We start from the raw sequence: 57,671 nt of genomic DNA, 5'->3' as shown, positions 1-57,671 counted from the left end.
GCTCGTCGCCGGCGGAGTCGTGGCCGGCGGGGTCGTGGGCGGCGGGGTCGTGGCCGGCGGGGTCGTGGGCGGCGGAGTTGTGACCGGCGGAGTCGTGGGCGGCGGAGTCGTCGCCGGTGGGCTGGTGTCGCCTGGTTCGGGCAGACCGCCGACGGTTTGGGCGATCCAGCCGCGCAGGCCGCCGGAGTCGGTGACGTCGACGTAGATGGACGGGGCGACACCGCAGGCAGTGTTCACCGTGCCGGAGCCACTCGTGGCGCCGACGACGATCCATTCGCCGCGGCTGTTCTTCTGAAACTGAGGGCCGCCGGAGTCGCCGTAGCAGGCGCCGGCGTTTCCGCCGGGGTTGTCGGTGCACAGTTCCTGGGCGCCGTTGACGATCGCGGGGCATCGGGAGTCGGCGACGATCGAGGTGTCGAGTTCCATCGCGACGTTGGTGAACCCGCCGCAGTCGACCTCCGGGCAGGTCTGGCCGAAGCCGACCAGCCGCGTCCTCGTGCCGACCGGCGGGGTCGAACGGGCGATCGGCGCCGGCTTGACGTTCGTCACCGGGGGCGAGAGCTCGAGCAGTGCCACGTCGGCGCTGCCGGGGGCGAACACCCGCCGGACCGTTTCAGAGGTGGCGACGGGTTTGGTGCGGTCGGTGCCGATGCCGACGTAGCCGTTGCGCCAGGTGCAGTGCGCGGCGGTGAGCGCCCAGTCGGGTTTGATCAGGATCACGGTGCAGGCGTTCCAGTGGCCGATCGGGTACGCCTCGGTAGCGGGCCGCGCGCCGACCAGCATCGGCGTCACAGGCCCGTCGCCGGCCGACGCGACGCCCGCCGCCACCATGAGACCGGCGGCCACAGTAGCGGCGCCGATCAGCGAGACCAGGATTCTGACGGGTTTCCGCATGCATGCTCCCCAGCTCAGAGTCAGACGAGATCCAGAATTCGATCCTTAATTGCCAACCTTGTTTACTAATACGTGACGAAAGGCATGGAGGTCAATAGCGATCGATGGGCGGCTGCGGCGGGGCGGGCCGACCCGACCCCGGGGTGGCGGCTGCGGTCGGCGCCGGGGCGCTCGAGGCTTGCCCGAAACGCTAAAGAGACCTTACTATTTTTCCCTGGTTCATTGACAGGTGACCATGCTCTGCTAGGTTCGGAGCGTTCGCCTGCCGGCTTGCAACCGTCAGGAGTGCGACGATGCCCCCATGCCCGGCGTGCCGGTCTCGCCACCCGTGCCCTTGTCGGCGCGCTCACGGCTGTCAATGCCGGTGCCACCACCTTGGGCGGCGCTGACCCGGGTCGGCAACCTCTACGTCGCCGCTAAGTCGGTTGACGGCGGCATTGCGGTGCAGACGGCGTCCACCCTCGAAGGCATTGCCGCCGCGCCCAAGCGCCAGGTGTGGAAGCCGGATGTACCACATCAGCTGGTGTTCCTGACGGGCCACCTCACCGGCATCAGCCACTCCGCGGCCGTCTGGGAGCAGCGGCACAACGACGCGCAGCGCATCGGCGCCATGGCTGCCCAGACGTATCTCACCGTGTTCCCCGCCCGCAATGCCACCGGCAACCGACTGCACTGGGAGTGACGTGATGGATCTGTCTCGACGGTCCTTTCTGGCCGGATCAGCCGCCGCGGTGGGTTCCCTCGCCCTGCCCGGAACAGCCAGGGCGGCAGCGCTGCCGGCTGACGTGTCGCGTGCGGTCATCGACTCGACGATGGCCCGCTTCACTCCTGCCACCTTCGGTGGGTGGAGCTACCAGAAGGCGCTGTACCTCTACGGCCAGTATCTGTTCTACAAGCGCACGGGCGAGTGGAAGTACCTCGAGTACATCAAGGCATGGGTCGACCGCTTCGTCACCGACGCCGGCATCTCCAACCAGTTCAACAGCCTCGACTCGATGCGGCCCGTGCAACTGCTGCCCCTGCTGTATGCCGAGACGGGCCTGTGGAAGTACCGGACCGCGGCCGAGCAGTTGCGGCGGCGCTTCGCCACCTACCCCCGTACGACCGACGGCGGCCTGATCCACAACGTCAACATGAAGGGCGAACTCTGGTGCGACGGGGTGTACATGGCCCTGCCGTTCCTCGCCCTCTACGGCCGCACCTTCGGTGACGCGCAGTACTGCTACGAAGAGGCTGCCAAGAACATGGCGGTCTACTTCAAGCACCTGAAGTCGGACAACGGGTTGATGTTCCACGCCTACGACCAGGACGGCTCGGCACCGTGGGCGAAGAGCAACGGCGGCCGGTCGACCGTGCACTGGGGGCGGGCCATCGGCTGGTTCGGCATGACTGCCGTGGACCTCCTCGAGGTGCTGCCCGCGAACCACCCCCGCCGGGCCTCCCTCATCGACATTGTCCGCCATCTGGCCGCCGGCTACCGCCGCTATCAGGGCGCCACCACGGGGATGTGGTACCAGGTCGTCAACAAGAGCACCGACACCCGCAACTGGCGGGAGACCTCCTGCTCCGCGATGTTCACCTTCATGCTTTCGCGGGGGGTCCAGCGCGGATACCTCGGTGAGGAGTACCGGCAAGTGGCCGCGAAGGGCTACAAGGGCGTACTCGGTCAACTCTCCGTTGGCGCCGACGGCCTGACCCGGCTCGTCGACATCTGCGAGGGCACCAACATCGGGGACGAGGACTACTACTTCAACCGCCTGCGCCGGGTCAACGACACACACGGGCTCGGTGCGTTCCTGATCATGAACGAGCAGCTCCGCGCACAGTGATGCGACAAGGTGCAACGATGCCGAACCCCTTGCGGTTCTGCCCGAATCCGACAAACGGAGCTGCGTGATGGCCTCCATCGACGACGTCCACCCTGACGCCCGCCACGACCGTTCGGCGGCGATCTCCCGACGGACCCTGCTCGCCCTGGCCGGGGCCGTCGGCGGCACCCTCGTCCTGCCCGCTCCCGCCGCGACGGCACCGCCGAGCACGCTGGCCGCCGGGCCGGTCGCCGAAGAGTACCGTCGTTTGCTGCTCACGCACACCCGCTGGGTGGAGCAGCAGTGGGATCCGGCGATCGGTGCCTATCGCGCGGCCGACTTCCGCTTCGCCGCAGTGCTCGGCAACGCCGTCCTGCTCACGACCGACGGGTACGATGCCACGGTGGCCGGCGTCGATGCCACCACCCTGCGGCAGCGCACCCTGGCCACGATCACCCGGTTCGCGGCCACGAACCGGCTCGCAGGCGGCTCCGAGTGGGGCCGCCGACTGTTCTGGGACTCGACGTTCGAGCTGTACTTCGTGCTCGCCGCTCGGCTGCTGTGGTCGGAACTGACCGCCGCGACCCGGGCGAACGTCGAGGCGATCGCCCGCGGCCAGGCCGCCTACACCTACGCGCTGGGAACGGGCAACGATCCGCTCAGTGGGTCCTGGACGCCGAACGGCAGCACCGGCGGGTTCCGCGGCGACACCAAGCTGGAGGAGATGGGCGTCTACGCGCAGGCCATCGCCCCGGGCCTCGCCTGGGCCCCGGCGGGCGATGCGGAGGCGGCGCGCTGGCGGGACCGGTTCGTGTTCTGGGCGGCCAACTCGAGCGGCCTGCCCGCCGCCGACCGCGCCAATCCGGCGGTCATCGACGGCCGCCGCATCGATGAGCTGATGACCGCGCACAACCTGCACGACACGTTCGTGGTGGAGAACCACGACTCGGTCAACCCGCACTACCAGGCCGAACTATGGCGTACCGCCGGGCGTACCGCCGCGCACTTCCTCGCCGCCGGTGTACCACTGCCGCAGGTCCTCACCCGCCAGCCGAACGGCCGCGAGCTGTGGGCCACACTGCGCCTGCTGGCCAGCGACGCGGGCGAGCCCGTAATGCCGATGGTCGCCGACCGCTACCACCTGTACGGCCGTGACGTACTGCCGCTGGCGTTCCTCGCCCAGGTGCAAGGCGACCGGCACGCCGCCCGCGCCGAGGCCGACCTCGCGTCGCGGCTGATGCCATACCTGCGGTACGCCCCCGAGAACCGGCTGACGAAGTTCAGCGGCGAGGAGAAGTACGAGCCGGAGGCGAGGGCCGAGCTAGCCATCGCGTACCTGTTCCACCGCTGGCGCACGACCGCCGTGCAACCCGTGACCAGCGGCGAGTTCTTCGCCGCGGCTGCGGGCGCCCGCACCTTCGGCGCGGACGCCGGGCTGACCGCACAGCAGACCAGCGCGGGCTTCGCAGCAGCTGTCACCAAACCCGGCCAGGTGCGCTTCCTGTGGCAGCCGGGCCACGACAACTGGCTGATCGACACCCGGGCCCCCGCGTTCCTGCCCGCCACCGCAGGGGCGCCGACCCGGCAGTGGACGGCCGCCTACACCGCCACACGCGACGGCATCGACGCCACAGCCACCGTGCTGCAGACCCCCGCCGGATGGGCCGGATACGCCACCCTGCCCACGGGCACCGTCGTGTACGCAGGCCCAGGTCCGTCCTCGCTCACCCTGTTCAACCTCACCATGCCGGGTGTACCGGGCCTCGACGGCAGCCGCACCTTCACCGGCCCGAACGGCACGGTCACGCCGCCGGCCGGGCTCGGCGACGGCGGCACCGACGAGGTCACCTTCCCAGCCCGTGCCGCCCGGCACGTACGCTTCCTCGGCCGCTCCGCCTCCGGCCAGTACGGCTACTCGCTGTTCGCCGTCGAGGCGTACGACACCAGCGGCACCGACCGGGCCCGCGGCCGTACCGTCACCGCATCGTCTGCCGACCCGAACTACCCGGCAGCGAACGCCGTCGACGGCAACCCCGCCACCCGGTGGGCCGTCGCCCGCGACGATCGCGGCCGAGCCGACAGCTGGCTCGCCGTCGACCTGGGTGCGACAGTCCAGCTCACCCGGGTTCGCCTGAGCTGGGAATCCGCGTACGCCACCGCGTACCTGGTGCAGACCTCCACCGACGGCACCACCTGGAGCACCGCGGTGACCGCGCCGAGCACCGCGACGCTAGGCGCATGGGCTCGCATCGACGACCGTGCCGGCCTGGTCGCACACGGCGCGACCGGCCCGATCGCAGCGTCCGCGGCCCAGGTCACGATCCCGGCCGCCACCCTCATCGAGGGGTACGCCGGCACAGGCACCGACCTCGCCGCCGCGGCGGCCCGCCGGCTGCCCACCGGCGGGCCGGCCACGCTCCGGCTCAGCGACGCCGACGGATACCTGACCCTGCTCAACCTCTCCCCGACCGCGGTCACCGGCGCGGCACTGACGTTGCCGAATGGTGACCGGCTGTACCGGGGCGTGTCCATCGTGCGCGCCGACGGCGGCCTGACCCTCACCGCATCCGTACCCGCCGGTGGCGGCGCCGTCCGCCCCGCCCGGTTCACACTGACCGGCCGCCCACCCACCGGCACCCGCTTCAACGTCGCCGACTCCCACCACCTCACGGTCACCGCACCCGCCGGGGCGGCCGTCGACGTGGGCCTGACCGCGGGCACCTGGTCGGTGCAAGCGCAGGTGCCGGCCGGCACCAGCCGTGCCTACGCCGTGCCGGTCACCGGCCCGGTCACCCCGACCTCGGACCTGGCCCGCGGACGCACCACATTCCCCACCTCTCCACTACCCGCAGGTATGGGCGAACCATCCCAAGCCGTCGACGGCAACCCCAGCACCGCCTGGCGCCCCGGTCCCAACGGCCGGATGGTCGTCGACCTGGCCGACACCCGCGCCGTCACATCGATCACCCTGACATGGACCGGCAGCAACCACCCGGCACCCACCATCGAAACATCCACCGAAGGGACGGCCTACGCACCGTTCAGCGGGCCGACGAACGCCCGGTACATCGCCGTAGCCGTGCCCGGCTGGCGCACCGGCGACGCTGAACTCTCCGAACTGCAAGTCGGCTGAGCTGACGAGATCAGCGGGTCCGGGCCAGCGTGGTGAAGATGCCGTAGCGGAGCTGGTCGACGACCACGAGCGGGCGCTCGTACGCGTTGGTCAGGCTGGTGTGCACGGTGACGCTGAACAGCCACCGCCGCCCGGGCGCCGGGGCCGTGTCGTTGTGCCCCAGCCACTCCTGCAGCCGCTCGGCGACCAGGCCGCCGGTGGCGCCGCTGCTGCGCCGGCGCGGCCACAGCGTCACCGGCAGCCGGGTGGACAGCGGGGCCACGCCCTGGCGGTCGAACCGGCGCCCGGTCGCGCCGGCCGACGACACGAGGTCGTATGAGTACCAGGCGCTGATCGTCACGTCCACGTCGGCCCCGTCGGTCAGTTCGCGCAGCGCGGCCTGCAGCGCGGCGCCGACCTCGGCGTGCGCCGGGTCCAGGCCGATGTCGATCGGCTCCGGGCGGATCAGCAGCGGGCTGGCCGGCGCCGGCGCGGTCACGTCGGCGGTCCGGAACACGAACGGCTCGCTCGTCGGCGCCTGGTCGCGGCCCAGCAGCCATTCGTTGCGCCGGACCGACAGGGTGGCACGGGCATTCTGGAACCGGGCCGCGTGCAGCCCGGGCCAGCGCATCGTCAAGGTCAGCCAGGCGGTCCGCGGTATCGCCACCGGCGCCCGGTAGTCCCGGACGTCGTCGACCGGCTCCTGCGGTACCAACGCCACCTCGATGCCCTCGGCGGTGCGGCAGGCGATCACCGGCCACTCCCCGGTCGGGCCGGCGACGGGCTGGCCCAGCCGGACGCGTACGACGGACAGGACCTCGGTGCCGTCGGGCTCGACGCTGCTGAGCGTCGAGATGCCGTACCGGTAGGTGAGCGGATCGGGCGCGGCCGGCAGTACCTGCGGCCACGTGTGGTTGAGCCAGTTGCCGGTGACCTCCGTGGCGAGGGTGGCCAGCGACACGGCCGCGTTGGCCGCACTGGCCGCCCGGGCGGCATCGGACGGGACGGCGTCGCCGCCGTACGCGGCGAGCAGGTCCAGCAGCGGATCGGCCACGGCCTGGTAGCGCGCGAGCGCGGTCACCATGTCGGCGGCGGCGGGCGCCTGCGGGCCAGCCTGTGGTGCGACGTTGAACGCGACTGTCAGCTGCACCTCGTCCTGGGCGGCGTGCTCGTGCGCGTAGGTCACGGCGTACGTCCAGCGGGCCGCGTCGCCGATCGTCGGGTGCTGCGGCACGGTCGGGTCGGCGGACTGGTTGACCAGCGCCGGCAGCACCGGATAGGCACGCAGCGGGATCGGGACCTGCGTGCGATCGAGGGAGGTGCGCAGGGCGGGCGGCCGGTCTGCGCCGCTCAGCGGCGGATAGAACGTGAGCCACCGCGACGACGGGTAGCCGGTGCTGCCGATGACGTGGATGTCGTGCTCCAGGTGGGTCACGTCGTAGTCCACCTGCACCGGGACCGAACTCTGCCGGGTCGGATCGGCCACCGAGAGCGCGAAGGTGACCGGGCTCGTCGACCGGTCCAGGGCCGTCTTCGCCGCGGCCAGCTGGTAGGGCACCGACGCCTGGGCGGTGGGCCGCGCGGTGCCGAGCAGCCGGGCCGGTGCCGACTCGTCGTCGATCCACGGGGAGACCACCTGCGCGTCGTACTGCACCAGCGCCGCGGTGTCGTAGGCGGGTGCGAGCTCGACGGCGAGGCGGTCGCGGATCGTCTGGCGCGCGGCATCGAGGTCGTTCGCCGTGGCCCGGCCGGGTTGCAGTACCTCCGCCACGCCCAGGGCGACCGCTCGGGCGAGGCCGCTCTTGGCCGCGAGCAGCCGGTCCAGCGCCGTTCGGGCCGTCGGATCGGCGTACAGGCCGCAGGCGTAGGCCGGCGACAGCACCGTGTCGATGTCCCGCAGGAAGCGCCGCGCCCACACCTCGACGTCGACGGCCTGGATGTCGACCTGCGGGCCGGCCACCAGGCGACCCTGCTCGTCCAGCGCCGGCAGGGCCACCCCGCGCCGGGTCTGCGGCTCGCGGTAGAGCGGGCGGATCGCGAAGCTGCGCGGCGGGACGGTCGTGCCGTCCGGCAGCCGGCCGACGTACACCTTGGACAGCCCGCCGGCGCCGAAGTTGACCAGCCACAGGTCCGCCTCGCCGGCCGAGCCGGTGGCCAGCCGCAGGTCGGGCAGGGCCGTGTGGAACGCGTCCGCGAACGGGCCGAGGGTGCGGGTGTCGGTGCTGCCCGTCGGGTCCACCGTGAACCGCGGCGGTACGGCGGTGTCGGCGTGCTCCGCCGGCCCGTTGCGCAGCCGCACGTCGACCAGCTCACGTGGTCGCCGCAGGCGCAGCGCGACCGTGAGCGGTCCGGCGACGGTGGCGAACGGTCCGGCGGCGGCGAACTCGACGGCGATGCTCACCGGGGCCGGCGGCAGCAGTACCGTCGCTGCGGCCCGCAGGAACGCGGTGTCGCAGTGGCCGGCCACGAGCTCGGCGACGGTCAGCGTCACCCGGATCGCGGCGAAGCGGGCGGTCAGGCTGTTGAGCGTGTCGTCCGATCCGGTCACGATCGACGTCGAGCGGCCCGGGGCGGTGAGCTCGACGCCGGGCTGGATCAGGCCGAGCACGGCCGCGTTGGCCAGGCACAGCGCGACCGGCTCCGAGCCGAGCGCGGCCGCTGCCGCCGCCGGGGACACCGGCCCGGTCCCGGGCAGCCGGGGCGCGGGCGTGGACAGTACCGCCCCGGCCGCCAGACAGCCCGGGGCGAAGGCGATCGCCTCGACGACGTCGGCAAGGGCGATCCCGGCGTCCTGCGCGGCGAACCGCCGGTGCAGGCCGGCCAGCGAGTCGCCGGCGACGGTGGTCTCCTCGTAGCGGACGTCGTCGATGATGAGCACGACGGCGCGGCCGGGCGCGAGGGTGCCCGGCATCGGGGCGTTGTCCTGGGCGAGGGTGAGCAGATCGTGGCCGGGGAAGAGCGCGGCGATCGCGGCCAGGGTGTCGGTGCCGCGCACGGGGTAAGGGACCCGGACCGTGCCGGGTTCGGGCAACCGGACCGCGCCGGGGATCAGCACCGTAGCGTCGGGCAGTGGCCGGTCGGCGTTGGCCGCCAGCAACTGCGGGGGCGGGCAAGCGAAGCGCCCGGCGAACTCCTCCAGCGTCTCGTCCGGCTGGACGCGTACCACCGCGGGATCGAACGTCCCGAGCGAGAGCAGGGTGCCCGCCGGGTAGATGCCCGGGGTCCCGCCGTTGCCGGCGGCGAGATCGGCTCCGCTGCCGTTGGTGTCGATGGTGTCGTCCGGCCGGGCCACGTAGTGGGTGGTGGCGAGCCGGGCGCCGGCCGCCAGCAGGCCCGGACGGTCGGCGTTCGCGGCGCCGAGGGTAGCCACGTCGCAGACCACGCCGAGCTCGCCGAACCGCGCGACGATCTGGTCCAGGCTGTCGGTACCGGCCGGAATCGACACGCCCTCGAACTCGAAGGCAAAGGTCGGCACCAGGATGTCGGTCCGGCCGGCGTTGTCCGTGGCCAGCAGTCCGGCAGTGGTGTGGTACCTCCTCGCGACGTCGCCCAGCGCCGCGGGCACCGGGCCCACCGCGATCTCGACGGCCGCCGTGCGCAACACGGAGCCGGCCCGCAGCGGCAGGACGCGGTTGTGCGGCAGCCGCAGCAGGTCACTGCCGCTGCCCGGCCGCGGCCAGCCGACGGGGGCCCCGGCCAGCACATCGGCCGCGCTCTGCCCGTCGCCGACGCTCCGGTAGGCCGGCACGACCGGGCCGGTGCCGAGCAGGCCGGCGGCCGGGCGGTCGGCGTTGACCGCCGCGATCAGAGCCGCGTTCACGCCGTACCGGTAGCCGATCTCGGCGATGGTCCCGCCGGCGAGGACCGGCGTCGCCGCGGCCGCCGCGCTGTTGGCGAGACAGGCCGCCGCGCTGAGCCGCCACAGGCCGCTGGCGTCGGCGGGCAGGGCCGCCGGTGTGCCGTCCTGGTCCTGGCGCAGCGACGTGACCACCGCCGCCTGTACCCGCCCGTCCGCGAGCTGGAAGCAGGCCTGGGCGAAGCGCTCGGCGGCCCGCGCCACCTGCGGCGCCACCGCGGTCGCGGTCCCGTCGAGGCCGGGCATGATGGTGGCCGGCTCGGCGGTCACCGTCAGCCGTAGCCGGACGCCCTGCGGTCCCCGGTCGACCCAGTAGGCCGTGGTGATGCCGGGCCAGCTGCCCACTCCGAGCACGGCGTCGGTGTAGCCGAGGGTGAGCCTGGCGGTGCCGTTGGGCCCGCCGGGCAGGGTGGTGACGTTACCCAGGACATCGCAGAGTCCGAGGTGGACATTGGCGCCCTGGCCGACGCCGCGGTACGGGTCGGCGTCCGGCGGCGGCAGCCCTGGCACCGCCGGGCAGGGTGAGGCCGGGCCGAACCGGGCCAGCGGCAGCACCTGCTCGTAGCGCCACAGGTCGGCCGCCGGTTCGTCCGGGACGGCGAGACCGGCCCGGCGGCGCCGGTCCAGCCGGGCTCGGCGCCACCGCGGCCGGCGCAGCCCGTCGTCGACCTGCGCCCAGACCGGGAGGCCCGCGTCCGGCAGCTGAAACGGCGCGTCCGGGATCGCATACCGCACGAGGCTGAACAGCTGCCGCAGCCGATACGTCGGGGCGGGGAGGTTCGGGTCCGGCGGCGTCAGGGTCACCCCGAAGCCGGCGCTGCCCTGGGGCACGACGGGTTCGACCGTGACCGCGCTGTCGTCGGCGGCGCCCAGCCACAGCGCGGTCACCGACGGGTCCAGACCCGCCGGGATCAGGGCACAGGTCTCGTAGGGGCGCACCGGCCGGCCGCCGGGCGCCGGCAGCCACGCATCCTCGGTCAGCACGAGCAGCGTCAGCGCGGCGACGCCGTTGTCATCGAAGGCGCTCGCCGGCAGGTCGGCGCCGTCGGCGGCGGCGAAGCCGATGGCGAACCCGGCCCCGCCGACCACGGAACCCTCCCAGAGCAGCCGCAGGAAGTCCATCGGGGCATCGAGGTCGGCGAACTGCTCGGTGGCTGTGACTGTGGCCGTGGCGGTGGCGAGGTGTGCCGGCGGGGCGGTCTGCTTGCTCAGGTTGGCCCGCACGACGAACGTGCGCGCCGGCGCCGCGTTGAGCACGGCCAGGCCGGACGGGTGGCCCGCGTCCGGCGCCGGACGGACGGCGACGTAGACGGCCGCCGGCTCCAGGGAGTGCCGCTCCCACAGGCGCTGCAGCGGGTCGCGGGCGGCCGCGTCGACGCCGATCAGCTCGTACCGGTGGGTCAGGCCGGCCAGCCGCCGTACCCGCAGCGGGACCAGCATGGCGAACGTCCAGCCGGACAGCAGCTCCGACTCGCCTGGGGCGTCCGGGCGTCGGGCCGCCCGGGCCAGCTCGAACCGGGTGCTGGTGTGCCCGGCCGCGTAGGCGATCAGGGCCGCGGGCAGCGGCCAGGCGCTCACCCCGGAGGGCGGCGGCGCCTTGACCGGGTCGTCGCCCGCGGCGCCGGTCGGGTCCGCCGGTGGCATGGTGATCGGTACCGGGGTCTGGATCTCGATGCGATGGTCCAGGCCGAAGGTGCGGGGGACCGGCTCGGCGCTCGGCCGCTCGGCCGGACCCTGCCCGATCACCGGGGTGACCCCGACCGAGCCGGCCGGATACCGTTCGCGCAGGTCGGCGTTGGTGTAGCGGTACACGAGCCGCGCCGCCGGGCCCAGCGTGATCCAGCCCGCGGCGTCGGCGTTGGCGGTCACGGTGAGCTCCAGCGCCACCGCGTTGTCCGGACCGGCCGGTGCCGGGGCGGGGAACTGCTGGCCGACGAGGTCGGCGATGGCGGTCAGCGGGCCGGTCGCGCTCGCGTGCCGGTCCGGGTCGTACACGGGCGCGGGCAGCCGGGTGCCGGAGAGCAGGTTGCGGGCGCTCCGCGCGCCGATCACCTCGGTCGCGTCGTCGAGCACCGCGGCGACGAGGTCGTCGATGCCGTGCACGAGCAGGTGGGCGATGCTCAGCGGCGCGCCGGCGCTGAACAGGGTCTGCTCGGCGAGCCGGCCGGCCAGGTCGTCCAGGCTCAGGCCGAGCCGATCGCAGAGCCAGCCCAGAGTGCGACCGGCCGGGTTGACGACGACATCGGGCACCGGCACGATCGCCAGCTGGGCCAGGATGGGCTGGGCCGCGACGTACTGCAGCAGCGTGTCCAGGCGGCCGGCGGCGGTGAGCAACCGCTCGGCCAGGTCGGCCAGGCTCTCCCGGGGCAGGATCGGCACGTTGGTGGTGGCCGGGATGCTGACCTCGGCGCCGGCCGACACCACCTGCTCGCGGAACCGCGGCCAGCCGGCCGGGCCCTGCTCGCCCGTGCCGAACCGCTGCACCAGGGCCAGTGCCCGGGCGATCGAGGCGATCGTGTCACCGGGCAGCGTGGTGTAGCGCCGGGCCCGGACGGGGTCGGCGTCGTTGTAGGCGGCCGGGACGAGCAACCTCGAGCCGGGCGGTACCGCGTCGCCGGGGCCCCAGGTGATGTCCGCGGCGTTGAGGTTGAAGACGGCGGTCGAGTACCACTCCGCCGAGTCCACCTCGGTCAGTGGCCGGTAGCGGGTGAAGAACACCGCCGCCACCAGCAGGATGCCCTCGTTGTTGGGGTTGGCGAAGCGCACCGGCGGCATCGTGAACTCCGCGTACCCGGCCAGGAGCTGCCGGTCCGTGGCCAGCGGGTCGGTCAGCCCGGCGGGGAACAGCGACTGCGGCGCCCGGGAGTTGAACCGGCCGGCGATCGCGGCGAGCGTGTCGCCCGCGGCCACCTGGTAGTCGATCGTGCCGAGGTCCAGGCTGGTCGTCGCGTCGATCGGGACGGCCGCGTTGTCGATGGCCGCGCTCTGCGGCGACACGCCCAGCTTGACCGGCAGCCGCGTGCCCGGCGGCGTGTCGGCCAGCGCCTGCTCCAGCTCCGGGTTCAGGAAGCGCAGCTCGGCCGGGCTCGCGCCGAGTGCGGCGGCGACACTGTCCACGGTGTCGCCGGCGCGGATGTGGTACGCCACGGACACGGTCGGGAACGCGTCGGCGATGCCGCGCAGCGACATCGGCCGGTCCTGCCCCACCGGCCGGCGGTTGAGCCCGGCGACGGCCGCGTCCACGGCGGCCCGGGCCACCATCAGGCACCAGTCCTGGAATAGGTACGTGCCGTAGGAGTGGTACGTCGCGGGCTGGTCGGGCGGCGGCGGGGTGGGCGGCCGCGGGGTCGGGGTGAGGTGCGCCGCGTACTGCGCCGCCTGCCACAGGTAGCGCGGGCCGACCGGGTGGTACTGCGCCAGGTTGTGCCGCGCCCCGCCGTGCGAGCTGGCCAGCGTGAGCAGCGGCGGGATCGGCAGCACCGTGCCGGTCAGCGGCTCGGCCGCGGCGTGCGCCGCGCGAGCGGGCGGCGGCTGGTCGGCGATGTCGAGGTGCAGGTTGGTGCGGAAGAAGGCGACCAGCTTGGCGATCTGGAACGCGTCGCCGACCGTCGCGGGCGAGTGGAGGTCGTCGGCGAGCGCGCGCAGTTGCGCCGCGGTCACCACGCCGGACGGGTCGTTGCCGGGGGTACCCGTGACCGCCGCGATCGACCACCGCAGCAGCGCCTCGACGAACTGCCGCGTGCTCGGCTCGGCGTGGTACGGCGCGACCAGCAGCAGCGCCGACCGGTAGTGCGGCGGGTTGCTCGGCGGCGGGGCCGGCGCGGACCAGGCCAGCGGGACGTCCGTCACGCTCAACAGCGGCTGCAGGTACAGCTTGGCGACGCGGGGCGAGTTCGTGAAGACCCGCTGCGTCGGGTCCCACGGCTCGGCCGCGGTCCGGCTCGTGCGCTGCAGGGCCAGCCGGCGCAGCACTTCCAGCCGGCGGCGGGGCACCCGGCCCGGCGGCGCGGCGATGCCGGCCCGCAGGCGGGCCTGGCTGCCCTGGTCGGTGCCGCCGGCGAGCAGCCACGGCGTCGGCCGGTCGGTGCCGAGGGTGAAGCCGAACGGGACACTGTCCGAAAAGGACAGTGGGATGGTGAACGTGCCGATCGTCAGCTCGGCGTTGACCTCCACGGAGAACGAGACCTGGACGTCGGTGGCGCGGTAGGCCTCCAGGGTGATGCTCGCCTCGGCCCACGCCTCGATCGTCACCGCGACCTTGAGGACCGAGAGGTCGAGTTGCCCGTACAGCTTGCCGTGGACCCCGACGACCGCGCTGACCCAGTGGTAGACGTCGGTCGGCGCGCCCGCGTCGGTCGGGTTGAACCAGGCGAACACGCCGTCGAAGATGGCGACCACCTCGACGTAGGCGCCGCCGGAGACGGGTCCGGCCCGGAACTCCTTGCCGATGCCGACCGCGAAGCCGATCCCGAGCTCCAGCACGGGCGAGAAGGTGCCGTTGCTGATCGCCGGAACCCGGCCGGAGGTCGCCGCGTCGAGCTTGCCGACGAGGATGCCGCCGCGGCCGAGCAGTGGCAGCACCTCGAACGCGAACGAGCGGCCGAAGTCGCCGCCGTGCGGGAAGCCGAGGTCGACCCGGAAGTCGCCGTTGGTGAACACCTCGACCACGAGCACGCCCAGCGTCACCGACACGGCGCCCAGCTGGAACCGGCGCACCGATTCGGGCAGCTCCAGCTCGGCCCGGAACACGCCGACGTTGCCGGAGACCTTGCGGTAGAGCACGTCGAAGCGCAGGCCGGCGAACGCGTCGGCCTTCTCGCCGGACAGGCTGACGGCCAGCCCGTAGACATCGGGATCGGCGAGCACGAGCGCGATGTCGGCCAGGCCGGCGACGCTGATGTCGAGGCCGACCAGCCATCCCGCCTCGGCGGCGAACTGCAGGCCCTCGCCGCTGGGCTGGTCGAGCGGGTTGGTGTCCGGGTCGTCCGGCGGGCGCAGCTGCGTGGCCAGCCGGGCGATCGCCTCGCGCACCGTGGTGGGCGGGTCGCCCTTGAGCCGGACCCGCTGCCCGATGCCGAGGTAGTTCAGCTTGGACTTGGCCGGTCCCTCGCCCGCGACCCGGGGCGGCGGGTCGGAGAGCAGGTCCCAGGACAGCGGGGCCTGCTCGGCCCGGTGCAGGATCATGACCACGGTCGGCTTGCCGGCCACCCGCTGCGCGCGCAGCCCGATGCCGGTCAGCGTCATCGTCGGCAGGACCACGGTGGCCTGGTAGGTCACCTCGACCGTGGCCAGCGTCGGGTCGATGACCAACCGGAACCGGGACAGGTCGATGCGGTTCAGCAGGTCCCACGGCGGTTCGAGGCGGAACCCGAGCGTCGGCGCCACCAGGCCCACGAGGTACTCGATGATCTCCCCGACCGTGACGTTGCCGACGTGGATGGTGATGATCTGGTGGCGCTGGTCGCCCTCCCCGATCCAGGCGATCTCGGCGGCGATCCAGTGGTCGTTGAAGGACACCTCGAAGACATAGGTGACCTCGCCGGCGGTCATGTCCGCGGTGATCGACAGTGCGAAGCCGGCCACCTGGAACCGGCCGGTGAGGCGGGCGCTGGCCGGCGACTGCGCATCGGTCCGGGCGATCTGGGCGCCGGCGGCGGCCGCGATGGTGAGCCCGCCCAGGATCTCCGGCGTCCACCGGGTGGCGATCGCGACGGACAACGCGAATGCGCCGGTCCCCATCGCGAAGCTGGCCGCGAGCTCGGTCAGCAGGAGCTCGAAGTCACGCCGGCGAGGCGCGCCGGTGAAGTGCGCGACCAGCGCGGCCAGGTCGACGATGGAGTCGGGGGTGAGACCGCCCTGGAAGATCCACTGTTGGCCGTCGTAGGTCGCGGTCAGCTCGACGAGGGGCTCGGCCGCACCCGGTGGCGCCAGCCCGGGCAACGCCAGTTCGCCCCGCAGGCCGCCGCTGATGCTGTTCTGGCCCGCGCTGATCCAGGCGCCGACTCCGACGAGCTCGATCGGGATCTTTCCGAGCAGCTCGAAGCGCAGCGCTCTGGTGAGCCAGGCGCTGGCCTCGACGGTGCGGGCGGTGAGGTCGGCCCCGATGCTCAGCTGGGTCACCGTCAACCCGCTGCTGGGCGGCGGCACGCCGAGGAAGCGGGCGAGCATCGCCTCGAGCGGGATCTCGCCCTCCCGTAGCTCGGCGTTGACCCGGAAGCTCGGGAAGAAGGCGCTCAGGCCGAGCACCACCTCGTCGTGCGGCCCGGGGCCGGTGGGCAGGTGCAGGCGGCCGAAGAAGCCGCCCACCAGGTATTCGGGCGTGGCCTCGCCCTGCCACCCGACCATCCAGCTCATGCCCAGATCGGACACGCTCAGGAACGGCACCGGCAGCGTCCAGCGGTGCGGCGACACCAGCGTGACGGCGACGTGGTTGAGGCTGGGCAGGGCGGACACGTCCGGCGCGATGAGGCCCGCCTCCAGCTCGCGGAACTGGAAGCCGGTCAGGACGTGCACGCCGGGCGGCGCGGTGAAGTCCGCCGCACCGGCCAGGCCGAAGGCTCGCGCCACGCCGGCGAAGCCGTCGCCGAGCGTCGGTCCTTCGCCCTCGAACTCGACCATGATGATCCACACCGCGTCGGCCACCAGGAGCTGCGCGAAGGCCCGGCCGGCGATCGGCGGGTTACCGCCCAGCTCCAGCGTCGCCACCGCGTTGAGCACGCTTCCCGGCACCCGCTCGCCGACCGGTTTCTCCCGGTCCGAGAAGCACAGCAGTTGCAGGCCGAAGCCGTGCAGCCGGACCGGACCGGCCGTGATCGCCGGGCGCCGCGACGTGGCCACCAGGTCGAGGTCGGGCGGATCGGCCGCGGAGGCCGGCAGCACCACGGTGCCGTCGACCGCCAGGGGCCACGGCGCGAAGAAGTCCTCGTACCGCTCGTACGCCTCGGCCGGTTGCAGCTCGCCGAGCAGGTGCAGCGTCGCGTCGGTGGCGCCTTCGACGGTCCGGGCGCGCAGGGCGGCCTGGTGCAGCGGCAGGTCGCTCAGGTACGACGGCAGCCGGCGGATGATCTGCTCGACCAGGCGCGGGCCGCTCGGCAGGTTGGCGAAAGTGTCGCCGAAGGTCCAGTCCGCCGGCAGGGCGAGGGTCAACGTGAAGCAGCCGCGCTGCTCGACGATGGTGTACTCGAGATCCGCGACCACGGCCACCACGTGGTCCGTTCGGGCCCCGCGCAGCCCGAACGAGCCGTAGCCTCGCAGCAGGACCCGCCCACCCTCCACAATGGGCGGCTGGACCCCGGTCAGCGGATAGCCCTGCCCGACGTGCAGCACCGCCAACGCCGGGCGCAGATCGTCGAGCGGCTCCTCGCCCGCGGCGGCGGCCAGGTCGATCCGGCCGTTGTCGGTGTTGTCCTGCAGCGCCCGGCGGACCTCCTCCAGCGTCGCGGTCACGGGAAGGCCCGCAGCCGACGAGGACGGGCCGCGCCGGCCGGAGGCCCGACCGGGACCGGAGGCACCGGCGGGGCCGCGAGCCGGTCGAGCAGCTCGGCGGTGGGCGTGTCGCGGCTGGACTCCCGGGTCAACGACACCCGGCCGCCCCGGTCGACGTGGAACTTCCACGTCACGCCGTAGGGCCGCCAGATCGCCGGGGGTGGCGGATTGATCGGCCGCATCTGCGGTGGCCAGATGTCGGCGGCCGGCGGGGTGTTGAAGCCGTACAGCGTCGTGTAGGTGCCGGTCTGGGTGAAGGCGGTGTAGCGGCCTTCGTGGGCCGGCCACCCTTGGCCCAGCGGGTACCGCAACGTGCGTTTCTTGATCCACGAGGTGAACGGGTGGAAGTAGTCGTACTCGTTGTACAGCGCCTGCGAGTGCACCCGGTTCGCTTTCCAGAACAGCTCCAGGACGCTCAGCGCCGGATGGTCCCAGCTCCCGTGCTTCTCGGCGCTGGCGACGAGGCTGTACGGGTCGATGTACTTGGCGAAGTCGACGATGTTCTGCTGCGGATCGATGCCCGTGAGGCTCTTCAGATCGAAGGCGCTGCTGGAGCTGCCGTGGTGCGGCACGGTCGCCACCTCCACGAAGGTGAAGAACTGCCGCATCTTCGCGATCATGTAGTTACAGGCCGCTATCGTCTGTCCGGTGGCGTCGCCGGTGAGCACGAAGGCCGAGTTGTTCGCCCGCACCAGCAGCACCATGGACACGGTGTTCTTGTTGTATCCCTCGCCCGTTTCGGCCGCCCACTCACCGCCTTCGAATTCCCCCCGGTCCGGCATCGCCCACAGATTGCCCATCATCATGTAGATCTGGACATTGCCGACGATGATGAAGGGATTGATGGGACCGAAACCTGAGTTGTACGGGAACGAACTGAAGTGGGCGGTGAACGAGTCCGGCTCTTCCCCGACAGGCATGTATTTGACCAGTTCCGTGTAGAAGCTTTCCGTGACGTTGGCCATCGAGCCGCCGAACATGACCTCCTTGACTACCAGCGTGTTCCTGGCGGGGTGGTCCGGGTCATAGACCCCGAACGCAGCCAACAGCTTGGGCAGCATGTTGTGGTGGTCTTTGTCGGTGTGCGAGACGAGCAGCACGTCGATGGTCGGCTGGGCCATCGTCTTGAGCAGGGACACGACAAGCTTGAGCGCCGGCTCGGGCTTCTTGGTGCTGCCCTCGGTGCCGAAGTCGACGAGGATGGTGTTGGTCAGCGTGCCCGCGTCGTCATAGATCGCGATGAAGTTGCCCATGCCCTGACCGACATCGAGGACGTAACAGTCGATGCTCGCCATCGGTGCTCCTAGGAGTAGGCGGCGTACCAGCCCACTGCAGTGGCCTGGTTGGTCTGTGAGTCGCCGAACACCAGCACATCGACCCCGTGCGGCGGGAAGCTCCAGCCCAGCGCCGAGAGCGCGAGCCGCTGCAGCTTCAGCAGGTAGGCCGGGTGCCCGCCGGAGCGGTCGACGAGGAACTCGTAGCCGCGGAAGCCCAGGCGCACCACGCCCTGCACCGGCCAGCCCGAGTCGTCCGGGCCCGGAATCCTCAGTCCACAGTAGACGGCAAGGTCGGCGTCGGACGACCCGGGCATCCAGGCCGCCAGCACCGTCGCGGACAGGCCGGCCGCCTCGGCCAGCGCGCCGCCGCTGCCCAGGTCCAACCGCATGGTCAGGGCGTACCAGGGCGGCTTGAGCGGCACCTGGTCGAGCGGGGCCAGGACCGGGGCGTAGCCGAGATCCTCCGGGCGCTGGCTGCCGGCCCCGACCGCGACCACCCCGGTGACCCTGAGCGGGAAGCCGGCCGCGAGGGAGCCGCGCCGCGCCTTGCTGTTGGCCGGGTCCACCCGCAGGCGGCCCTCGTCGACGGTGAAGGTCTGGTCGGTCGGGTCGGCGACCGGGAACGTCATCGCCACGGTGAGGTCGGCGAAGCGCAGATAGCCGTCCTGCGGCTGGACGCCCTCGGGCAGGATCTGCTGCGGCCCGAACGAGAACAGGTCGAAGCCGTCGAGCTGGGCGAAGCGCAGGTTGCCGTCGAGCCCGAACTCCACCGCGACGCTCGACTCGCCATCCGCGGCCCGCAGGGTGCGGACCGCGACCCCGAGCACCTCGATGGAGTCCAGGGCCGCACCCTCGGTCTCGTAGACGGCCCGCCGATCGAGCCCGAACCGGTAGCCGGGCACGCCGTCCTGGCGCTGGTACGAGCCGGTGATGGTCAGGCTGTTGCCGCCGACCGGGTCGAGCCGGTTCAACCGGGACCCGAACAGCTCGTTGACGATCAACTGCACCCGCGCGGACATGTCGGCGAGCGCGCCGCCGGCGAAGCGCACCTCCAGGCGCTGGGTGACGAAGTCGAACGGCACGGTCGTGGTCGGCGCCAGCTCGGTGTCGTCCTCGTACTCGATCAGCGCGAACGTCGCGGTGCGGCCCGAGGACAGCCCGTTGGTCGTGACGGTGAACGGTGTGTGGCTGAACCCCACGTGGTGCGCGTACAACTCGTCCGGGTCGATGCCGGCGGTGACGAAGCGCATCTGGTCGGGCAGGTCGGCCGCGGAGATCGGTGCGTTGAGGAACAGCACCCCCGACCATCGCGGGTCGACGACCACCTCACGGTAGAACCGGCCCAGCGGACTCTGCGGCGGTGCGGCCGCGGCGGCCTCGATCATCGCGGCCAGCCGCCGGTGGGTGGCTTCGACGTCGCCGGCCGCCTCGGACCAGCTCCAGGTCGCCGGCCGCGACACCAGATCGGCCAGCGACCGCTCCGACAGCTTGAACAGCAGCATCGTGGGCGCGTCCGCACCGGTGCGCCAGGTCTCGGGTGACAGGTCGAAGGCCCAGCCGTCCATCGTCACCCGCAACGCCCCGGTCGTGGCGTTGTCGAGCAGCGCCTGCGGGTCGGCGATCACCATGAACAGCTCGGTGGCCATCAGCCGGCCACGCAGGGTCGCGCTGACGTCGGTGAGTTCGAGGTAGCGCGGCGCGTCGCCGGGGAAGGAGGCGAGGAAGAGGCTGTCCCATCCCTGCACACCTTGCGCCGCGTAGCCCGCCATGCCGTGCGGCGTCACGCTCTGGACCGCCGATGTCGTCGGCGCGGCCCCGCCGATGCGGGCCCGCCGGGCCGGGGCGAGCACGGCCTGCTCCAGCCAGGCGGCGTCCGCGCCGTCGCCCGGGTCGAGGCCGAGATAGCAGCCCACCGGCAGCCCCGCGGGAGGTGCCGCGGCGGGCGCGGCAGGCCAGGCGGGCAGGGTCGCCGCCGGCAGCATGAGCTGCTGCAGGAACCCGTCCTGGTCGATGCTGTTCATGGCGAACCACGGCGCCAGCTCCGGCTGCGCGTAGTAGGCCAGCGCCGGCACGCCCGGAGCCGGCGGGAGCAGCTCGACGTGCGCTGTGGTGGCGGCCGAGGTCAGCACGCCGTCGGCACCGGCGAACGCCGGCTGACCGGCGATGAACCGGCACACGGCGTTCCAGGCGGGCAACCAGACGAACTCCAGCCCCGACAGCCCCAGCGCGAGCCGCTGGTCGGTCGGCGGTGCGGTGAGCAGGAACGCGCCGTCGGCGGTCAGGTAGTGTTCGACGCCGGCCCTGCCGGGGCTGACGTTGAAGACCAGCCGCGCGGGCCACGGGAACTGCGCGCCCTGCGGGGTCAGCTCCACCGGGTGCCCCAGGCGCGTGCGCAGGTTGCTGACCAACGGCACCGGATCGGCCAGCCCGATCGCGGTGCGCTGCGGCAGCGCCGGATAGAGCGGATCGAAGCTGAGCTCACCGCGCAGGGCCGCGCTGTCCGGCTGCAGCAGCGGCATGGGTACCACCCGTGATTCCGGCGTGGCGTAGCGCAGCTGCGCCGCCAGTGCCGCCGGTGCCGGGTTGCCCTCACCGCCCAGCGGCAGAATGGCCGCCCAGGCCCCCAGGCCGGGACCGGCCAGCGGGATCGATGCGCTGTTGGGCCGGCTGGCGAAGCCCGTGCCGTCCGGGGCCTGCAGCAGCAGATTGCCGTTGCGCAGGCAGAAGGCGGTGGCACTCGGGTCGCACCGGTGCAGTGCCGCGTCCGCGGGGACGACGAGGCTGTATCCGCTGAGCACGAATCGGGACTCGCGATCGATGGACCACCACATCTGGGCGCCGCTGCCGCGCGGGACGGCCCGCAGCTCGGCCACGACGGACTCGGCGACCTGGTCCGGATCGCCGATCCACATGCAGCGGACGTTGTGCGGCAGGTGCGCGGCCCGCCAGGCATCGACCGCGGCGAGGAAGGCCACGCCGTCGGCGAAGGTGCTCGCGCAGAACAGATACACCCCGCCGGGGTTCTCCCATGCCGCGTTGAGCGAGATCGTGTCGCCGAACCGCGGCGAAGGCCCCGGCCGGTAACCGGCCCAGTACCCGGGCACCGCGACGTGGTCGCGGCTGCTCAGCGCATACAGGTCCACATTGGGGGAGACACGTACAAAGATCGGATCCGCGGCCTTCGCGTGCGTGCCCCGACCTGTCGCCACGGACTCCGCCTTTGCCAAAGGTGGGTAATGCGTGCTGCGGCGAAGCATATGGCGCGCGTGGGTGGGCACAGATAACGCTTCAGTAACGGAAGGTGATGTTGCGACGGCGCCCGGTAATCGGTGATCCAGGTCTACCGGCCGGCCGGCGCCGCGAGATGCCGCAGTACCTGGTTTCCGCGATCCACGACGCGGCCGATCTCGCCACCCCGGACGCGGCGGCGGCCATCGACGCGTTCAACGAGCTGGGTGTTCGCCGGTCCTCGGCGCGCCCGGCACGGCCACCGTCATCGACAACCGGGGCGAGGAGGCGATGTTCACCGACGGTCCGTTCGTGGAGTCGAAGGAGTACCTCGCCGGCTACTGCCGCCATGGCATCAACGCCCAGGTCATCGCCGATCCACATGGCCGGCTGATGTGGATCTCACCCGCGTTGCCCGGCGCAGTCCACGACCTGAAGGCCGCCCGCACCCACGGGCTGGTCGACGACACCCACAAGTGGCTTTACCGGCTCGTTTGACCCCGTCCGGAAATACGACCGGACACTGATATGAGCAATTTTCCCCGACCGTTGGCGGCAATTCTCGATCGCTGCGAGCCATCATGATCGGCAGGCTTCCCTCATAGTCGATCATGGATGGATGGTGCGATGCCGGCCCTGCACGCCCGCCCGGTGTGGTTGACCGCCGTGCAGCGGCACCAGTTGGAGAAGATCGAAGAGTCCGCACCGGGACAGGTCCGGCCGCAGATCGTGTTGGACGCTGCCGCCGGGTACGCCAACGCCGCGATCGCCCGCCGGCGTGGGGTCAGCGTGGACATGGTGCGCAAGTGGCGGGGTCGCTTCGCCGCCGAGGGCATGCACGGCCTGGGCGACCGGAAACGCCCGGGCCGTCCGCCCTGGTTCGCCCCGGTGCAGTAGACCCTGGTCAAAGCGCTGGCCTGTGATAACTCAGCGTGGCGCTGGGTCGGCCCAGATAGCGGTCAGCGCGTCGACCAGGTTATTGGCGGTCTGTTCCCAGGTGGCGTCGGCCGTTCCGTGGTGCAGAGCCTGCTCCATCTCGGCGCACAGGTGCACGATGAGCAGCCGGCCCATGTCGGTGCGCTGGCGCCGTACATGCCGGGGTAGGGCCGGCAGGAGCCGGGTCAGCTGGTCGTGTGGGCGTTGCATCGATGGCAGTGCCATGACGTCGTCGATCACCACATCGCGCAGGGCGGGGTCGGTGGTGACCTGCGCGGCGAACCGGGCATACCAGCTAGGCTGATCGAGGGCCGCGTAGTGTTCGGTGATCGGTCGGACGAGACAGTCGACCCAGGTGCGCAGTCCGCCGGCCGTCTCGGCGCTGCCGAGCATGAGTGCCCGGCGCTGCTCGATGTCGGCCTGGTGCCGCCCGATGATCGCCCGCACCAGGTCGGTGCGTGTTCCGAAGTGGTATGCGATCACCGAGTTGTTCGCCTGGCCGGCGGCCTCGCAGATCTGCCGGTTGGAGACCGCGGCGACGCCGTGCTCGGCGAACAGTCTTTCCGCGGCCTCGATGATCAGACTGCGGGTGTCCTCGCCTCGCGGTGTGCGTGGTGGTGCGCTGCTGCTGGTCATTTTTTCCTGCCCTGAGCTGCTCGTACGTCCCGCCCTCAGTATAAGGGGGTTGTCTTATTAAGAAGAGTCTCTTAGTTTGAGTGGCAGGTCCGGCGAATGCCGTAAAGGGGGACGGGTGTGCACGACAAGATCGTGGCGGTCGGCGCCGGTGTCGCAGGCATCACCGCAGTCGAGACGCTGCGGCGGCAAGGGTTCGCTGGTCGGCTGGTTCTGGTCGGCGGCGAGCCGGGCCCGCCGATCGATCGGCCGCCGCTGTCCAAACAGGTCCTGACCGGTGCATGGGCGCTGGAACGCGCGGCGCTGCGGGAGGCGGGCCATCTCGCCGCATTGGACGTCACAGTGCGGCACGACACAGCGACCGGGCTGGACGCGTACGCCAGGCAGGTTCATCTGGCACATGGTGAGCCGCTGTCCTACGACGGTTTGATCATCGCTAGCGGCGCGGCTCCGCGTCGGCTGCCTTTCGGCCACGACCTGTCTGGAGTGCATGTCCTGCGCGACGCTGCCGACTCGACCGGCCTGCACCGGAGCATGCACGCGGCCGACCGGGTCGTGATCATCGGCGCCGGTTTCCTCGGCTCCGAGGTCGCCGCCGTGACGGCTGCCCTCGGCCGCCACGTCAGCCTGGTCGATCCCGTTGCCCTGCCGCTGCTCACCCCGCTGGGCGCGACCGTGGCGCAACGGATCGCCACCCTGCATCGGCAGAACGGTGTGCACCTCAGAACGGGTGTCACGGTGACGGGATTTCGCTCCGATACCGGCCATGTCACCGGCGTGCGACTGTCCGACGGCACCGAACTGGACGCCACGTGCGTCCTGGTGGCCATCGGCGCCCGGCCGGCTACCGGCTGGCTGGACTCGTCCGGGCTGCGGCTCGACGACGGTGTGGTCTGCGATGCGTTCTGCAAGACCGCTGCTGGTGTCTACGCCGCAGGGGACGTGGCCCGGTGGTACAACCCGCGTTACGGACGCCTGATGCGCGTGGAACATCGCACCAACGCCGCCGAGCAGGGCATTGCCGCCGCCACCAACCTGCTGCGGGGCGACACCACCCCGTTCGCCGCGCTGCCCTACTTCTGGTCCGACCAGTACGACATCAAGATCCAGGCGTACGGGGTGCTCGGCGCGGACGCTGACGTCGATCTCGACGACCTGGGCGATGGCCGGTTCGTCGCCCGCTACTCCCGCGACGGCCGGCTGACCGGCGTCCTCGGCTGGAACGCCGTCAAAGCACTGCGCCCCTACCGGGCCGAACTCCTGCAGAACGGAGAGATCCATGGAACTGCCGCCGTACCCGTTTCCCCAGCCCAGCGCACTGGAGCCGCCGCCGCAGTGGGCACAGCTGCGCGGTGAGTGCCCCGTCGCGCACATCCGGCTGGCCAGCGGCGATCAGGCATTGCTGCTGACCCGCTACGCCGACGTCAAAGAGGTGCTCAGCGATCCGCGCTTCACCCGCCAGCTCGACGCCGCCGACGCCGCCCGGGTGACCGAGAACGAGTCCGGCGGTGTGTTCGGTGCCGCGCGGGCCTCGGACATGATGACCGGCGCGGGACATCAACGATGGCGGCGCCTGGTCGGCGGCTACTTCACCGCGAAGCGGATGGCGGCCATGCGGCCGCGGATCGAGGCGATGGCCGAGGGGCTGTTGGACGCGATGCTGGATCAGGCCGCGCCGGCGGATCTGGTGTCGTCGTTCGCCTTTCCGCTGCCCGTGTGGGTGATCTGCGACCTGCTCGGCGTGCCGGACGCCGACCGGGACCGGTTCGGCCACTGGGCGGACACCATGCTCAGCCTCAACCGCTACACCCAGACCGAGATCGACGCCGCGCAGGCCGAGTTCGGGCGATACATGTGGGCACACGTCGACCGCAAGCGCGCCGATCCCGGCGAGGACCTGATCAGCGACCTGATCACGATCGCCGACAGCGACGACGGCCGCCTCTCGCAGATCGAACTGGTCGGGACCGCGCAGGGCCTGCTCATCGCCGGCCATGAGACCACCGCGAACATGATCGCCAAAATGGTCGCCATGCTGCTGGCCGACCGCAGCCGCTGGGAACGGCTGCTGGCCGAACCGGCGCTGGTGCGTACCACGGTCGAGGAGGCGCTGCGCTTCGACGCCAACCCCGGCTTCGGCATGCCGCGCTATCTGTCCGAGCCGGTCACCGTCAGCGGCACCGAACTGCCGGCGGGCACCACGGTGATCAACAGCCTGGCCGCGGCCAACCGGGACGAGGACGCCTTCGCCGTCGCCGCGGACATGGACCTTTCCCGTACACCCAATCCGCACCTCGCCTTCGGCGCCGGCCCGCACTCGTGCCTCGGGCAAGCCCTCGCCCGCACCGAACTGCAGACGGCGTTGACCGTGCTGCTGACCCGTGTCCCGAACCTGGAACTGGCCGTGCCGGCCGAGGAGCTTCCCCGCCGCGAGGGCCTGATCGTCGGTGGCATCGAACGCGTCCTGGTCCGGTGGTGAGCCGTGCACATCGAAGTTGACCAGGAGAAGTGCTGCGGCGCCGGGCAGTGCGCCCTGATCGCGCCGGACGTCTTCGACCAGCGCGATTCCGACGGCGTGGTGCTGCTGCTCGACCCGGAACCCGACGAGTCGGCGCGAGCTGTGGTCACCGAGGCGGCGAGCGTGTGCCCGGCCGCCGCGATCGCCGTGACCGGATGATCCCCTGACACAGACCGGCTCGCCTTCGCGTTGTGGACGTTCGCCGAGGTACGCCTGGTCGCCCGCGACGAGCTGACGCGGACCGGCGGCGCCATCGCCGAGGCCGGCTCGACCTACCGCACCATCGCGGCGGCGACATCGACCGGTGGAGCCAGCCACTGACCCATTGTGCACCTCTAGTGATCAAGACTGTACTCAATGTAGCTTTCGAGTCTGTCCAGAGGTGGGATGGTGGCATGGCGGGTAACGAACCGGAGCCCGATCCTCGCTCGATCGCGAGCGGCCAGGAGTTCCTCGCGGCGCTGAAGCGATTGCGGCACGGTTCCGGGCACACCATCCGGGACCTCGCACAGATGATCGGCGCTCAGGACCCCGCGCACTCGGTGTCCTCCTCGACGCTCGGAGGCTGGTTCACCGGCGCGCATCTGCCCACCCGGAAGCTGACCGGTGCGTTCGTCGGCCTCCTGGGCGTGCTCGGTGAGAAGGACGAGGCGCGGGTCGCCGAGTGGCTGGCCGCGCTCGATCGGGTGCGGGCCCAGCCCGGGCCGCGGCCGGCCGCGGCACCGTCGCCGTTTCGCGGGCTGAGCCCGTACGAGGTCGAGCATGCCCGGTTCTTCCACGGCCGCGAGAGCCTGCTCGCCGACCTTCTGACCACGGTCGAGCAGCGGCAGGGCGCGCCGGTGATCGTCGTCGGTCCGTCCGGCTCCGGCAAGTCGTCGCTGCTGCGTGCCGGGCTGATCCCGGCCTGGGGCGGCCGCGGGTATGTGCTGTTCACCCCGGGGGAGCGGCCGCTGCGGACGCTGAGCGCGCACCTCGGCGCCGACGATCCGGCCGGCCGGCTGATCGTGGTCGACCAGCTGGAGGAGCTGTTCACGCTGTGCGCCGACGCGGCCGAGCGGGCGGCGTTCGTCGCCGCGCTGCACGCCCTCGCCGCAGCGCCGAACGCCGTCGTCTACGGCCTGCGGGCCGACTTCTTCGCCCAGGTCATGCGGCTGCCCGAGCTTTCGGCGGTCCTCCAGCACGGCCAGGTGATCGTCGGCCCGATGACCGAGCCGGAACTGCGGCAGGCGATCACGCAGCCGGCGCAGCTCGCTCAGCTGACCGTGGTGCCGGAGCTCGTCGAGGTACTGCTGCGGGACCTTGCTCCACGGCAGGACACCGACGGTCGCGCCGGTCATGAACCAGGGGCGCTGCCGCTGCTGTCGCACGCACTGCTGGCGACCTGGCAGCAGGCGTCGGGCCGGACGCTCACCGTCGAGGACTACCGGGCCACCGGCGGTATCCAGGGCGCGATCGCCCAGACCGCCGAGGAGACGTTCGCGGCGCTGGACGGCGAGGCGGAGCGCACCACCGCGCGGAGGCTCTTCCTGCGGCTGGTCCACACGGACGACGAGACCGCCGACGCTCGCCGCAAGGTGCTGCACTCGGAGCTGGTACAGCCGGCGACGGGCGCGGTCGTCACCGAGGTCGTCCAGCGGTTCGCGGCGGCCCGCCTGCTCACGGTCGACGGTGACACCGTCGAGATCACCCACGAGGCCCTGCTGTGGTCGTGGCCGCGCCTGCGGGAGTGGCTCGACGCCGACCAGACCTGGCGGCGCTACCATCGCCGGCTCGCGGCCGCCGCCCGGCACTGGGAGGAGACCGGCCGCAGCATCGACGGGCTGTACCGGGGCGGCATTCTGCAGCTGGCCCAGGAGAGCACCGAAGGCCACCGCGACCAGCTCAGCGGCGTCGAGCACGCGTTCCTCGAGGCGAGCCTCGGTGACCAGCTGGCCCGGCAGGTGACGGAGCGGCGCCGGGCGACCCGCTGGCTGGTGCTCATCGCCGCGGTCGTCGTCCTCGCGCTGCTCGCCGCCGGTGTCTTCGGCTACGCCATCGAGGTCCGCCGCGCCGGGGCGGCCGAGCAGGCCCGGGCCGAGGTCGCCGCCGCGCAGTCGTCCTCGCGCCAGATCGCCGCCAAGGCCGACCGGCTGCGCGAGCAGGACGTGTCGCTCGCGCAGCTGCTGGCGCTGGCCGCCTACCGGGTGTCGCCGACGCCGGAAGCCCGCTCCAGCGTGCTCAACGCGACGGCGGCACAGGCGGTGACCCGGCGGCGGAGCCCGGCCGGCCCGGTCAAGAGCGTCACGGCGACGGCCGACGGCCGGCTGGTGGCCACCGGCACGGACGCCGGCCCAGTCCAGCTGTGGACGACGGGACTCGCCGCCGGGCGCGTGCTGACCGGCCCCGCCCAGAGCATCGTGTCACTGGCCTTCACCCCGGCCGGGATCCTGGCCGGCGGCGGCAAGGAACACACCGTCTTCCTGTGGTCCACGGCCGGCGGTGACCAGCCGGTCGGGCGGGCCGCCGGGCCGACCGACGAGGTACTGACCGTCGCGACCTCCCCGGACGGCACCGTCCTCGCCGCGGCCTCCGCGGACGGCCACGTCTACCTGTGGAACATCCGCGACCCGGCGCGGCCCGTGCTGATCGCGACCCTCCCGTCCGGCGCGCCGGCGGCCGCCCGGGGACTCGCGTTCACCCCCGACGGCCGCACCCTGGCATCCGGCGGCTACGACTCCGACGTCCGGCTGTGGGATCTCGCGAACCCGGCCCGGCCGGTGCTCGCCGCGACCATGACCGAGCCCACCAGCAAGGTCTTCGCGGTCGCCGTCAGTCCCGATGGCCGGCATCTCGCGGCCGGAACAGGAGCCGAGCATAACGTGTACCGCTGGGACATCACCGATCCGCGCCGGCCCGTGCCGGACGGGCCGCCGCTGAGCGGCCCGGCCAGCTGGATCAACACCCTCGGCTACAGCCCGGACGGCGGCACGCTCGCCGCCGGAAGCTCCGACAACAACCTTTGGCTGTTCCCGCTCGGACCGGCCCGCGGCCCGGTCCGGCTGCCCCACCCCGATCCGGTCACCACCGCGTACTACGAGCCGGACGGGACGCTGCTGACCGTGGCGAGCGACGGGACCCTGCGCTCGTGGCACCTGCCCGGACCGGTCATCACCGGCGCCGGCGACTCGGTCTTCGCCCTCGGCTTCGACGGCACCGGCCACCGGCTCGCCGTCGGCGCGGGCGCCGCCGACAACAGCCTGGCCGTCTGGGACGTCACCGACCGGGACCGCCCCCGGCCGGAGCGGGCGCCGCTGCACAACCCGCCGGAGGCCAGCCGGTACGTCGGTACGGCCGCGCTGACCCCGGACGGCCGGGTGTTCGCGGTCGGCCGGGAGGACGGCAGCCTCGAACTGTGGGACGTGAGCCGGCCCGGCGTCTGGCAGCGGCTCGGCCCACCCCTGGCGGCCGCCGGAGCCCTGGCCGAGTCGATCAGCATCAGCCGCGACGGGCGGCTGCTGGCCCTCAGCGCCGACGACAACAGCACCCACCTGTTCGACATCGGCGACCCGGCCCGCGCCACCCGGGTGGCGGTGCTGCACGGCACGACCGCTGGGATCGTGTACCAGTCCGCGTTCAGCCCCGACGGCCGGCTCCTGGCCATGGCGAGCAACAACCACGACGTCTACCTGTGGGACATCGCCGACCCGGACCGGCCGCGGCTCACCGCCACCGTCAAGGGCTCCGCCGAGCCGAACTTCACCGCCGCGTTCAGCCCCGACGGGCACATCCTCGCGACCGGCGGCGTCGACAAGACCGTCCGGCTGTGGGACGTCACGAACTCCGCAGATCCCCGGCCGGTCGGCGTCCTCACCGGCCCGGTCGGTGAGGTGTACTCGGTCGCCTTCAGCCCCACCCGCGGTGTCCTCGCCGCAGGCAGCACCGACAACACGATCTGGCTATGGGACGTGCGCGACCCGCGCGATCCGGGTCACCTGGCGACCCTCACCGGGCCGACCGACGCCGTGCTCAGCGTCGCGTTCGCACCGGACGGCGCGACCCTCGCCGCGGGCGGCCACGATCGAGCGGTACGGCTGTGGAACACGGATCCGGAAGCGGCGGCCGCATGGATCTGCGCGACCGCCGGCTTCCCGCTGACCCAGGCGGAGTGGCAGCAGTACATTCCGGACCTGCCGTACCGCATGCTCTGCCGGTGAGGCCCTACGGCGCGGTGTAGCAGCCCGCGTAGAACCAGCCGATGTAGTGCTGGTTGCCGAGCCAGTCAATCGACGAGGCGTGGAAACCGGCGCAGACCTGCACGCCCGGGTTGGCGTCCACGGTGTAGGTCCAGTTCGTGCCCGGCACGCCGTACTGGCTGGGGCCGCCCGGGTTCCAGGCCGACTGGGTGAGCGCCAGTGAGGTGCTGGCGCCGCCGATCCGGGTGAGCCGGCCCCAGCCGACCCGGCCGCAGCCCGAGGCGTAGCGCAGCTCCTCACGCATGGTCACGCCGCCGACGTTGAAGTCGGTGTACTTCGGCGTACCACCGGTGCCGCAACCGGCCGGGTCGACGCCCGCGGTGCCGGCGTGGGCCGGGGCGGCCCCGCCGGCCAGGACGAGGGCGAGCGAGGCGACGGCGAGCGTGCCGGAGCGGGTGATTGCTGTTCGAGTCCGCATGGGGTAGTCCCTTCCGCAATGCATGCCCGCCACGGGCGGCGGGCCGTGGACCCACCGTCGTGAATCGCCGCGGCAGAGGTCCATACCCTGCGGCGATGTCCGGACAAGCTCGTACGGCCGGTGCGTTCGGAGTTGTCCGGACATCGCGCCGGTGGGTTTCCGGCGGCATGGCCCGGGCCCACGATCGTCGGCATGGGAGACCCGAAAGTCCTTCAGGCCCAGCAGTGGGTCAACGCGACCTACGGCCACATCACCGGCTACAACCCGTGCCCCGAAGACGGCCGAACCGGCTGGGCGACGATGTTCGCCCTCATCGAGGGGCTGCAGCACGAGCTGGGCATCAGCCCGGTCGTGGCGAGCTTCGGACCGACGACCGCGGCCCGCTTCGCCGCGCTCGGTGAGATCGGTCCGGATTTCCTCAACCCGCCGAACCCCAACATCGTCACGATCCTGCAGCACGGGCTGTTCTGCAAGGGCTACTGGGGCGCCGACACCTACGGGCAGTACACCGGCACGACCGTGACGGCGGTCCAGAGCCTGCGCTCGAACATGGGCATCCCGGCCGCTAACGGCACCGTCGACGTGCGGATCGCCAAGTGCATCCTCAACATGGACGCCTACGTGATTGTCGCTGGCGGTACCGACAAGATCCGTGACGTCCAGCGCTGGCTCAACGGCCGGTACTGGCAGCGGGACGCCTACACGATCGGCCCGTGTGAGGGCATCTACTCACGCGACGTGCAGAAGGCCCTCATGATCGCCCTGCAGTACGAGCTGGGCCTCAGCCCGAACGGCAACTTCGGCCCGGGGACGCAGGCCGGGCTGCGGGCGCATCCGCTCAACGTCGGCGACACCGGCATCTTCGTCGAGCTGTTCTCCGCCGCGTGCATCTTCAACGAGCCCGTCCTCGTCGACGTGCCCGCCGTGGAGTACCGCACGAACAGGCGCAGCACCTACGACGCCACGCTCGCCACCTTCGTCCGGGCGTTCCAGCGGTTCTCCCAGCTGACTCAGAGCGGCGCCGCCGACTACCAGACCTGGGCCCAGCTGCTGGTCTCGATGGGCGACGCGGACCGCCCGGCGGAGGGCTGCGACACCCGGTTCGAGATCACCGCCACCCGCGCGAGCTGGCTGTATGCCAACGGCTACCGTGTCGTCGGCCGCTATCTCTACGACCCGCCCGGCTCCACCCTCGACAAGGAGATCAAGCCCGGCGAGCTGCAGACCATCTTCAACGCCGGGCTGCGGGTCCTGCCGATCTACCAGGACAACGCCCGGGAGCTGTCGGACTTCACCTTCGTCAGCGGCTACCAGCACGCCGTCAACGCCCACGACCTCGCCGTCGGCTACGGCTTCAACCAGGGCACCGTCATCTACTTCGCGGTGGACTACGACGCCACCCAGGACGAGATCGACGCGGCGATCATCCCCTACTTCCAGGGCGTCGCCGCCGGCCTGTCCAGCCGGGGCAAGCGGTACGTGCACGGCGTCTACGGCTCCCGCAACGTCTGCGCCGACGTCACCGACCGCACGTTCGCGCGCTGCTCGTACGTCTCCGGCATGTCCTGGGGCTTCTCCGGCAACCTCGGCTTCCCGCTGCCGGCCAACTGGTCGTTCAATCAGATCAAGGAGTTCCAGGTCACCAACGGTACCGACGTCTTTGACCTCGACCGGGACGTGTGGCGCCGTGACATCGATCCCGGCACCGCGTCGGTCAACGACGCCGCCGGGGTCGCCGACACCTTCATCGCCTACATCCAGCAGCTGTACGACCTCGCCGTCGCCTACGGCGGCCCCCGGTCACCATCGCAGCTGGTGATGGAGTTCGTCCGGCAGGAGACGTACGGCACCCAGAACATCATCGACGAGATCGGCTGGGCGTACCTCATCGGCGACTTCGACGCGGGCTTCGTCGCCTACGCCCGCGACCACGGCGTCAGCGTGTGGAAAACGTTCAAAGACCCGTACAGCGGCTACGACCTCGGCGCCGAGCACCTCATGGCGACCGCCAACGGCCATTTCGCCAAGCCGCAGCCCACCGACCGTGCCGACGCCAACGGCGGCGACGTCGCCGGCTGGGCCGGTGACCTGATGACGTTCTACGCCGACTGGCGTCGGTCCGAGGAACAGTACGCCTCGGGCGAGGCGTTCGCCGCCGCCAAGCTCGCCAAACCCAACGTGTCGTCCGAGTTCGGCTTCAACGACCTCGTGGAGGACGCCGACGGGTACCTCATCGCCCGGGCGGTCCGCTCCGGCCGGACGATCGTCGAGGCGGTCCGCGACCACTACGCCAACGGCGGCGGACTACACCGGTTCCGCGACTACCGAAACGCCCGATGGGGTACCGCGGCCAACTGCTTCGACGCCGCATACACCGCCCTCACCAAGCTGGACCCCACCCTCGGCATCGCCCGCAAACAGCTCATCACCGCCAAGGGCGTGGCCCTGCTGCCCTCGCTCCTGGTCGAGCTGCCGGGCGGACAGGCGAAGCTGGCCGGCTTCGTCCAGGGCTTCGCCACCGCATTGCAAGATCGCATCACGCTGGAGGGACCGTGACCGTTGAGGTTTCCCGACGCCTGCTCCTAGCCGCGGCCCTCGCCAGCGCCGGAGCCGCAGCCCTGCCCGCCGGGCGGGCGCACGCGGCTCCGCCTGGCTGGCGCCGCAGTACCTCGGCGAACGGATGGCCGATCCTGAACCAGGCGGCCTGGCACCCGATCGAGGGCAGCGGCCAAAGCGTCCGCCTCGCCGACGGCGCCCCGGCCGTCATCCTCACCTACGTCGCCCGGCGGCTGCACTACGAATTCGACCGCCTCCGCCCGGGCGACATCGTCGGCATGACGGGCCCGGTGACGGTGGACTATGAGTCAAACGCACTGTCCGGGACGGCGTTCACGTTCCGCGTCCACGCCTATCCGCTGGACGTCCGGGGCGGGCTGTACCCGGCCGAGCTCGCGGTGGTCCGCGACATCCTCGCCGAGTTGGCCGGCGCCGTCACGTGGGGCGGCGACGCCACCCGCCCGAAGGAGTCCCACTTCCAGATCGCCCACCCACCCGGCCATTCCGAGCTCCGGCGCGCGGCCGGGCGCATCCTCGCCGCGCCCGGCGCACACCCGGCCTACATCCGCCATTCGTGACACCAGAGGAGGGCAAGGAAGATGAAGCCGAGAGTTGTGGTGGCGGCGCTGTTCGCAACCGTCGCCGGGGCGGTCGCCGGCCCGGGCGTCGCACACGCCGGACCTGACGCGGACGCCAAGGACCCGTATGCGTACGGATGCACCGGCAATGCGTCGGTGGTCGCCAGCGCGCCGGTGATCACGAATGCCGGCGCGACGCTGGGCACGGCGTACCTTTGGTACAGCTGGTCATGCGGCACGAACTGGTCCGCGGTCCGGGCGAGCGTCAACTCCAATGGGGTCGGCCAGCTCACGACCAACACCGTCAAGGCGTCGTATCCGTTCGAGTGGCAGCCGTACACCTGGACCGGCTACTTCGTCGCAGGGTCGCGCAGCTGGAGCGACATGATCTACGCCCCGACATCGTGCGTCACAGCCAACGTCTTCATCCAACTCGGCAACGGCGACGTCGGCGAAGCGTACTTGACCGACCCGACCTGCTGAGGCGACCACCCGGAGTTACAGCCGACGTCGAGCTCGACGTCCCGCTGCATCACCGTGCCGCTGCGTCTGCACGCGAGCGTCACGACCTGTCCCGGTCGATGGTTCCAGATCTCGGCGACGAACTCGTCGCCGATGCGGATCGCCGTGCCCGGCACCTCGATCAGCTCGTCACCGACCTGCAGGCTCCGGCGTGGCCGGACCGCCCGGGATCTGGGCGAAGTGCTCGTCCACGTGGGTGACAGGATGCCGCCCTGCGCAGTTCCGGTGTCGGTTTCCCGCAGCTGCCGATCCTGTCCGAGGACGCCAGACCGAGCACCAGCCCAGACCCCGGCACAGGCGACAGTCCCATGGCTGCTGCGGCAGCCGACCTTTCCACGTCACCACCATGCGACCGGCCTACGCGAGCAGTTGGACCGCGGCGGCAGCGTCATAGCCCCTCGACACGCATCGGCACACACGCTGACGTCGCGGGCTCGTTAAGTGCCGAGATAGCGCAGGATCGCCAGCACGCGGCGGCTGTAGCCGGTGGTGTCCGACAGGTCGAGCTTGTCGAAGATGGTGTTGACGTGCTTTTCGACCGCGCTCTGGGAAACGTGCAGGCGTTCGGCGACAGCGGCGTTGGTGTGTCCCTGGGCCATGTGGTGCAGCACGTCGCGTTCGCGCGGCGTGAGGCGACTGAGTGGGTCGCCGTGGCTGGTGGCGGACAACAGTTGGCGGACGACTTCCGGATCGAGCGCAGTGGTGCCGGCCGCGACGCGGTCGAGCGCGTCGAGAAAGTCGTCCACCTGGGCGACGCGGTCCTTCAGGACGTAGCCGACGCCCTCGGAACGGTCGGCGAGCAGTCGGGCGGCGTAGCGCTTCTCGACGTATTGGGAGAGGACCAACACCCCGATACCCGGCCAACGGCGGCGGATCTCCAGGGCTGCGCGCAGGCCGTCATCGGTGTTGGTGGGCGGCATGCGCACGTCGGTGACGACGACATCGGGCTGGTGCTGCTCGACGGCGGTGAGGAGTTGGTCGGCGTCCGCAGCGGCGGCCACCACCTGGTGGCCCTCGTCGGCAAGCAGGCGAGCCAGTCCTTCCCGCAGCAGTGTGGAATCTTCGGCGAGGACTATGCGCACGGCAGTTCCACCTTGATGCCGGTTGGCCCACCGATCGGGCTGTGTACCTCGAACCGCCCGTCCAGGGCGATGACCCGGCGTGCGAGACCCTGCAGGCCACTGCCCTGCGGGTCGGCGCCGCCAATACCGTCGTCACGCACCAGCATCTCCACTCCCGTGCCTCGGGCGCTGATCTCGATGCCGATCACGGTAGCGCGGGCATGTTTGGCGGCGTTGGTGATCGCTTCGCAGGCGACGAAGTACAGCACGGTCTCCACGGCCCGGGGCGGCCGGACCGGAACGGTATAGCTGATCTTGACCGGGATGGTCGAGCGTTGCGCGACCAGGGCCAGGACTTCGCCGAGGGTGCTGTGGTCGAGTGCCGACGGGTAGACCCGCCAGGCCGCCTCCCGCAGTTCGTCGATGGCGTGTTGGGCGTCCTCGTGCGCCTGGGCCAGGAGCTCCCGCACGGTGTCGGGATCGCGGCTGCGCCGGGCGCGGCCGAGCTGCATGCCGAGCGCGACGAGACGCTGCTGGAGCCCGTCGTGCAGGTCGCGTTCGATGCGTTGCCGCTCGGCGTCGACGGCGGCGATCACTGCGGCCCGGCTGGCGGTCAGCTCGTTGATCCGCCGCTGCAACGCCTCCCGGCTGCTGCCCTCCAGCAGGGTACGGGCCAGCCGCCGGTCCAGGGCGGCGACGCTGGCGATCGCCTGCAGATTCACCACCAGTAGCGCCGACCCGATGAGCACCTGCAGCAGCAGCTGCGGCACGGTCATGGTGCCGACCACGACCGAGCGCACCACGATCGCAGCGAGCACCAGACCAACGGCGAGCAGGCCGACCGTGAGCGCACCAAGCGCGCCGGGCAGCAGCCGCGCCGCCAGGAAGCCGAGTGCGCGAGCGTCGCTGACCTGCACCGGCGGCGGATCGGGCTGGCCAGCGAACCGCGCCAGGCGGCGCCGTTCATACTCGACGACCCGCCGTACGTATCCGAGGATCGCCGGGGCAACGCGGCGGCGAGCGGCCGGTGCGACCACAGCACAGGCCGTGACCACCCCGGCCAGCAGCAGCAACAGCGCCTCAACGGCCGCGGTGAGCACACCGACCGCCACACCAGCCAGCGGCCGGGCACCCTCGGTCACGGCCGCTAACCGTGACCGGCGGTGCGACGCCTCGTGGTCTGCCACGTTGCCCGCCCCCTCCTGTTGCTGCTCGCCTGCTTACAGCGGCCGGACACCGAGCCGGGTGCCCGGCCAACCCAACCTAGCCACCGTGCAGGCTGTGCTGCGCGGTCGCCTTGACGGTGCCCACCAGCCCGCCGCCGACCAGGCTGGCCACCACGAAGGCCAGCCACACCGCGGTCGCCAGCCCTGGGTGGTTGGCGCTCCACCGGCCGACCCGGGTCGTGAACGGCTGACGGGAAACCCCCGGCCGTGGCTTGGGGCCGAGTCGCGACGTCAGCCGTCACCGGTCGTCCTCCGCCCGGCGCGGCATGCCGTACACCGTGCCGCGAGCCTTCGGCGGCGGCGGGTTGCCGCGCTTGCGCACCAGCCGGGAGACGACGAAGAAGGCGACCAGGAGCGCACAGACGACGATGACGAGGTTCTGGAACGTACCCACGTAGGACTCGACGGCGTGCCAGTTCTCCCCGAGCAGGTAGCCGGCCATCACGAACACGGTGTTCCAAATCAGGCTGCCGAGCGTCGTGTACAGCAGGAACGTCGCCACCCGCATCCGCTCGATCCCGGCTGGGACGGAAATCAGGCTCCGGAAGATGGGAATCATCCGGCCGAAGAAGACCGCCTTCCCGCCATGCCGGGCGAACCACGCCTCCGTCCGGTCGATGTCATCCAGCTTCACCAGCGGCAGCCTCGCCGCGATCGCGCGAACCCGATCCCGCCCCAACACGACGCCGACGTAGTACAACGCGACCGCACCCACCACCGAACCCAGCGTGGTCCAGGCGATGGCGGCAAACAGGTTCATCTTGCCCTGACTGGCGGCGAACCCGGCCAACGGCAGGATCACCTCACTCGGAATCGGCGGGAACAGGTTCTCCAACGCCACCGCCAACCCGGCACCGGGACCACCCAGCCGCTCCACCAAGTCGGTCACGAACCCAACCAGACCACCATCCGGCGACTCGGCTTGCCTGGCCAACACTTCTGCATGCATCGACACGAACCACGAACGGATCATGCCAACGACGCTATGAGCCCGCTACGGTCGAAACCATGAGGTCGACCGCCGACCTCAGCAGGCGAACCTCAACCGGCAAGGTGCGGAAAACCACACCCAGGACAGCCTCACAACCAGGCCGCACCGGGCTCCGCACACTGGCTACCGCCACGCCAACACGGTGATGGTCAGCTCTTCTGAGATTACACCCGCAGCGATCCATCGCCGCCAGCCAGCTTGACCTGCAGACATCACCATGCCCTTCTCATTGATCAACCATCGGCGGGCGTGGCCGTGCAACGCCTGGCAGGCCACACCGATACCGCGGAACAGGCACCGGCCGCATACGTCGGGTCGATCCCAGCCGCTCCGTAACGCGCTCAAGCACGTCGAGCGAGACGAAGGGCTACGGCTCCGGCTGCAACGCCGGCTGGGTATCGGCCCCGGCGACCGGGCCGTGCAGCTGCCCGAAGACCCCGACCAATCCGCCCGCGCGACATCCGAAAGACCGCCGCGTCACCGTGACCCACCGCTGCCAGCGCCGCCCGGTATTGTGAACCTATGCGCGTGGTGCTCGCCGCCAGCGGGGCGGAGCAGTTCAGCGTACTGCGTGACACGTGCCTTGCGGCGGGTCATGAACCGGTTGCGTATGTGGTGTCGCGGTCGATGCGTCCTCGTTCACCTGTTGACGCGTGGATGGCGGCGTCGCTTTCGAAGCTTGTGACGCAACTGCCGGACGGGATTGACCTTCTGGTGCCGGCCAGCGGCGCTGGACTGGCCCGTCAACTCGTCGGTTACCGGCCGGATCTGGTGGTTGTGCACGGTTTCAACTGGCGGCTGCCGGTCCAGGTGCTGGAGATGGCGACGTACGGGGCGGTCAATATCCATCCGTCGTTGTTGCCGAAGTATCGTGGGCCCGCGCCGGTGTTGGCAGCGATCCGTGCGGGCGACCCGGGCATCGGGTTGACGGTGCATCGGATGGACGAGGGGTTTGACACTGGCCCGGTCCTCGTACAGCGCGATGGGATCGTCCTTGATGAGTGGGTCACACCGGCGCTGCTGTGGTCGCGGATGGGGCCGGTGCTCGCGGAGGCGCTCACTGCGTCCCTGAAGATGGTCGCCGACGGGGCGCCCGGCACGCCGCAGGGCGACGTCGGAGCGAGCTATGCCGGGTTCATCGAGCCGGAGTTCTCCGTCATCGACTGGGGCCGCACCGCCGCGCAGGTCCACCACCAGGTGCGGATGTTCGCGTACCTGGGGCGGGCGCCGGTCGGAGTGGTTGACGGTGTACGGCTGCGCGTGGTTCGCACCTCGCTGGCTGAGGCCGACGGGCTGTGCGTGGAGTGCGCCGACGCCCCGATCTGGATTGTCGAGTCCGCCCCGGAGGCGGATCAGCCGTCCGGGGCTTGACCCTGCAGCCGGTCACGCAGTGCCGTCGCAGCAGGGTCGTGGAAGTGTTCCAACAGCGCCAGGGCTTCTGCGCGGTGGGCCTGTGCGCTATCGGTGTTGCCGAGTCGATGGCTGGCGTCGGCCCAGGACGCGAGCGTGCACGCGTGGTGCCATCGGCTGTGCATGTCGCGCTGGGTGGCTGCGGCGACGGTGTAGAAGTCGACCGCCTCGTCGAATCGGCCGAGGTCCTGGTATGCATCGCCGGCGGCGGCGATGGCGATGGCTTCCCGGATCCGGTCGCCGACGCGTCGCTGGAGTGTGGCGGAGCGTTGGTAGGACTCCAGTGCCTGGCCGGGTTCGCCGGCGGCGCGTTGGATATGGCCGAGTTCGACGAGCCAGTGCCCGAGCCACATCGGGTTGTCGACATGTTCGGCGATGGTGATCGCGGCGCCGATATGGGCGGAGGCGCTGACGAGATCGCCGGTCTCCCGTCGTAGCCGGCTCAGGAGATACAGGGCATTGCCCTCGCCGAAGCGGTCGCCGGACCGGCGCAGCGTCCGCAGCGCGTCCTCCAGCGGGAGGGTGGCCTCGGTGTGCCGCTGCAGTTCCAGCAGCGCTTGGGCTCGGTTGGCGTCGAGGTTGCCGATCCAGTACCCGTCGTCGAGGTCGGCGGCGATGTGTCGTCCCTGGGTGAAGGCCGCCACAGCGTCGTCGAGGCGTCGGGCAGCCAACGCGACCAGCCCGAGCGCGTTGTGGGACATCGCCTCGCCGCGGCGGTCACCGAGGCGTTGCCGAATCTCCAGCGCGGACCGGTGGCTCGTCGCGGCGTCGTCGAGGCGGCCGGATTGCAGGTACGCAGCGCCGAGATTCGCGTACGTCCACGCCTGACCGGCAAGGTCACCGGCCGCGATGGCGCTGGTGAGGCCGAGGTGGCCGGTGGCCAGCCAGTCGTCGAAGGCGTTCTGCAGCGCGCAGATCCGGCCGAGGACCACGGCGAGTCGCCATGCGAGTGGGTGCAGATCCGCGTCGGCGGCGGCGCGGGTCGCGGCGGCGAGGTTGTCGCATTCGGTGGTGTACCAATGCTGTGCGGCGTCGGACGTCGCCAGCATCGGCGGCAGCGGGTCGACTTCCGCCGGGATGGAGTGGAGCATCGCGCTGGTGTCGAATCCGGTGAGGTGGTGCAGCACGGTGGCCGCGGCTTGGAGGTACCAGCTGACGAGTCGGCGCAGCGCGGCCGTCCGCTCTGTCTGGTCGTCGATGTCGCGAGCCTGGTCGTGGGCGTAGGCACGCAGCAGATCGTGAAACTCGTATCGGCCTGGTGCCCGCTGGTCGAGCAGGTGCGCGCCGACGAGGGCATCCAGGTATCGGCGGGTGGTGCGCAGATCGTGTCCGCCGAGCGCGGCTGCGGCCTCGGCGCTGAACTGGTTGCCCGGATGCAGGCCCAGCAGCCGGAACAGGCGGGCGGCGGGTTCGGGCAGTGCCCGGTAGGACCAGGCGAAGACGGTGCGTACGGCGTCGCTGTCGTCATCGTCGCCCGGGGTGAGTGCCTCCCACAGCGCTGACTCGTCGCGGAGGTCGGCGATCACCTCGTCGAGACGCATCATCGGCCGGCTTGCCGCGCGTTCGGCGGCGACCCGCAGCGCGAGGGGCAGGCGCGCGCACAGCCGTGCCAGTTCGACGAGTTCGTGGCGCCGGTCGTCGGTACGGTAGCGACTGGTCATGATGCCCAGTAAAGCAACGGCGTCGTCCTCCTGCAGCACGTTGAGTCCGACGCGGACCGCACCGTCGCGGGCGACCAGCGCGGACATGCGATCCCGGCTCGTCACGACGGTAAGGCAGGTATTTGTACCGGGCAGCAACGGGCGCACCTGGGCCGAGGTCGCGGCATTGTCGAGGACGATCAGGACACGCCGGCCGGCGAGCACCGACCGATACAGCGACGCCCGGTCGTCGACCTCAGCAGGGATCGCCCTCGTGGGGACGCCCAGGTCGCGCAGGAAGCGGGTGAGGATCTGACCGCCTGTGGCGGGCGCTCCCGGGTCGTAGCCCCGCAGGTTGACATACAGCTGGCCGTCCGGGAACCGGTGCCGGACGGAGTGCGCCCACCGCAGCGCCAGGGATGTCTTACCCACGCCGGCGGTACCTGTAATGACCGCGACGACCGTCGCGTGGGATTCGTGCCGCTCAGCGCCGAGCGCCCCGTCGAGCGCGGCCAGTTCGATGTGCCGGTTGACGAACGCGGACACGTCACCGGGCAACTGTGACGGGATGACCATAAAGGACCGCAGCCCATGGTGGTGGACGTGTACGCCACCGTGGATATCCCGGGCCTGCACGATGTCGCTTGAAGATCCGTTGGCATCCACCCGGTTGAGATGACTCTGCGGCTCCGCTGAAGGGGTAGACATACGGCGGCCGGGTCAGGGTGTCGGCGGGGGCAGTGGGGAGACCTCCCGGTCGAAGAATGAGGCCAGGGGTTCGCCCTCGTCATAGAGGGTTCGGGTAAGCCGTCGGCAGCGCTCGACCAGGCCGCGGTCACGGAACCGGCGGCCCGCGCACAGGACACCGTGTTCGTCGTAGACGGGCTGGTACAGCACCGTCGACCCGAGCGTGGCGAACTCCGGCAACAATCCGTCTGATTCCAGTTCAGCGATCTTGTCCGGGCCGATGACCCGGATCAACGCGCCGGCCCGCTCACGGGCGCGCAGCAGGTGCAGCTCCCATTGCAGGTACGGGATGATCGGCTGCTCGACGACCCGGACCCGGTATATGGCGAAGCCGTGCGCAGCAATCTTTCGGAAGTAGTCGGCCAAGTCGTCGCGGCGGGCCTCCAGCAGCCGCAGCGCCTCGCTCCAGTTGCCTTCGGCGAACGCCCGCCAGCTGTCGTCGCCGGGTTCGCGGAAGTGCTGCTGGCGTTCCAGCTTCCAGAAATCGTCCTCTTTGATCGACCAGAAGTCCCGGTCGAAATCAAGGAAGTAGTCGTCCAGCGTCAACAGCTCGCTGTCGACGCCATCAAGAAGGTCAGACATCCGGGATGTCGGCACGCGCGGCCAGCATCGTGCGGCGCGGGATGACCACCACGCGCTCACCCGGACCGACACGTGCGTCGGCGGGCAACAACGTCCGGTAGTGGTCAGTCAGGTCACGGCCGACAACCGCAACGTCACCGTTGTCGAGCTCCCAGATGTCTGGACAGCCGTTCTCCCCACCAGTAGCGTTCAACTCTTCGGGGGATCTGCCCCAGCGGCGCAAGAATCTTGCCGCGGTGTCCGGCTCCCAACCGACGCCCACAGCCACCTCCGATGATTCGCCGGACGGCATTGACTTTCGGTAATGCTACTAGCACATTGCTGTGAGCGGAACGAGACGCCCGTCGCCCTCGTACTCGCGACAAGGACTGCCGAGACGCGCTCAGCACCGCTCTCCGAACGGCAGCGGCCACCGATCCCGACTTCGCCGAGGCTCTGCGGGTTGTGTGGCGGGAGGTGATCGATACGGGGCGCCGTTTCCTGCACCCCTGCTCAGAACCGTTCTGGCCACTCGTTGCGGCACACGGCTCAAGCAGCGGGGTGGGCGCGCAGTCGATCGTCTTGCCGCCGTTCATTCTGCGTCAAGTGCGAACGGAATTGGCCGACCTGACGCACGTCAGGTCGAAGTCTCCAGCCTTGGCGTCCTCGACGAACGTGGTCCACTCATCTCGGCTGAAGGTCAGGATCGGGCCGTTGCCGTGCTGCTTGGTGTCGCGCACCTGGACGACATCCTCATGAAGGCGGACGTCCACGCACGACCCGTTGTTATTGCTGCGCGTGGACTTGCGCCAGGTGTCGTCGAGCGTGGACATGGCGTGCTCCCATCCTGGTCGCTCGTTCGTGGCTCCACGCGCTCGTGATCAAGGTGCGTGAGCACGGCTGGAATGGCGTGATCGGAGAGCGGGGCATCTTGTCGCTGCGGCCTGCTGAACGCCGCGACGTCTTGGCTGACTCTGAGCGGGTATGCCGAGCGGCGATCCCAAAGGGCACCTTGTGCATCCGCATCCGAGATGCGCTCGGGTCGGTCTTCGATGATGCCCAGTTCAGCGCCCTGTTCTCCGCGCGCGGCCGGCCGGCGCTGTCGCCGGGCCGGTTGGCGTTGTCTCTGCGCCAGAGCCAAGAATCCGACAGGCCCGGTCCTGGGTGAATCCTCGGCGTCGGTCGCATCGCTCCCCGAGGCTAAGTTGCTCCGCCCGACCCGTACGAACGGTCCTCGTCGTGGCCGACGATATTCCGGCCGTTGACGTTGTGCGTCAGGTCACATACGATGACTGACCGTACGAACGGTTAGTCAAAGGTGGAAGCAATGACCGAAGTTGTCGGGAACAGCGCAGAGTCCGCCGCAGCGAAGGGCTGCCCCATCGTGCATGAGGAGTTCTTCGAGTCCCGGAAGCTCGGTGCTCACTGGGCGCTCGGGGACCGCCTGCGTGAGCAGGGGACAGTCCACTGGAACACCCACGCGCAGGGCTATTGGATGTTCGCCGGGCAGGAGGCCGTGCGGGACATCTTCCGAAACCCGGACGTCTTCTCCAGCCAGTCCATCACCCCATGGGACCCGTTCCCCGAGTACAAGACGATCCCGACGATGGTCGACGGTCAGGACCACCTCAACTATCGGCGGCTGCTGAACCCGTGGTTCACCGCGGAGCGGGTCCGCACCGCCGAGTTGCAGATGCGCGCGATCGCTAGCCGTCGTATCTCCGAGATCAAGCCGAAGGGCCAATGCGACTTCCCGGCCGAGTTCGCCCTCGACTACCCCACTGAGGTCTTCCTCAGCTTCACTGGCATGAACGTCGAGGACACGCCGAAGCTGCGCGGCTGGGTCGACGACTTCTTCGCCGGGTACGGCGGCGACCCGGCGACTCAAGAGGCGATGGCCAACGGCATCGCCGGTCTCACCCATTACTGGCAAGAAGCGGTGAACGAGCGCCGCGGCGAGAGCGAGCCTCGTGCGGGCGACTTCGCGTCGTTTCTCATGCACCAGTCTTTCGGCGGTGAGCGGCCGCTGACCGATAAGGAGGTCGTGGACCTTCTGCTGCTCGCGGTCATCGGCGGCCTCGACACGACCAAGAGCCAGCTGAGCTATTTCTTTCGGCACCTCGCCGAGAACCCGGGCGACCGAAACCGGCTCGTCGCTGAGCCGGACATCATCCCGTCTGCGGTCGAGGAGGCGCTCCGCTTCTACACGATCACCTTCGGCGACGGTCGCAAGGTCACCCAGGACATTCACTTCCATGGCGTCGACCTCAAGGAGGGCGACATGGTGTGGGCGATGGTGGCCTCGGCCAATCGCGACCCGAAGGCGTTCGAGCGGGCCAACGAGTTCGTCGTCGACCGAAAGAAGAACCTGCACGCCGGATTCGCGCTCGGCCCGCACCGTTGCCTCGGCATTCACTTGGCCCGCGCCTCGATGCGGATCGCGACCGAGGAGTGGCTCAAGCAGATTCCGGTGTTCCGGATGAATGCCAGCGAGGAACTCACCGAGCGAGGCGCCGGCTCGATGCTCGCGCCCTGGTCGGTCCCCCTCGCCTGGAAGTGACACCGCAACGGCCCGAGACATCGGTGAGCACGACGAACCGGTTCTTGATCGGCCGGCCGCGCTGGTCCGCGTCATCGCCGATCCCGCGATCACCATCGGTCACAGCCGGATCGTGGTCCCTCGACGATGAGGTGCTCGAGAGCGTCACCTGCACCCAGTCGCGCCCTTCGTCTGTACCTTCGCGGGACCGCGGACCTGCCGGCGACAGGGGCCGAGCTCCGCTGTCCGGCGACGATCTTGACCGCTTCATCCTTGCCGTCGGCAGAAGGAGACATAGACCGTCCGTGACCCTGTCGCGGCGAGGACTCGTTCGCAGAAGAACTAGGAGATAGAGGCTGATGGTGAAGCTGACCATCGATCAGCGCATGTGCCAGGGGCACGGTCGTTGCTACGGCCAGGCGCCGACGCTCATCGAGTGCGACGACCAGGGCTACCCGGTTGTTCCCGAGAACGGGGTCACGATCCCCGATCGTGACCTGGCCGAGGAGATCGTGGACAATTGCCCCGAGCAGGCGATCACGGTCCACACCGAATGACCGATCGGCTGGCTGGGCGCCGGGTCCTGGTGACGGGAGCCGACGGTGCGATCGGCGGCGCAACCCACCGGCTGTTCGTCGCCGAGGGTGCCCGTGTCGTAGCCTCCGATCTCGTCGCGCGGAACGGGATCGTCGCCGATGTCTCCAACGAGGCCGACGTGAACCGGTTGGTCGCCAACGCGGTCGCCGAGCTCGGCGGTCTCGACGCCGTCGTTCACGTCGCCGGTCTGCTCAGGCCGGCGCCGGTGGCCGAAATGGACCTGGCCGGCTGGCAGCGGCACCTCGACGTGAACCTGACCTCGTCGTACCTACTGGCCCGGGCGACCCGGCCGCACCTGGCCGCCGGCGACGGGCCGAGCATCGTGCTCACCTCGTCGATCGGCGGTTTCAAGGGTGGTCCCGGCGGGACGGCGTATTCCGCTTCCAAGGGCGGAATCATGGCCTTCGCACGCACGCTGGCGACCGAACTGGGCCCGCAGCGGATCCGCGTGAACGCGGTCGCCCCTGGCTGGGTCGACACCGCCTTCAACGCCCCGTTCGTCGAGGCGATGGGCGGCCGTGAGGTACAGGAGCAGGTCGTCGCCGCCTCGGTCGCGCTCGGCCGGCAGGGGCGACCCGAGGAGGTGGCCGAGGCGATGCTCTTCCTGGTCTCACCGGGGGCGTCATACGTCAACGGACACGTCCTCGTCGTCGACGGCGGCTGAGCGCCACCCTCAACGCCCAGGGGGCCGCTGGGGTGTCGCAGCGGCCCTCCGTCGGTCGGGATTCAACGGACCGTGTACCCGCCGTCGTTGGCGTAGTAGCCACCGGTCATGTTCGCGGCCGCGTCGGAGAGCAGGAAGCTCACCAGGGCGGCGATCTCGTGCGGCGCTGCCACCTGGCCGCGTGGGTGCTGGGCGGTGATGAAGTCCTGCTGCTCCTGGATCAGCGTAGTCTCGAAGAGGTCGGTCCGGACGAAGCCGGGGCAGACGCAGTTGACCCGGATCCCGTCCTTCGCGTGGTCGAGTGCGGCCGTCCGGGTCAGGCCGAGGACCGCGTGCTTGGAGGCTGCGTACGCCGCGGTCTGCTCCGAGCCGAGCACACTCATGATCGAGCCCATGTTCACGACCGCGCCGTACCCCTGCGATCGCATCGCCCTCAGCTCGGCGCGGAGGCAGTAGAGCGTGCCATGCAGATTGACGTCGATGGTCCGGTGCCAGGAATTCAGGTCGATGTCGGCCACTGACGCTCGTCCAGTCCCGATGCCGGCGTTGTTCACCGCGGCGTCCAGGCGGCCGTGCCGGGCGACCACGTCCGCGACGAGTGCGTCCACGGCTGGGGCGTCGGCGACGTCGAGCACCGCCGGTTCGGCACGGCCGCCGTCCGCCTCGATCGCCGCGGTGACCTTCGTGGCGCGTTGTGCCTCGAGGTCCACCACTACCACGTGGTAGCCGTTCCGGGCCAGGTTGTGGGCGCAGGCCTCACCGATGCCACTGCCTGCGCCGGTGACCAGCGCGATCCGCTGCTGGCTGTTCGCAGTGGTGTTCATACCCGCACCCTCCCGCCGTCGACCACCAGTGAAGCGCCGCTGACGTAGCCGGCCAGGTCCGAGGCGAGCAGTAGGATGCTGCGCGCGACGTCCTCAGCGGTGCCGGCGCGGCGCAGCGGGATCGATTCCAGGTAAGCATCGGCGAGCTGCGTGCCGACCACCGGAACGTCGACCCTCGTCATCGTGGTCTCGATGAAACCGGGGTGTACCGCGTTGACGCGGATACCCTGCGGCCCGAGTTCGTCGGCGAGCGCCAGGGTGAGCCCGCGCACGGCGAACTTCGTGGTGCAGTACGCAGAAGCCTGGGCCGCGCCCTGCAGGCCGGCGACGCTGGACAGGTTGACGATCACGCCGTTGCCCCGGGGGATCATTGCGCGCGCGGCCTCCTGGGCCATGAAAAACGCGGCCCGGGCGTTCACCGCCGACATCCGGTCGAAGTCGTCCTCAGTGACGTCGAGGAATGGCGCCATTGCGAAGACGCCGGCGTTGTTGACCAGTACGTCGAGACCGCCGAGCTCCTCGGCGATCGCAACGGCCTTCGCGCGGTCGGCTGCCAGCGTCACGTCGGAGGTGACGAATTCCGCACGACCCCCCGCGGCGCGGATAACGTCCGCAGTCGAATCGCCTCCCTCGCGAGGCTTGCTGAGGCGGTCCGCGACTACGACCGTGGCACCTTCGGACGCCAACAGGACGGCTGTGGCGCGCCCGATCCCGCTGGCCGCCCCTGTCACCAGGGCCACCCGGCCCGCCATCAACTGATCCATGCAGGACCCCTTTCCGAGCCGCTCGCGACGCTGACAACCTGTGACGCGCACCACGTTACCCTCTTGACCGCACGTACGGTTAGTCCTATGGTTGCGGCCGCTGAGACGTACGTCACGACGTCGCGTGGATGGGAAGGAAGTGGCCTGAGGATGATGCCGTTCGTCATCGCCGGTCTCGTGGCTGGAGCGATCTACGGTCTTGTCGCCGTCGGCTTGGTACTGACCTACAAAGCCTCGGGCGTCTTCAACTTCGCGCAGGGCGCGATCGCCACCGTCTCGGCCTACACGTTCTACGAGCTGCACGTGGTACATCTGATGGCTTGGCAGCCGGCCGCGCTGATCGCGGTCTTTGGTGTCGGCTTTGTAGTCGGTCTGCTCTTCGAGCGGCTGGGCCGGGCACTGACCGGGGCCAGTCTGGCGATCCAGGTGACCAGCACCGTCGGTGTGGTCCTCCTCGTCCAGGCCGCGGTGCTGCTGCACTACGGCACCACCGAGGTGCGGATCGTGCCGGTGTTCCTCGCCGATGGGTTCTTCGCCCTCGGCGGCGCGAACGTCCTCTACGCGCAGCTGGTCACTTTCGTCATCGCGGTAGTGGCCACCGCCGCCCTGTACGCACTCTTCCGCTGGGCCCGGCTGGGCCGCTCGATGCGTGCCCTGGTCGACGACCCGGCGCTACTCGCATTGACCGGCACCAGCCCGAACGGCGTCCGCCGCTGGGCCTGGATCATCGGCGTGACCTTCGCGGCCGCCTCCGGCGTGTTGTTCTGCACCATCCAGCCGCTGGACCCGACGGTACTTACCCTGCTCGTCGTCCAGGCCTTCGGCGCGGCCGCGATCGGCGCGTTCCGGAGTCTGCCGATGACCTTCGCCGGTGGCCTGTTCGTCGGTGTCGCCGCGTCGCTCTCCACCAAGTACTTCACCGGCGGGATCCTCCAAGGTGTTCCGGCGGCCTTCCCGTTCATCGTGCTCTTCGTCGTCCTGCTCGTCTTCCCGAAGAAGTACCTGGCGTCCTCGGCCCGTCTGGTGCCGCAGGTGCGGGACCCCTGGCACGCGCCGGCACGCGTGCAGTTGATGACGGCACTGGTGCTGCTGGCTGTGCTCGCCCTGGTGCCGAACTTCGCCGGGATCCACCTCAACGACTGGACGACGGCACTCGCGACGCTGGTGGTGCTGCTCTCGCTCGGCCTGCTGGTGCGTGAGTCCGGCCAGCTCTCGCTCGGCCACGTCGCGTTCATGGCGATCGGCGTGGCCACCTTCGCCCGGTTGGCCGACCGTGGCTTGCCCTGGGTTCTCGCCTTTGTCGCCGCGGCGCTGATCGCGCTCCCGATCGGCGCCCTGCTCGCCATCCCGGCGATCCGGCTGACCGGCCTGTACCTGGCGCTGGCCACGCTCGGCTTCGGGATCGTGCTGCAGTACATGTTCTACACACAGGACTTCATGTTCGGCTTCAGCGGATCCGGTCTGACGGTGCCCCGGCCCGCCACCTTCGGGTTCGACTCGGACGCCGGGTTCTACTACCTGGTCCTCGCCCTCTCCGCGGCGGCCGCGCTCTTCGTCGTCGCCCTGGTGCGCGGCCGGATGGGCCGGCTGCTGCGCGCGATGGCCGACTCCTCGACCACGCTCGCCACGCTGGGTGCCTCGGTCAACGTCACCCGGGTGCTGGTCTTCTGCATCTCCGCTGCGCTCGCTGCGGCCGGGGGTGCCCTGATCGGCATGTCGCAGGGAACGGTGACACTGCTGGCCTACCCGCCGCTGCTGTCGCTGAACTACCTCGCACTGATCATGATCGTCGTCGGCCGGGCGCCCTGGTACGCCGTCTTCGCGGCCGCTGGTCTGGTGCTGGTGCCGTCGTATCTGATCAGCACCACCACCAGCTACTGGCTCCAGCTGGCCTTCGGCGTCTTCGCCATCCTGCTCGCGTTCGCTCCGCCGCAGGGCGCACCACCGGCGCTCAAACGGGTGCTCGACCGCTGGGGCGGGGCCAAGCCCGCGGTGCAGGCCGAGCGGCGCGCCACCGCCGAGCCGGAGCGGGTCGCCGACGGCGTCCTCGAACTGCGCGACATTACCGTGCGCTTCGGCGGCCTGGTCGCGGTCGACGGGTTCTCCCTGGTCGCGCCCACCGGCGAGATCACCGGGCTGATCGGCCCGAACGGCGCGGGCAAGACCACCACGTTCAACGTCGCCACCGGTCTGCAGAAGCCGACCACTGGCGACATCCTGCTCGACGGTCAACCGGTGCGCCGGCTCGGCCCGGACGCGCGGGCCCGGCTCGGCCTGGGCCGGACCTTCCAGAAAATGGAGCTGTTCGACTCGCTCACCGTGGCCGAAAACGTGAACATTGGCCTCGAGGGCAGTCTCGCTGGGCGCAACCCGCTGCGGCACGTCTTCGCCGGCGGCCGCGACCGTGCCGCGATCGCCGAGCGCGCCGCAGCGGCGCTGGAGAGCTGCGGCATCGCCGACCTCGCCGACCGCCCGGTGGCCTCGCTCTCCACCGGGCAGCGACGCCTGGTCGAACTCGCGCGCTGCCTGGCCGGTCCGTTCCGGATCCTGCTGCTGGACGAGCCGTCGTCCGGCCTGGATCCGGCGGAGACGGCGGCGTTCGGCGACGTGCTCGAACGGGTCGTGGCCGAACGCGGCGTCGGGATCCTGCTGGTCGAGCACGACATGGACCTGGTGATGCGCCTCTCCCAGCGGATCTTCGTCCTCGACTTCGGCAAGCCGCTCTTCGACGGCACCCCGGCCGAGGTCCGCGGGTCGGCGGTCGTCCAGGCGGCGTACCTGGGTCTGGACGAGGCCGAGCTCGATGCCCCGATCGACGACGCGATGGAGGTCGGCCGATGAGCAGCACCGCACCCGTGATCGAACTGGTCGGCGTCAGCGTCGCCTACGGCGCGCAGACCGCGGTCCGCGGCATCGACCTGAGCGTCCCGGGCGGCGCCGTGACCGCCCTGCTGGGGCCCAACGGCGCCGGCAAGACCACCCTGCTGCGGGCGATCGCCGGCCTGCAGCGCTGCGCCGCCGGTCAGATCCGGCTCGACGGCACCGACGTCACCAAGCTCGCCGCCCACCAGCGGGCCCGGCAGGGCATCTGCCTGATCCCGGAGGGACGTGGCATTTTTCGCAGCCTCACCGTGGCCGAGAACCTCAAGGCGCTCGCCGCTCCCGGGGTCCGCCGTGTCGACGAGGCGTTGGAGGCGTTCCCGGTGCTGGCCGAGCGCCGCCGTCAGGTGGCCGGCACCATGTCCGGCGGTCAGCAGCAGATGCTCGCGCTGGCCCGCTGCTTCCTGACCGATCCAAAGGTGATCCTGCTCGACGAGGTGTCGATGGGCTTGGCCCCACTCGTGGTCGACCAGATCTTCGCCTCGATCGAACGCCTCGCCGCCACCGGCGTCTCCCTGCTCGTCGTCGAGCAGTACGTCGACCGTGCCCTGGACCTGGCCGACCACGCCCACGTGCTCAGCCATGGAGACCTCGTCCACGGCGGGCCGGCCGACAGCCTGAGCCGCGAGGAACTGATCGGCAGTTACCTCGGAATGCACGCGTTACCGCCTCCCGGAACCCCGCCCGGGCGGCCTGGTGTGGCCCGCCACGCCAACCACATCACGACAGGAGAATCACCATGAAGTTGAAGCCCTGGGCCGCCGCACTGGTCGCCCTCGCCACCGGGCTGGCCATCACCGGCTGCGGCAGCTCCAAGAAGGGCTCGGACGCTGCCGCCGACGGTGGGCTGAAGGGCGACCCGGTCAAGGTCGGCCTCATCTGCAGCTGCTCGGGTCCGTTCGCCTCATCGCTTGGCTCCCTGCCCGATCTGGCCAAGGCATGGTCGACGTACCTGAACAACAAGGGCGGCATCAACGGTGCGCCCGTCGAGGTCGTGGTCGCCGATGACGGCGCCGACGCGACGAAGTCGCAGCAGCTGGTCCGCAAGCTCGTCGAGCAGGACAAGGTGCTGGCGATCGTGGACGAAACCGCGTCGTTCGACGCGACCTGGGCCGACTACGTCACCAAGAAGGCGATTCCGGTCACCGGCGGTGTCAGCTTCACTGTGCCGATGACCAGCAACGCGAACTTCTTCCCGGCCGGGGGCAACCTGGCCGCGGTCACCTACGGCCTGGTCAAGCTGATGGAGGACGCCGGCAAGAAGAAGCTGGCGCTGATGCCGTGCGCCGAGGCCCCGCTCTGCGACGGCTACGGGGGCCAGATCTCCCGGATCTCCGACGTGCTCGGTGCCGGCATCGACATTGTCTACCAGTCGAAGGTCGCGGCCACTGCGGCCAGCTACACCTCGCTGTGCCTGGCCGCCAAGAAGGCCGGGGCAGACGCGATGTACGTGGGCCACGCCGGTCAGGTCGTGGAGCGGATCGTCAACGAGTGCGTGCTCCAGGGCTTCAAGCCCAAGCAGTTCCAGGTCGGCGGCGACGTCGTCTCCAGCTGGTCGAAGAACCCGAACATGGACGGCGTTCCGATCGCCCAGCTGCACCTGCCAATGCACGACACCAGCACCAAGGGCGGCAAGGACTTCGCCGACGCGATCGCGAAGTACGCGCCGGAGCTGCCGAACGGCACCAGCTGGGCCGGCAGCGTCCTGGAGACCTGGACCGGTCTGCAGCTCTTCGCCGCGGCCGCGAACGAGGCGAAGGTCACCGCGAACTCGACCGGTGCGGACGTGAAGAAGGGCCTCTACGCGATCGCCGGGACCACCCTGGACGGCCTCACCCCGCCGTTGCACTACGTCGAGGGTAAGCCGACGCTGATCAACTGCTACTTCAACGAGTCGGTCGAGGGCGGCAAGTGGACGACGCCGGGCGGCGCCGCGCCGGTCTGCCTCGACGACGCCACGGCGGAGAAGGTGAACAAAGCCTTCGCCGGCTGACGAACGAACCGCGGGACCGCCCGGCGATCCCGGGCCGGCCCTGAAACCAGAGGGGAGAAGAGTCATGACCATTCGAGTGCGGCAGATCATCCTGCGTCGGGTCCCCCAGGGCGTGCCCGTCGCGGACGACGTCGAGATCGTGCAGGTTGACCTGCCCACACCAGCGGACGGCCAGTTGCTGGTCCAGAACCGATGGCTGTCCATCGAGCCGGCAGTGCGCATCCGGATGGGTGGCAGCGCGAGCTCCATCCCGAAGCTGCCGAACTACGAGATCGGTGCGCCGCTCGAAGGCGCCGCCATCGGTGAGGTCGTCGAGTCCAACGTGGATGGCTTCGAGAAGGGCGACATGGTCGTGCACTCGCAGGGTTGGCGCGAGGCCGCGATCATCGACCCGGCCAACCCGGCGCACCGGGTCTACCAGATCCCGCGTGGGGAGAACATCCCGTCCGAGGCGTACCTCGGCCTGCTCGGCCTGCAGGGCTTCACCGCCTACGCCGGCCTCTTCCACGTCGCGAACCTGAAGGAGGGCGACGTGGTCTGGGTCTCGGCCGCGGCCGGCGCCGTGGGCAACCTGGTGGCCCAGATCGCCAAGCTGAACGGGCACCGGGTGATCGCCAGTGCCGGATCGGCGGACAAGGTCGCCTGGCTCAAGGACACCATCGGTGTCGACGCGGCCTTCGACTACCACGACGGCGACCTGGTCGAACTGCTGGAGAAGGCGGCGCCAGCGGGCATCGACGTCTACTTCGACAACGTCGGTGGCGAGCACCTCGCCGCGGCCCTCGAGGTGCTCCGGCCCGGCGGACGGGTCGCGTTGTGCGGCCTGATCAGCACCTACAACGCCACCGAGCCGGTGCCAGGCCCGTCGAACATGTTCTCGGTGATCGCCAAGAATCTCACCATCAAGGGCTTCCTCGCCGTCCAGTATGCCGAGCACCTGGAGACGTACCGCGACCAGGCTCGACAGTGGATCGCCGAGGACCGGGTCCAGTACCGCGAGAACATCGTCCAGGGCCTGGACGCCGCCCCTGACGCTCTCGTCGACGTCCTCACCGGTCGCAACACCGGAAAGATGCTTGTCGACCTGCGCTGACCCCACTCACCACCAAGGGCCATTGCGGCCCGCGAACGGCGCGGGAGCGCCAGGAAAGGGACCACCATGTCGATCACCGTCATCCTCGACATGCCGATCAAGCCCGAACTGTTGGACGAGTTCCTCGCCCTGTTCAAGGAGAATCTGCCGGACAGCCTCGCCTACGAGGGCTGTGAGTACGTGCGCACCTACCAGGCCCAGGATGACCCGAACCGGGTGGTGCTGGTCGAGGGCTGGGCCTCCGAAGAGGTCTTCGCCGCCTATGGCGCCTGGCGTGCGGAGCGCGGCGACGCGGAGAAGTTCATGAAGTACTACGACGGCGCGCCGTCGCTTACCAAGCTGGTGGGGGCTCCGGGGTTCTGATCCCGGACCAAGGAGAAGCACCGCACGACCGGGTCGTGCGGTGCTTCTGCGTTCCTGGCGGTCTTACCAGCTCCGGCGGATCGGCGGGGGAGCCAGATCGGTGAAGCCGGGGTCGCGGTGGTACATGTACGTCGGGTAGGGCGGCAGTGTGGTGCTCGCCGCGTCCAGCCGTGCCACCTGCTCGTCGGAGAGGTCCCAGCCGACCGCGCCCAGGTTCGACTCGAGCTGGTCGAGGTCGTCGGCGCCCATTACCACCGAGGCCACCGTGGGCCGCTGCAGCAGCCAGTTGATCGCGATCTGGGGGATGGTCCGGCCGGTCTCGCCGGCGATCTCGTCGAGGACATCGACGACGGCGAACAGCACCTCTTCGGGGACCGGCGGGCCGTAGGCGCCGACGCGGTCGACACGGCTGCCCGGCGCCGCCGGCACGCCCCGGCGGATCGCCCCGGTCAGCCAGCCGCCGGCGAGCGGGCTCCACACCAGCGTGCCGACACCCTGGTCGAGGCCGACCGGCATCAGGTCCAGCTCGAAGTCGCGGCCGACCAGCGAGTAGTAGCACTGCTGGGAGACGATCCGCTCGGCGCCGAGCGCCTCGGCAACGGCTTGGGTCTTCACCAGCTGCCAGGCGGCGTAGTTGGAGACACCGAGGTAGCGCACCTTGCCATCGGCGACCAGCCGGTCCAGGGTGCGCACAGTCTCCTCGGCAGGCGTCCCGGCGTCGAAGACGTGCAGGTGCAGCAGATCGACGTGGTCGGTACGCAACCGGCGCAGGGTGTTCTCGACGCTGCGGGTCAGGTGGATCCGGCCAGTGCCGCGCAGGGCGGCGGACTCGCCCATCGGCAGGCCGACCTTGGCCGAAATGAGCAGGTCGTCGCGCCGTCCTTCGGTCGCGGCGCCGAGGATCTCCTGGGCCTCGCCGGCGCCGTAGACGTCGGCGGAGTCGAACAGCGTCACCCCGGCGTCCAGGCAGCGGGCGACGATCTCGCGGGCCTGGTCGACCGACGTGGTGCCGTACGGCGGACCGCCAAAAGTGCCGGTGCCAAGGGCGAGTTGAGGGACGAGGAGACCGGAGTCCCCGAGGCGGTTGAGGATCATCACGGGCCTTTCGGGTCGGCGAAACGCTCGGCGAGGATCCGCTTCTGGATCTTCCCGGAGCCGGTGGTGGGCAGGTCGGCGACCAGTACCACCTGCCGGGGGATCTTGAACTTGGCGAGGTGCTGCGCGCAGTGTGCGAGCACGTCCTCAGGGGTCAGCGCTGCCCCCGGCCGTGGCACCACGAACGCGATCCCGGCCTCGCCCCAGCGTCCGTCGGGTACGCCGACGACGGCGACGGTCGCCACCGCGTCGAGTTCGACGATGCGCGCCTCGACCTCGGCGGGGTACACGTTCTCGCCGCCGGAAATGTACATGTCCTTCCAGCGGCCGACGATGAAGTAGTAGCCGTTGCCGTCGCGGCGGGCGGCGTCGCCGGTGCGGAACCAGCCGTCGCTGAACGCTGCCGCGGTCGCCTGCGGATTGCGCCAGTACCCGGGGGTGACGCTCGGGCCCTTGATCCAGAGCTCGCCCACCTCGTCCGACGCGACGTCGTTGCCGTCCGGCCGAACGATCCGGATGCCGATGTGCAGCAGCGGCTTGCCGACCGAACCGGGTGGGGTGTCCGGGTCGTCGATGTCGGCGACGGTGCCGCTGGGTCCACCTTCGGTCATGCCCCATCCGTGGGCCAGGACGACACCCTTCGCGCGCCAGGTCTCCGCCAACGGGACCGAACAGGCCGCGCCGCCGACGCCGGCCATCCGCAACCGGGACAGGTCACTGCTGGCGAACCGTGGGTGCGAAGCCAGGGACTCGTACACCGTCGGGACGCCGAACACGTGGGTGATGCCGAGCCGGTCGTCGGTCAGCAGGTCGAACGCCTCGTCCGCCTCGAACTTGCGGGTGAGCACGACCGCGCCGCCGGCGTGCAGGACCGGGTTGACGTAGAGGTTGAGCCCGCCCGTGTGGAAGAAGGGGAGCAGGGCCAGGTGCACCGCGTCCGGAGTGATCCGCGCCGGCGGCGAGATGTTCACTGCGTGCCAGAAGGTCATCCCGTGGGTGATCTGGGCGCCCTTGGGCCGGCCGGTGGTGCCAGAGGTGTACATGATCGCGGCGACGTCGGTGAGGCGGAGCTTGACCGGACCGGGGGTAGGCCCGCCCGGGTCCGGCAGGTCCATCGGTGCGCGCGGTACGGACAGGCCCGCGGCCGTGCCGGCGTGCTCGTCGTCATGGAGCAGCACCCGTGGCCGGGCGTCGCTCAGGATGTAGGCGAGTTCGCTGGGGGTCAGCCGCCAATTGAGCGGGAGGAAGATCGCCCCGAGCCGGCCGCAGGCGAGCATCACCTGCAGGTAGCCGATGCTGTTCTGCGCCAGGATCGCGACCACGTCGCCTTGACTGGCGCCGAGCGAGCCCAGCCGCCGGACCCAACCGTCGACCGCGTCATCGAGGGTCGCGTAGTCCAGCGCCGTCGTTTCCGACGGGTCGACCAGGGCGAGCCGGTGCGGGCTGCGCAGGGCGTGGTGGCGGACCCAGTCGAAGACCGGATCGCTCACGTTTGCGTTCACCACGTTTCGTTCCTCCTTGACCGTACGGGCGGTCAGGAGCATAGTCTCTTCAGGTGCTCGGCGTCACCCTGCGTCGCGGATCGAGTGTGACATGATCTGCGGACACCCCGCTGGAACGGAAGGATGCGGATGCGGCGATCGGGAGGAACCAGCAAGGGCGACATCCTGCGCACCTTCGCTGCCAGCGTCGCCCGGGTCGGTTACGACGAGGCCTCGTTCCGTGAGGTGGCCGAGGAACTCGGCATCAGCAAGGGCACGATCGTGCACCACTACGGCACCAAGGAGCGCCTCTTCGAGGCCGTCCAGCGCGCGTACATGGAGCGCCGGCTGTGGGAGGCCGAGCAGATCCTCGCCGCCGGCGGTGGTGCCGAGGCACAGCTGACCGGCATCATCGCGCAGTTGCTCGTCGCCCAGCAGGACGACCGCGACGCCACCCTGGCCTTCGCCCGTGAGATCACGCGGTTCGGCTCGATGGACGTGATGAGGGACGTGCGCGAGATGCGCGCACGCTACGCCGCGATGCTCGAGGGCGTTCTCCGCGACGGCATGAACGAGGGCGTGTTCGTCGAGCACGACCCGGCACTGGTCGCGTTCCAGGTCTTCGGCATGTGTAACTGGGTGTGGACCTGGTGGCGTCCCGGCCACCGTTGGTCGATCGCGGACGTCGTCCGGACCTGGATGACGACCCTGCTCTCCGGTCTCGAGGTGCACCCCGGCAACCATGGCCTGGACGTGGACGCGATTGTGGCCCACGTGGGTGACACGATCGCAACCACCACCGACCCCGGATGGACGCCGGACGAAGAGTAGCCCGGATCAGATCCGGCCGCGGGCCAGCTCGCGCGCGATGATGTGCCGCTGGATCTCCGAGGTCCCGCCGCCGATCTCCATCAGCTTGGCGTCACGCATGAACCGCTCGACCGGGTACTCGTTGGTGTAGCCGTAGCCGCCGAGGATCTGCACCGCCTGGCTGCTCACCCGGGACGCGGTCTCCGCGGTGAACAGCTTGCAGGCCGAGGCGAGCGCGGTGAGCTCGGCGTCGTGGCCGCCGTCGAGGGCGCGTGCGGCATCGTAGGTCAGCGCTCGGCCAGCGGCGATCTCGGTGAACATGTCCGCGAGCTTGGCCTGGATCATCTGGAACTCGACGATCGGCCGGCCGAACTGCTCGCGTCCCCGGGCGTAGTCCAACGCGACCTCGAAGGCGCCCTGGGCCAGGCCGACGCTCTCCGCAGCCATCACGATCCGCTCGCTGTTGAGGCCGGTCATCAGAATGGCCCGGCCGTCGGTCCCGTCACCGAGCAAGGCCTCGGGGCCGACGCGGACGCCGTCCATCGCGAACTCCCCGGTAGGGGAGCCGTGCCAGCCCATCTTCGAGAACGACTTCCCGACCGCGACGCCGGGCGCGTCCAGGTCGATGATGAACAGTCCGAGCTGTCGCGGGTCCTCGTCGCTCGTCTTGGCGTAGACCAGGGCGAAGTCCGCGACCGGCGCTGAGGTGATGAAGGTCTTGGCGCCGGAGATCACCCAGCCGTCGCCGTCTCGACGTGCACGGGTGGTCATCGACAGTGCGTCCGAGCCGGCACCCGGCTCGGTGATGGCCAGGCATCCGATCAGGGAGCCGTCCATGAGAGCGGGGAGGTAGGCCTTCTGCTGCGCCTCGGATCCGTG

At 70.6% G+C, this 57,671-nt stretch carries 41 protein-coding genes and 1 pseudogene (2 of these 42 running past the window's edge); 24 read left to right on the top strand and 18 right to left on the bottom strand.

Annotation, left to right across the window (positions count from 1 at the left end; genetic code table 11):
* Positions 1 to 894, bottom strand: partial view of a trypsin-like serine protease gene (locus tag ACQPY0_RS41545; RefSeq protein WP_432973886.1) — the 5' portion only. It extends 138 nt beyond the left edge of the window; the window shows 894 of its 1,032 coding nt (coding positions 1-894); its start codon is at positions 892 to 894; its stop codon lies off the left edge, out of view.
* A 301-nt stretch (positions 895 to 1,195) separates the two neighbouring features.
* Between ACQPY0_RS41545 and ACQPY0_RS41540 the strand changes: the two genes are divergently transcribed.
* The 3 genes from ACQPY0_RS41540 (at position 1,196) to ACQPY0_RS41530 (ending at position 5,835) form a co-directional block, all read left to right on the top strand.
* Positions 1,196 to 1,576, top strand: a complete 381-nt coding sequence (locus ACQPY0_RS41540; protein ID WP_432973884.1) for a hypothetical protein — start codon at positions 1,196 to 1,198, stop codon at positions 1,574 to 1,576.
* 4 nt (positions 1,577 to 1,580) lie between these two features.
* Complete coding sequence (locus tag ACQPY0_RS41535; protein ID WP_432973882.1) at positions 1,581 to 2,723, top strand: glycoside hydrolase family 88 protein; 1,143 nt, start codon at positions 1,581 to 1,583, stop codon at positions 2,721 to 2,723.
* Between the two features lie 67 nt (positions 2,724 to 2,790).
* Positions 2,791 to 5,835: a discoidin domain-containing protein gene (locus ACQPY0_RS41530; protein WP_432973880.1), complete on the top strand. Its 3,045-nt coding sequence runs from the start codon at positions 2,791 to 2,793 to the stop codon at positions 5,833 to 5,835.
* A 10-nt stretch (positions 5,836 to 5,845) separates the two neighbouring features.
* Here the strand turns inward: ACQPY0_RS41530 and ACQPY0_RS41525 are convergent, their stop codons facing one another.
* The 3 genes from ACQPY0_RS41525 to ACQPY0_RS41515 are packed head-to-tail and all read right to left on the bottom strand — an operon-like array spanning position 5,846 to position 21,641.
* Positions 5,846 to 17,116, bottom strand: a complete 11,271-nt coding sequence (locus tag ACQPY0_RS41525) for a hypothetical protein (protein WP_432973878.1) — start codon at positions 17,114 to 17,116, stop codon at positions 5,846 to 5,848.
* Positions 17,113 to 18,450, bottom strand: a complete 1,338-nt coding sequence (locus ACQPY0_RS41520) for a hypothetical protein (protein WP_432973876.1) — start codon at positions 18,448 to 18,450, stop codon at positions 17,113 to 17,115. Before ACQPY0_RS41520 ends, ACQPY0_RS41525 begins: the two co-directional genes overlap by 4 nt.
* Positions 18,451 to 18,458: 8 nt before the next feature.
* Complete coding sequence (locus tag ACQPY0_RS41515) at positions 18,459 to 21,641, bottom strand: hypothetical protein (protein WP_432973874.1); 3,183 nt, start codon at positions 21,639 to 21,641, stop codon at positions 18,459 to 18,461.
* Between the two features lie 361 nt (positions 21,642 to 22,002).
* Between ACQPY0_RS41515 and ACQPY0_RS41510 the strand changes: the two are divergent.
* Positions 22,003 to 22,125, top strand: a pseudogene (locus ACQPY0_RS41510) (transposase family protein); the annotation flags it as partial.
* A 162-nt stretch (positions 22,126 to 22,287) separates the two neighbouring features.
* Positions 22,288 to 22,557: a helix-turn-helix domain-containing protein gene (locus ACQPY0_RS41505; RefSeq protein WP_432973872.1), complete on the top strand. Its 270-nt coding sequence runs from the start codon at positions 22,288 to 22,290 to the stop codon at positions 22,555 to 22,557.
* A 30-nt stretch (positions 22,558 to 22,587) separates the two neighbouring features.
* Here ACQPY0_RS41505 and ACQPY0_RS41500 read toward each other — a convergent pair whose 3' ends face one another.
* A complete protein-coding gene (locus ACQPY0_RS41500) occupies positions 22,588 to 23,232 on the bottom strand; it encodes a TetR/AcrR family transcriptional regulator (protein WP_432973870.1) in 645 nt (214 codons plus the stop codon).
* Between the two features lie 117 nt (positions 23,233 to 23,349).
* Here ACQPY0_RS41500 and ACQPY0_RS41495 point away from each other — a divergent pair, with 117 nt between their 5' ends.
* From ACQPY0_RS41495 to ACQPY0_RS41475, 5 genes are all read left to right on the top strand, one after another.
* Positions 23,350 to 24,585: an NAD(P)/FAD-dependent oxidoreductase gene (locus ACQPY0_RS41495; RefSeq protein ID WP_432973868.1), complete on the top strand. Its 1,236-nt coding sequence runs from the start codon at positions 23,350 to 23,352 to the stop codon at positions 24,583 to 24,585.
* A complete protein-coding gene (locus ACQPY0_RS41490; protein ID WP_432973866.1) occupies positions 24,509 to 25,708 on the top strand; it encodes a cytochrome P450 in 1,200 nt (399 codons plus the stop codon). Before ACQPY0_RS41495 ends, ACQPY0_RS41490 begins: the two co-directional genes overlap by 77 nt.
* Positions 25,709 to 25,711: 3 nt before the next feature.
* Positions 25,712 to 25,906, top strand: coding sequence for a ferredoxin (locus tag ACQPY0_RS41485; RefSeq protein ID WP_432973864.1), 195 nt, complete (start codon positions 25,712 to 25,714; stop codon positions 25,904 to 25,906).
* 30 nt (positions 25,907 to 25,936) lie between these two features.
* A complete protein-coding gene (locus ACQPY0_RS41480; protein ID WP_432973862.1) occupies positions 25,937 to 26,068 on the top strand; it encodes a hypothetical protein in 132 nt (43 codons plus the stop codon).
* 74 nt (positions 26,069 to 26,142) lie between these two features.
* Positions 26,143 to 29,940: a hypothetical protein gene (locus ACQPY0_RS41475; RefSeq protein ID WP_432973860.1), complete on the top strand. Its 3,798-nt coding sequence runs from the start codon at positions 26,143 to 26,145 to the stop codon at positions 29,938 to 29,940.
* 4 nt (positions 29,941 to 29,944) lie between these two features.
* On the opposite strand, the gene ACQPY0_RS41470 is transcribed toward ACQPY0_RS41475, so the two are convergent.
* Complete coding sequence (locus ACQPY0_RS41470) at positions 29,945 to 30,397, bottom strand: hypothetical protein (protein WP_432973858.1); 453 nt, start codon at positions 30,395 to 30,397, stop codon at positions 29,945 to 29,947.
* A 192-nt stretch (positions 30,398 to 30,589) separates the two neighbouring features.
* On the opposite strand from ACQPY0_RS41470, the gene ACQPY0_RS41465 reads away from it, so the two are divergent.
* The 3 genes from ACQPY0_RS41465 to ACQPY0_RS41455 are packed head-to-tail and all read left to right on the top strand — an operon-like array spanning position 30,590 to position 34,014.
* On the top strand, positions 30,590 to 32,953 hold the full coding sequence (locus ACQPY0_RS41465) for a glycoside hydrolase domain-containing protein (protein ID WP_432973857.1): 2,364 nt from the start codon (positions 30,590 to 30,592) through the stop codon (positions 32,951 to 32,953).
* Positions 32,950 to 33,531: a hypothetical protein gene (locus ACQPY0_RS41460; protein WP_432973856.1), complete on the top strand. Its 582-nt coding sequence runs from the start codon at positions 32,950 to 32,952 to the stop codon at positions 33,529 to 33,531. Before ACQPY0_RS41465 ends, ACQPY0_RS41460 begins: the two co-directional genes overlap by 4 nt.
* A gap of 21 nt (positions 33,532 to 33,552) precedes the next feature.
* Complete coding sequence (locus ACQPY0_RS41455; RefSeq protein ID WP_432973854.1) at positions 33,553 to 34,014, top strand: hypothetical protein; 462 nt, start codon at positions 33,553 to 33,555, stop codon at positions 34,012 to 34,014.
* Between the two features lie 476 nt (positions 34,015 to 34,490).
* Here the strand turns inward: ACQPY0_RS41455 and ACQPY0_RS41450 are convergent, their stop codons facing one another.
* The 3 genes from ACQPY0_RS41450 to ACQPY0_RS41440 form a co-directional block, all read right to left on the bottom strand.
* Positions 34,491 to 35,135: a response regulator gene (locus tag ACQPY0_RS41450; RefSeq protein WP_432973852.1), complete on the bottom strand. Its 645-nt coding sequence runs from the start codon at positions 35,133 to 35,135 to the stop codon at positions 34,491 to 34,493.
* A complete protein-coding gene (locus tag ACQPY0_RS41445) occupies positions 35,126 to 36,256 on the bottom strand; it encodes a sensor histidine kinase (RefSeq protein WP_432973850.1) in 1,131 nt (376 codons plus the stop codon). The genes ACQPY0_RS41450 and ACQPY0_RS41445 overlap by 10 nt, the downstream gene beginning before the upstream one ends.
* Before the next feature lie 322 nt (positions 36,257 to 36,578).
* Positions 36,579 to 37,289, bottom strand: coding sequence for a DedA family protein (locus tag ACQPY0_RS41440; protein WP_432995578.1), 711 nt, complete (start codon positions 37,287 to 37,289; stop codon positions 36,579 to 36,581).
* A gap of 564 nt (positions 37,290 to 37,853) precedes the next feature.
* Between ACQPY0_RS41440 and ACQPY0_RS41435 the strand changes: the two genes are divergently transcribed.
* Complete coding sequence (locus tag ACQPY0_RS41435; RefSeq protein ID WP_432973848.1) at positions 37,854 to 38,702, top strand: methionyl-tRNA formyltransferase; 849 nt, start codon at positions 37,854 to 37,856, stop codon at positions 38,700 to 38,702.
* Here ACQPY0_RS41435 and ACQPY0_RS41430 read toward each other — a convergent pair.
* From ACQPY0_RS41430 to ACQPY0_RS41415, 4 genes are all read right to left on the bottom strand, one after another.
* Positions 38,684 to 40,939 (bottom strand): ATP-binding protein, encoded by a 2,256-nt coding sequence (locus ACQPY0_RS41430; RefSeq protein ID WP_432973846.1) that lies wholly within the window; start codon positions 40,937 to 40,939, stop codon positions 38,684 to 38,686. The genes ACQPY0_RS41435 and ACQPY0_RS41430 overlap by 19 nt on opposite strands.
* 162 nt (positions 40,940 to 41,101) lie before the next feature.
* A complete protein-coding gene (locus tag ACQPY0_RS41425) occupies positions 41,102 to 41,710 on the bottom strand; it encodes a DUF6879 family protein (RefSeq protein WP_432973844.1) in 609 nt (202 codons plus the stop codon).
* A complete protein-coding gene (locus ACQPY0_RS41420; protein ID WP_432973842.1) occupies positions 41,703 to 42,002 on the bottom strand; it encodes a hypothetical protein in 300 nt (99 codons plus the stop codon). Before ACQPY0_RS41420 ends, ACQPY0_RS41425 begins: the two co-directional genes overlap by 8 nt.
* 289 nt (positions 42,003 to 42,291) lie before the next feature.
* On the bottom strand, positions 42,292 to 42,522 hold the full coding sequence (locus ACQPY0_RS41415) for a DUF397 domain-containing protein (protein WP_432973840.1): 231 nt from the start codon (positions 42,520 to 42,522) through the stop codon (positions 42,292 to 42,294).
* A 44-nt stretch (positions 42,523 to 42,566) separates the two neighbouring features.
* Between ACQPY0_RS41415 and ACQPY0_RS41410 the strand changes: the two genes are divergently transcribed.
* From ACQPY0_RS41410 to ACQPY0_RS41395, 4 genes are all read left to right on the top strand, one after another.
* Positions 42,567 to 42,857, top strand: a complete 291-nt coding sequence (locus ACQPY0_RS41410) for a hypothetical protein (protein ID WP_432973838.1) — start codon at positions 42,567 to 42,569, stop codon at positions 42,855 to 42,857.
* A 159-nt stretch (positions 42,858 to 43,016) separates the two neighbouring features.
* Positions 43,017 to 44,249, top strand: a complete 1,233-nt coding sequence (locus ACQPY0_RS41405) for a cytochrome P450 (protein ID WP_432973836.1) — start codon at positions 43,017 to 43,019, stop codon at positions 44,247 to 44,249.
* Positions 44,250 to 44,587: 338 nt separating this feature from the next.
* Complete coding sequence (locus ACQPY0_RS41400; protein ID WP_432973834.1) at positions 44,588 to 44,785, top strand: ferredoxin; 198 nt, start codon at positions 44,588 to 44,590, stop codon at positions 44,783 to 44,785.
* A complete protein-coding gene (locus ACQPY0_RS41395) occupies positions 44,782 to 45,489 on the top strand; it encodes an SDR family NAD(P)-dependent oxidoreductase (protein ID WP_432973832.1) in 708 nt (235 codons plus the stop codon). The genes ACQPY0_RS41400 and ACQPY0_RS41395 overlap by 4 nt, the downstream gene beginning before the upstream one ends.
* 62 nt (positions 45,490 to 45,551) lie before the next feature.
* Here the strand turns inward: ACQPY0_RS41395 and ACQPY0_RS41390 are convergent, their stop codons facing one another.
* Both ACQPY0_RS41390 and ACQPY0_RS41385 read right to left on the bottom strand, forming a co-directional pair.
* Positions 45,552 to 46,313 carry an SDR family NAD(P)-dependent oxidoreductase gene (locus ACQPY0_RS41390; RefSeq protein ID WP_432973830.1) on the bottom strand — a complete coding sequence of 254 codons (762 nt, stop codon included), beginning with the start codon at positions 46,311 to 46,313 and terminating at the stop codon, positions 45,552 to 45,554.
* On the bottom strand, positions 46,310 to 47,077 hold the full coding sequence (locus ACQPY0_RS41385; RefSeq protein WP_432973828.1) for an SDR family NAD(P)-dependent oxidoreductase: 768 nt from the start codon (positions 47,075 to 47,077) through the stop codon (positions 46,310 to 46,312). The genes ACQPY0_RS41390 and ACQPY0_RS41385 overlap by 4 nt, the downstream gene beginning before the upstream one ends.
* Before the next feature lie 63 nt (positions 47,078 to 47,140).
* Between ACQPY0_RS41385 and ACQPY0_RS41380 the strand changes: the two genes are divergently transcribed.
* The 5 genes from ACQPY0_RS41380 to ACQPY0_RS41360 all read left to right on the top strand — a co-directional run bounded on the left by ACQPY0_RS41380 (position 47,141) and on the right by ACQPY0_RS41360 (position 53,406).
* A complete protein-coding gene (locus ACQPY0_RS41380; protein WP_432973826.1) occupies positions 47,141 to 49,918 on the top strand; it encodes an ABC transporter permease subunit in 2,778 nt (925 codons plus the stop codon).
* Positions 49,915 to 50,700, top strand: coding sequence for an ABC transporter ATP-binding protein (locus ACQPY0_RS41375; RefSeq protein WP_432973824.1), 786 nt, complete (start codon positions 49,915 to 49,917; stop codon positions 50,698 to 50,700). Before ACQPY0_RS41380 ends, ACQPY0_RS41375 begins: the two co-directional genes overlap by 4 nt.
* On the top strand, positions 50,697 to 51,950 hold the full coding sequence (locus ACQPY0_RS41370; protein ID WP_432973822.1) for an ABC transporter substrate-binding protein: 1,254 nt from the start codon (positions 50,697 to 50,699) through the stop codon (positions 51,948 to 51,950). The genes ACQPY0_RS41375 and ACQPY0_RS41370 overlap by 4 nt, the downstream gene beginning before the upstream one ends.
* A 64-nt stretch (positions 51,951 to 52,014) precedes the next feature.
* The gene (locus tag ACQPY0_RS41365) at positions 52,015 to 53,043 is read left to right on the top strand and encodes an NADP-dependent oxidoreductase (protein ID WP_432973820.1); all 1,029 of its coding nucleotides are present in this window, start codon (positions 52,015 to 52,017) and stop codon (positions 53,041 to 53,043) included.
* 66 nt (positions 53,044 to 53,109) lie between these two features.
* Positions 53,110 to 53,406: a putative quinol monooxygenase gene (locus ACQPY0_RS41360; protein WP_432973818.1), complete on the top strand. Its 297-nt coding sequence runs from the start codon at positions 53,110 to 53,112 to the stop codon at positions 53,404 to 53,406.
* A 63-nt stretch (positions 53,407 to 53,469) separates the two neighbouring features.
* Here the strand turns inward: ACQPY0_RS41360 and ACQPY0_RS41355 are convergent, their stop codons facing one another.
* Positions 53,470 to 54,501: an aldo/keto reductase gene (locus ACQPY0_RS41355; protein ID WP_432973816.1), complete on the bottom strand. Its 1,032-nt coding sequence runs from the start codon at positions 54,499 to 54,501 to the stop codon at positions 53,470 to 53,472.
* Positions 54,501 to 56,006: an acyl-CoA synthetase gene (locus tag ACQPY0_RS41350; RefSeq protein ID WP_432973814.1), complete on the bottom strand. Its 1,506-nt coding sequence runs from the start codon at positions 56,004 to 56,006 to the stop codon at positions 54,501 to 54,503. Before ACQPY0_RS41350 ends, ACQPY0_RS41355 begins: the two co-directional genes overlap by 1 nt.
* Before the next feature lie 126 nt (positions 56,007 to 56,132).
* Here ACQPY0_RS41350 and ACQPY0_RS41345 point away from each other — a divergent pair, with 126 nt between their 5' ends.
* The gene (locus ACQPY0_RS41345) at positions 56,133 to 56,813 is read left to right on the top strand and encodes a TetR/AcrR family transcriptional regulator (protein ID WP_432973812.1); all 681 of its coding nucleotides are present in this window, start codon (positions 56,133 to 56,135) and stop codon (positions 56,811 to 56,813) included.
* 6 nt (positions 56,814 to 56,819) lie between these two features.
* Here ACQPY0_RS41345 and ACQPY0_RS41340 read toward each other — a convergent pair whose 3' ends face one another.
* Positions 56,820 to 57,671 carry the 3' portion of an acyl-CoA dehydrogenase family protein gene (locus tag ACQPY0_RS41340; protein ID WP_432973810.1) on the bottom strand. It continues 297 nt past the right edge of the window, so 852 of the gene's 1,149 nt are visible here — the last part of the coding sequence; the start codon falls outside the window, past its right edge — the gene reads right to left on this strand; its stop codon occupies positions 56,820 to 56,822.

Origin of the sequence: Dactylosporangium sp. CA-233914 (assembly GCF_050942935.1) — a bacterium.
Classification (GTDB): Bacteria; Actinomycetota; Actinomycetes; order Mycobacteriales; family Micromonosporaceae; genus Dactylosporangium.
The sequence above is the reverse complement of the archived record's forward strand: the minus strand, read 5'-3'. Positions and strand labels throughout refer to the sequence as shown.

What these genes read in the sequence shown, in the direction of transcription:
- ACQPY0_RS41540 (WP_432973884.1), top strand. Translation starts at nt 1,196, where the DNA reads ATGCCCGGCGTGCCGGTCTCGCCACCCGTGCCCTTGTCGGCGCGCTCA.
- ACQPY0_RS41535 (WP_432973882.1), top strand. Translation starts at nt 1,581, where the DNA reads ATGGATCTGTCTCGACGGTCCTTTCTGGCCGGATCAGCCGCCGCGGTG.
- ACQPY0_RS41530 (WP_432973880.1), top strand. Translation starts at nt 2,791, where the DNA reads ATGGCCTCCATCGACGACGTCCACCCTGACGCCCGCCACGACCGTTCG.
- ACQPY0_RS41520 (WP_432973876.1), bottom strand. Translation starts at nt 18,450, where the DNA reads ATGGCGAGCATCGACTGTTACGTCCTCGATGTCGGTCAGGGCATGGGC.
- ACQPY0_RS41505 (WP_432973872.1), top strand. Translation starts at nt 22,288, where the DNA reads ATGCCGGCCCTGCACGCCCGCCCGGTGTGGTTGACCGCCGTGCAGCGG.
- ACQPY0_RS41500 (WP_432973870.1), bottom strand. Translation starts at nt 23,232, where the DNA reads ATGACCAGCAGCAGCGCACCACCACGCACACCGCGAGGCGAGGACACC.
- ACQPY0_RS41490 (WP_432973866.1), top strand. Translation starts at nt 24,509, where the DNA reads ATGGAACTGCCGCCGTACCCGTTTCCCCAGCCCAGCGCACTGGAGCCG.
- ACQPY0_RS41475 (WP_432973860.1), top strand. Translation starts at nt 26,143, where the DNA reads ATGGCGGGTAACGAACCGGAGCCCGATCCTCGCTCGATCGCGAGCGGC.
- ACQPY0_RS41470 (WP_432973858.1), bottom strand. Translation starts at nt 30,397, where the DNA reads ATGCGGACTCGAACAGCAATCACCCGCTCCGGCACGCTCGCCGTCGCC.
- ACQPY0_RS41465 (WP_432973857.1), top strand. Translation starts at nt 30,590, where the DNA reads ATGGGAGACCCGAAAGTCCTTCAGGCCCAGCAGTGGGTCAACGCGACC.
- ACQPY0_RS41455 (WP_432973854.1), top strand. Translation starts at nt 33,553, where the DNA reads ATGAAGCCGAGAGTTGTGGTGGCGGCGCTGTTCGCAACCGTCGCCGGG.
- ACQPY0_RS41440 (WP_432995578.1), bottom strand. Translation starts at nt 37,289, where the DNA reads ATGCATGCAGAAGTGTTGGCCAGGCAAGCCGAGTCGCCGGATGGTGGT.
- ACQPY0_RS41435 (WP_432973848.1), top strand. Translation starts at nt 37,854, where the DNA reads ATGCGCGTGGTGCTCGCCGCCAGCGGGGCGGAGCAGTTCAGCGTACTG.
- ACQPY0_RS41425 (WP_432973844.1), bottom strand. Translation starts at nt 41,710, where the DNA reads ATGTCTGACCTTCTTGATGGCGTCGACAGCGAGCTGTTGACGCTGGAC.
- ACQPY0_RS41420 (WP_432973842.1), bottom strand. Translation starts at nt 42,002, where the DNA reads ATGCCGTCCGGCGAATCATCGGAGGTGGCTGTGGGCGTCGGTTGGGAG.
- ACQPY0_RS41415 (WP_432973840.1), bottom strand. Translation starts at nt 42,522, where the DNA reads ATGTCCACGCTCGACGACACCTGGCGCAAGTCCACGCGCAGCAATAAC.
- ACQPY0_RS41405 (WP_432973836.1), top strand. Translation starts at nt 43,017, where the DNA reads ATGACCGAAGTTGTCGGGAACAGCGCAGAGTCCGCCGCAGCGAAGGGC.
- ACQPY0_RS41400 (WP_432973834.1), top strand. Translation starts at nt 44,588, where the DNA reads ATGGTGAAGCTGACCATCGATCAGCGCATGTGCCAGGGGCACGGTCGT.
- ACQPY0_RS41395 (WP_432973832.1), top strand. Translation starts at nt 44,782, where the DNA reads ATGACCGATCGGCTGGCTGGGCGCCGGGTCCTGGTGACGGGAGCCGAC.
- ACQPY0_RS41390 (WP_432973830.1), bottom strand. Translation starts at nt 46,313, where the DNA reads ATGAACACCACTGCGAACAGCCAGCAGCGGATCGCGCTGGTCACCGGC.
- ACQPY0_RS41385 (WP_432973828.1), bottom strand. Translation starts at nt 47,077, where the DNA reads ATGGATCAGTTGATGGCGGGCCGGGTGGCCCTGGTGACAGGGGCGGCC.
- ACQPY0_RS41375 (WP_432973824.1), top strand. Translation starts at nt 49,915, where the DNA reads ATGAGCAGCACCGCACCCGTGATCGAACTGGTCGGCGTCAGCGTCGCC.
- ACQPY0_RS41370 (WP_432973822.1), top strand. Translation starts at nt 50,697, where the DNA reads ATGAAGTTGAAGCCCTGGGCCGCCGCACTGGTCGCCCTCGCCACCGGG.
- ACQPY0_RS41365 (WP_432973820.1), top strand. Translation starts at nt 52,015, where the DNA reads ATGACCATTCGAGTGCGGCAGATCATCCTGCGTCGGGTCCCCCAGGGC.
- ACQPY0_RS41360 (WP_432973818.1), top strand. Translation starts at nt 53,110, where the DNA reads ATGTCGATCACCGTCATCCTCGACATGCCGATCAAGCCCGAACTGTTG.
- ACQPY0_RS41355 (WP_432973816.1), bottom strand. Translation starts at nt 54,501, where the DNA reads ATGATCCTCAACCGCCTCGGGGACTCCGGTCTCCTCGTCCCTCAACTC.
- ACQPY0_RS41345 (WP_432973812.1), top strand. Translation starts at nt 56,133, where the DNA reads ATGCGGCGATCGGGAGGAACCAGCAAGGGCGACATCCTGCGCACCTTC.